52 protein-coding genes (1 of these 52 running past the window's edge) are annotated in these 55,697 nt (G+C 75.0%); 30 read left to right on the top strand and 22 right to left on the bottom strand.

The features are described 5' to 3' along the window. A protein-coding gene (locus ACFQ11_RS08150; RefSeq protein WP_378297343.1) for a DUF1702 family protein crosses the window boundary here: on the bottom strand, window positions 1-946 show its 5' portion. The gene continues 50 nt to the left of window position 1, outside the view; only the first 946 of its 996 coding nucleotides appear in the window; it begins with the start codon at window positions 944-946; the stop codon falls past the left edge of the window. 384 nt (window positions 947-1,330) lie between these two features. Beyond that, window positions 1,331-1,747, bottom strand: a complete 417-nt coding sequence (locus ACFQ11_RS08145; RefSeq protein ID WP_378297341.1) for an enediyne antibiotic chromoprotein — start codon at window positions 1,745-1,747, stop codon at window positions 1,331-1,333. A gap of 599 nt (window positions 1,748-2,346) precedes the next feature. On the opposite strand from ACFQ11_RS08145, the gene ACFQ11_RS08140 reads away from it, so the two are divergent. The 4 genes from ACFQ11_RS08140 to ACFQ11_RS08125 are packed head-to-tail and all read left to right on the top strand — an operon-like array spanning window position 2,347 to window position 10,521. Then, window positions 2,347-8,169: a type I polyketide synthase gene (locus tag ACFQ11_RS08140; RefSeq protein ID WP_378297340.1), complete on the top strand. Its 5,823-nt coding sequence runs from the start codon at window positions 2,347-2,349 to the stop codon at window positions 8,167-8,169. A gap of 5 nt (window positions 8,170-8,174) precedes the next feature. Continuing rightward, window positions 8,175-8,621 (top strand): acyl-CoA thioesterase, encoded by a 447-nt coding sequence (locus ACFQ11_RS08135; RefSeq protein ID WP_378297339.1) that lies wholly within the window; start codon window positions 8,175-8,177, stop codon window positions 8,619-8,621. After that, window positions 8,618-9,154 carry a flavin reductase family protein gene (locus tag ACFQ11_RS08130; RefSeq protein ID WP_378297338.1) on the top strand — a complete coding sequence of 179 codons (537 nt, stop codon included), beginning with the start codon at window positions 8,618-8,620 and terminating at the stop codon, window positions 9,152-9,154. Before ACFQ11_RS08135 ends, ACFQ11_RS08130 begins: the two co-directional genes overlap by 4 nt. After that, window positions 9,151-10,521, top strand: coding sequence for a cytochrome P450 (locus tag ACFQ11_RS08125; protein WP_378297337.1), 1,371 nt, complete (start codon window positions 9,151-9,153; stop codon window positions 10,519-10,521). Before ACFQ11_RS08130 ends, ACFQ11_RS08125 begins: the two co-directional genes overlap by 4 nt. 74 nt (window positions 10,522-10,595) lie before the next feature. Here ACFQ11_RS08125 and ACFQ11_RS08120 read toward each other — a convergent pair whose 3' ends face one another. Further along, entirely contained in the window at window positions 10,596-11,324 is a 729-nt protein-coding gene (locus ACFQ11_RS08120) for a helix-turn-helix transcriptional regulator (protein ID WP_378297336.1), read from the bottom strand. A 214-nt stretch (window positions 11,325-11,538) separates the two neighbouring features. On the opposite strand from ACFQ11_RS08120, the gene ACFQ11_RS08115 reads away from it, so the two are divergent. Then, entirely contained in the window at window positions 11,539-11,664 is a 126-nt protein-coding gene (locus tag ACFQ11_RS08115; protein WP_378297334.1) for a hypothetical protein, read from the top strand. Between the two features lie 9 nt (window positions 11,665-11,673). On the opposite strand, the gene ACFQ11_RS08110 is transcribed toward ACFQ11_RS08115, so the two are convergent. From ACFQ11_RS08110 to ACFQ11_RS08095, 4 genes are all read right to left on the bottom strand, one after another. Beyond that, the gene (locus tag ACFQ11_RS08110; protein WP_378297333.1) at window positions 11,674-12,618 is read right to left on the bottom strand and encodes a ParB/RepB/Spo0J family partition protein; all 945 of its coding nucleotides are present in this window, start codon (window positions 12,616-12,618) and stop codon (window positions 11,674-11,676) included. Between the two features lie 334 nt (window positions 12,619-12,952). Next, a complete protein-coding gene (locus tag ACFQ11_RS08105) occupies window positions 12,953-13,978 on the bottom strand; it encodes a carboxymuconolactone decarboxylase family protein (protein ID WP_378297331.1) in 1,026 nt (341 codons plus the stop codon). Between the two features lie 19 nt (window positions 13,979-13,997). Further along, window positions 13,998-15,674 carry an FAD-dependent oxidoreductase gene (locus ACFQ11_RS08100; RefSeq protein WP_378297329.1) on the bottom strand — a complete coding sequence of 559 codons (1,677 nt, stop codon included), beginning with the start codon at window positions 15,672-15,674 and terminating at the stop codon, window positions 13,998-14,000. Continuing rightward, window positions 15,671-16,240, bottom strand: coding sequence for a DUF5987 family protein (locus tag ACFQ11_RS08095; protein ID WP_378297327.1), 570 nt, complete (start codon window positions 16,238-16,240; stop codon window positions 15,671-15,673). The genes ACFQ11_RS08100 and ACFQ11_RS08095 overlap by 4 nt, the downstream gene beginning before the upstream one ends. Before the next feature lie 204 nt (window positions 16,241-16,444). Between ACFQ11_RS08095 and ACFQ11_RS08090 the strand changes: the two genes are divergently transcribed. Further along, complete coding sequence (locus tag ACFQ11_RS08090; protein WP_378297326.1) at window positions 16,445-17,104, top strand: ScbR family autoregulator-binding transcription factor; 660 nt, start codon at window positions 16,445-16,447, stop codon at window positions 17,102-17,104. Between the two features lie 87 nt (window positions 17,105-17,191). On the opposite strand, the gene ACFQ11_RS08085 is transcribed toward ACFQ11_RS08090, so the two are convergent. Next, window positions 17,192-18,310: an LLM class flavin-dependent oxidoreductase gene (locus ACFQ11_RS08085; protein WP_378297324.1), complete on the bottom strand. Its 1,119-nt coding sequence runs from the start codon at window positions 18,308-18,310 to the stop codon at window positions 17,192-17,194. A 140-nt stretch (window positions 18,311-18,450) separates the two neighbouring features. Here ACFQ11_RS08085 and ACFQ11_RS08080 point away from each other — a divergent pair, with 140 nt between their 5' ends. From ACFQ11_RS08080 to ACFQ11_RS08000, 17 genes are all read left to right on the top strand, one after another. Then, window positions 18,451-18,708, top strand: coding sequence for a ferredoxin (locus ACFQ11_RS08080; protein ID WP_378297322.1), 258 nt, complete (start codon window positions 18,451-18,453; stop codon window positions 18,706-18,708). Then, entirely contained in the window at window positions 18,708-19,931 is a 1,224-nt protein-coding gene (locus ACFQ11_RS08075; RefSeq protein WP_378297320.1) for a steroid 3-ketoacyl-CoA thiolase, read from the top strand. Before ACFQ11_RS08080 ends, ACFQ11_RS08075 begins: the two co-directional genes overlap by 1 nt. Beyond that, window positions 19,924-21,129 (top strand): CaiB/BaiF CoA transferase family protein, encoded by a 1,206-nt coding sequence (locus ACFQ11_RS08070; protein ID WP_378297319.1) that lies wholly within the window; start codon window positions 19,924-19,926, stop codon window positions 21,127-21,129. The genes ACFQ11_RS08075 and ACFQ11_RS08070 overlap by 8 nt, the downstream gene beginning before the upstream one ends. A gap of 156 nt (window positions 21,130-21,285) precedes the next feature. Beyond that, window positions 21,286-22,026, top strand: coding sequence for a 3-oxoacyl-[acyl-carrier-protein] reductase (gene fabG / locus ACFQ11_RS08065; RefSeq protein ID WP_378297317.1), 741 nt, complete (start codon window positions 21,286-21,288; stop codon window positions 22,024-22,026). Then, on the top strand, window positions 22,023-23,042 hold the full coding sequence (locus ACFQ11_RS08060; protein ID WP_378297315.1) for a 3-hydroxyacyl-ACP dehydratase FabZ family protein: 1,020 nt from the start codon (window positions 22,023-22,025) through the stop codon (window positions 23,040-23,042). The genes fabG and ACFQ11_RS08060 overlap by 4 nt, the downstream gene beginning before the upstream one ends. Beyond that, complete coding sequence (locus ACFQ11_RS08055) at window positions 23,039-23,293, top strand: acyl carrier protein (RefSeq protein WP_378297314.1); 255 nt, start codon at window positions 23,039-23,041, stop codon at window positions 23,291-23,293. The genes ACFQ11_RS08060 and ACFQ11_RS08055 overlap by 4 nt, the downstream gene beginning before the upstream one ends. A gap of 3 nt (window positions 23,294-23,296) precedes the next feature. Beyond that, window positions 23,297-24,502, top strand: coding sequence for a beta-ketoacyl-[acyl-carrier-protein] synthase family protein (locus ACFQ11_RS08050; RefSeq protein ID WP_378297312.1), 1,206 nt, complete (start codon window positions 23,297-23,299; stop codon window positions 24,500-24,502). Continuing rightward, window positions 24,499-25,605, top strand: a complete 1,107-nt coding sequence (locus ACFQ11_RS08045) for a beta-ketoacyl synthase N-terminal-like domain-containing protein (RefSeq protein WP_378297311.1) — start codon at window positions 24,499-24,501, stop codon at window positions 25,603-25,605. Before ACFQ11_RS08050 ends, ACFQ11_RS08045 begins: the two co-directional genes overlap by 4 nt. After that, complete coding sequence (locus tag ACFQ11_RS08040) at window positions 25,583-26,704, top strand: beta-ketoacyl synthase N-terminal-like domain-containing protein (RefSeq protein ID WP_378297310.1); 1,122 nt, start codon at window positions 25,583-25,585, stop codon at window positions 26,702-26,704. Before ACFQ11_RS08045 ends, ACFQ11_RS08040 begins: the two co-directional genes overlap by 23 nt. Further along, entirely contained in the window at window positions 26,704-27,675 is a 972-nt protein-coding gene (locus tag ACFQ11_RS08035) for a beta-ketoacyl synthase N-terminal-like domain-containing protein (protein WP_378297309.1), read from the top strand. Before ACFQ11_RS08040 ends, ACFQ11_RS08035 begins: the two co-directional genes overlap by 1 nt. Further along, on the top strand, window positions 27,672-28,481 hold the full coding sequence (locus ACFQ11_RS08030; RefSeq protein ID WP_378297308.1) for an alpha/beta fold hydrolase: 810 nt from the start codon (window positions 27,672-27,674) through the stop codon (window positions 28,479-28,481). Before ACFQ11_RS08035 ends, ACFQ11_RS08030 begins: the two co-directional genes overlap by 4 nt. Next, window positions 28,478-29,410 carry a thioesterase family protein gene (locus ACFQ11_RS08025; RefSeq protein ID WP_378297307.1) on the top strand — a complete coding sequence of 311 codons (933 nt, stop codon included), beginning with the start codon at window positions 28,478-28,480 and terminating at the stop codon, window positions 29,408-29,410. Before ACFQ11_RS08030 ends, ACFQ11_RS08025 begins: the two co-directional genes overlap by 4 nt. Further along, window positions 29,407-30,036 (top strand): 2-hydroxychromene-2-carboxylate isomerase, encoded by a 630-nt coding sequence (locus ACFQ11_RS08020; protein ID WP_378297306.1) that lies wholly within the window; start codon window positions 29,407-29,409, stop codon window positions 30,034-30,036. Before ACFQ11_RS08025 ends, ACFQ11_RS08020 begins: the two co-directional genes overlap by 4 nt. Next, on the top strand, window positions 30,033-30,239 hold the full coding sequence (locus ACFQ11_RS08015) for a hypothetical protein (RefSeq protein ID WP_378297305.1): 207 nt from the start codon (window positions 30,033-30,035) through the stop codon (window positions 30,237-30,239). Before ACFQ11_RS08020 ends, ACFQ11_RS08015 begins: the two co-directional genes overlap by 4 nt. Beyond that, a complete protein-coding gene (locus tag ACFQ11_RS08010) occupies window positions 30,236-31,000 on the top strand; it encodes a class II aldolase/adducin family protein (RefSeq protein WP_378297304.1) in 765 nt (254 codons plus the stop codon). The genes ACFQ11_RS08015 and ACFQ11_RS08010 overlap by 4 nt, the downstream gene beginning before the upstream one ends. Window positions 31,001-31,104: 104 nt before the next feature. Then, window positions 31,105-32,679: an AMP-binding protein gene (locus ACFQ11_RS08005; protein ID WP_378297303.1), complete on the top strand. Its 1,575-nt coding sequence runs from the start codon at window positions 31,105-31,107 to the stop codon at window positions 32,677-32,679. Continuing rightward, window positions 32,676-33,941 carry a cytochrome P450 gene (locus ACFQ11_RS08000; RefSeq protein WP_378297302.1) on the top strand — a complete coding sequence of 422 codons (1,266 nt, stop codon included), beginning with the start codon at window positions 32,676-32,678 and terminating at the stop codon, window positions 33,939-33,941. Before ACFQ11_RS08005 ends, ACFQ11_RS08000 begins: the two co-directional genes overlap by 4 nt. Before the next feature lie 18 nt (window positions 33,942-33,959). Here ACFQ11_RS08000 and ACFQ11_RS07995 read toward each other — a convergent pair whose 3' ends face one another. The 3 genes from ACFQ11_RS07995 to ACFQ11_RS07985 all read right to left on the bottom strand — a co-directional run bounded on the left by ACFQ11_RS07995 (window position 33,960) and on the right by ACFQ11_RS07985 (window position 36,233). Further along, on the bottom strand, window positions 33,960-34,247 hold the full coding sequence (locus ACFQ11_RS07995) for an STAS domain-containing protein (RefSeq protein ID WP_378297301.1): 288 nt from the start codon (window positions 34,245-34,247) through the stop codon (window positions 33,960-33,962). 77 nt (window positions 34,248-34,324) lie between these two features. Beyond that, window positions 34,325-35,755 carry an FAD-dependent oxidoreductase gene (locus ACFQ11_RS07990; protein WP_378297300.1) on the bottom strand — a complete coding sequence of 477 codons (1,431 nt, stop codon included), beginning with the start codon at window positions 35,753-35,755 and terminating at the stop codon, window positions 34,325-34,327. A gap of 49 nt (window positions 35,756-35,804) precedes the next feature. Next, window positions 35,805-36,233: an SgcJ/EcaC family oxidoreductase gene (locus ACFQ11_RS07985; protein WP_378297299.1), complete on the bottom strand. Its 429-nt coding sequence runs from the start codon at window positions 36,231-36,233 to the stop codon at window positions 35,805-35,807. 232 nt (window positions 36,234-36,465) lie between these two features. On the opposite strand from ACFQ11_RS07985, the gene ACFQ11_RS07980 reads away from it, so the two are divergent. Next, window positions 36,466-37,647 carry an acyl-CoA dehydrogenase family protein gene (locus ACFQ11_RS07980; protein ID WP_378297298.1) on the top strand — a complete coding sequence of 394 codons (1,182 nt, stop codon included), beginning with the start codon at window positions 36,466-36,468 and terminating at the stop codon, window positions 37,645-37,647. 119 nt (window positions 37,648-37,766) lie between these two features. Here ACFQ11_RS07980 and ACFQ11_RS07975 read toward each other — a convergent pair whose 3' ends face one another. The 4 genes from ACFQ11_RS07975 to ACFQ11_RS07960 form a co-directional block, all read right to left on the bottom strand. After that, window positions 37,767-38,825 (bottom strand): alpha/beta fold hydrolase, encoded by a 1,059-nt coding sequence (locus ACFQ11_RS07975; RefSeq protein ID WP_378297297.1) that lies wholly within the window; start codon window positions 38,823-38,825, stop codon window positions 37,767-37,769. Window positions 38,826-38,968: 143 nt separating this feature from the next. Beyond that, window positions 38,969-40,213 (bottom strand): cytochrome P450 family protein, encoded by a 1,245-nt coding sequence (locus ACFQ11_RS07970; protein ID WP_378297296.1) that lies wholly within the window; start codon window positions 40,211-40,213, stop codon window positions 38,969-38,971. 13 nt (window positions 40,214-40,226) lie between these two features. After that, window positions 40,227-41,381 (bottom strand): epoxide hydrolase family protein, encoded by a 1,155-nt coding sequence (locus ACFQ11_RS07965; protein WP_378297295.1) that lies wholly within the window; start codon window positions 41,379-41,381, stop codon window positions 40,227-40,229. Window positions 41,382-41,422: 41 nt separating this feature from the next. Further along, on the bottom strand, window positions 41,423-41,635 hold the full coding sequence (locus tag ACFQ11_RS07960; RefSeq protein ID WP_378297294.1) for an MbtH family protein: 213 nt from the start codon (window positions 41,633-41,635) through the stop codon (window positions 41,423-41,425). Between the two features lie 308 nt (window positions 41,636-41,943). On the opposite strand from ACFQ11_RS07960, the gene ACFQ11_RS07955 reads away from it, so the two are divergent. The 6 genes from ACFQ11_RS07955 to rfbD are packed head-to-tail and all read left to right on the top strand — an operon-like array spanning window position 41,944 to window position 47,965. Continuing rightward, a complete protein-coding gene (locus ACFQ11_RS07955; protein ID WP_378297292.1) occupies window positions 41,944-42,996 on the top strand; it encodes a methyltransferase in 1,053 nt (350 codons plus the stop codon). Window positions 42,997-43,040: 44 nt separating this feature from the next. Then, window positions 43,041-44,318 (top strand): activator-dependent family glycosyltransferase, encoded by a 1,278-nt coding sequence (locus tag ACFQ11_RS07950; protein ID WP_378297291.1) that lies wholly within the window; start codon window positions 43,041-43,043, stop codon window positions 44,316-44,318. A 12-nt stretch (window positions 44,319-44,330) separates the two neighbouring features. Next, window positions 44,331-44,678 carry an MmcQ/YjbR family DNA-binding protein gene (locus ACFQ11_RS07945; protein WP_378297290.1) on the top strand — a complete coding sequence of 116 codons (348 nt, stop codon included), beginning with the start codon at window positions 44,331-44,333 and terminating at the stop codon, window positions 44,676-44,678. A gap of 55 nt (window positions 44,679-44,733) precedes the next feature. Beyond that, window positions 44,734-45,516: an SDR family oxidoreductase gene (locus ACFQ11_RS07940; protein WP_378297289.1), complete on the top strand. Its 783-nt coding sequence runs from the start codon at window positions 44,734-44,736 to the stop codon at window positions 45,514-45,516. A gap of 11 nt (window positions 45,517-45,527) precedes the next feature. Continuing rightward, window positions 45,528-47,072 carry an FAD-binding oxidoreductase gene (locus ACFQ11_RS07935; protein ID WP_378297288.1) on the top strand — a complete coding sequence of 515 codons (1,545 nt, stop codon included), beginning with the start codon at window positions 45,528-45,530 and terminating at the stop codon, window positions 47,070-47,072. Further along, complete coding sequence (gene rfbD / locus ACFQ11_RS07930; RefSeq protein WP_378297287.1) at window positions 47,069-47,965, top strand: dTDP-4-dehydrorhamnose reductase; 897 nt, start codon at window positions 47,069-47,071, stop codon at window positions 47,963-47,965. Before ACFQ11_RS07935 ends, rfbD begins: the two co-directional genes overlap by 4 nt. Here the strand turns inward: rfbD and ACFQ11_RS07925 are convergent. The 7 genes from ACFQ11_RS07925 to ACFQ11_RS07895 all read right to left on the bottom strand — a co-directional run. After that, window positions 47,941-48,471, bottom strand: coding sequence for an SRPBCC domain-containing protein (locus ACFQ11_RS07925; RefSeq protein ID WP_378297286.1), 531 nt, complete (start codon window positions 48,469-48,471; stop codon window positions 47,941-47,943). The two genes, rfbD and ACFQ11_RS07925, sit on opposite strands and share 25 nt — an antisense overlap. A 109-nt stretch (window positions 48,472-48,580) precedes the next feature. Continuing rightward, entirely contained in the window at window positions 48,581-49,840 is a 1,260-nt protein-coding gene (locus ACFQ11_RS07920; protein WP_378297284.1) for a class I SAM-dependent methyltransferase, read from the bottom strand. A gap of 22 nt (window positions 49,841-49,862) precedes the next feature. Further along, on the bottom strand, window positions 49,863-50,849 hold the full coding sequence (gene rfbB, locus ACFQ11_RS07915; protein WP_378297282.1) for a dTDP-glucose 4,6-dehydratase: 987 nt from the start codon (window positions 50,847-50,849) through the stop codon (window positions 49,863-49,865). A 28-nt stretch (window positions 50,850-50,877) separates the two neighbouring features. After that, window positions 50,878-52,995, bottom strand: a complete 2,118-nt coding sequence (locus ACFQ11_RS07910; RefSeq protein ID WP_378297280.1) for a glycosyltransferase family 39 protein — start codon at window positions 52,993-52,995, stop codon at window positions 50,878-50,880. Further along, entirely contained in the window at window positions 52,992-53,768 is a 777-nt protein-coding gene (locus ACFQ11_RS07905) for an alpha/beta fold hydrolase (protein WP_378297278.1), read from the bottom strand. Before ACFQ11_RS07905 ends, ACFQ11_RS07910 begins: the two co-directional genes overlap by 4 nt. Then, the gene (locus tag ACFQ11_RS07900; RefSeq protein ID WP_378297277.1) at window positions 53,765-55,384 is read right to left on the bottom strand and encodes an MFS transporter; all 1,620 of its coding nucleotides are present in this window, start codon (window positions 55,382-55,384) and stop codon (window positions 53,765-53,767) included. Before ACFQ11_RS07900 ends, ACFQ11_RS07905 begins: the two co-directional genes overlap by 4 nt. A gap of 18 nt (window positions 55,385-55,402) precedes the next feature. Further along, on the bottom strand, window positions 55,403-55,697 hold a 295-nt coding region (locus ACFQ11_RS07895; protein ID WP_378297276.1), incomplete at its 5' end, for a phosphopantetheine-binding protein.

Below are 55,697 nucleotides of genomic sequence, written 5' to 3'. Positions count from 1 at the left end.
TGCGCCGCCACCGCTCGTACGCCGGGACGCCGCCGCCGTCGGCGGTCTCCACGGCGCACTCGTCGGCCAGCCGCACCGCGTCCGGGGCCGCCAGGCCCGCGAGCGCGCCCGACGCCAGCTCGGTGTGCGCGGGCGTGAAGCCGGCGTGGTGGCGCGCCTTGACCGCGAAGACCGCGCCCTGCGCCATGTGGTCGCGGTGCTCGCCGGCGTCCCGGCGCAGCGCCTCCAGGCCGGCGGCGTCGCTCCCGCCGGCGTAGGCGGCGGCCAGCCCCACGCCGCTCCAGAGGTCGGCCCGCCGGGAGCCCGCGAAACGCCGGACGGCGGCCGTGACGTCCGCCGGCCGGCCCCCGCAGACGAACCAGAGGGCGCGCCCGATCCCCTGGTCGAGCGCACGGGGGAAATAGTCGGGCGCGCCCTCCCACGGGTAAGGCGCCGGACGCTCCTGCCGATCCACCCAGGCCCGCGTGTCGAAGTAGGCGCGGTCGAACCCGTAGCCGTCCACGGCGAGCCAGGACATCTGCGGGTAGTACCCCGCGCCGGACAGCCCGGGCATGACCTTCCGCCAGAGCACGCGCGGCAGCCGCGCCATCGCGAAACCGATGCCGATGTAGGACAGGAAGATGTGGGGCCGGCCCGGGCCGCGCAGCAATTCCCGCGTGCGCCCGCCCTTGCCGGGCATGACGTCGAGAATGGTGCAGGCCATGGTGGCGCCCTCGTAGGCGAAACCGCGCAGTTCCGGGGTGACGAAGTCCAGGCGGCGGGCCAGCTCCGCCCGGCCGCGCACTTCCAGGCCCCACTCGAACCCGCAGATCACCGATTGGGGGATCGCCTCCAGGGCCCGGGCCGCGGGCGCCCCCGCCCCGGGGAACCCGCGGCGGGCGAACGTCACGTCGTCCAGCGACGGAGCGAGGACCAGCCTGCGCATCGTTCCGAGGACGGTGGGCACGGGCGCCTCCCAGGTGAGCGGCCGGAGATGTCGTGGACGGACGGGGCCGGGGCGCGCGGCCCCGGCACGGCGGGAGGTCTCGCGGACGCCCGCGCCCAGGGCGCCGCCGGTCGGCGGCGGGGCGCGGCCCGCGTCCGGCGCCCGCCGCCCGCCCCGGGCATGGACGCCTTTCCCGATGGAAGCCCGGCGGCGGAGGCGGCTCAACTCCGAGTGTGCGCACCGGTCTCCCGGCGCGACCGTCCCGCCGCCGGCGGGCCCGAGCCGGTGGGGGAGCGGCGCCGGGTCCCCGCGCGAAGGCGGCCGGACGGCGCGAAGCCGTCCGGCCGCCCGGCGGCGGGCGATCAGGTCACCCCGCCGCGACGCGAGTCGCGTGGACGGTCGGGATCAGCGGAAACCGATCGGGACCTGGTCGCCCTGCCCCGAGAAGTTCCCGACCCCGATGTAGCAGGCGGCGGTGCCGCAGTCGACGGTCCCGGCGAAGGTCCCGTCGTCGGCGAAGACGGCTTCGAAGCTGCGGTTCACGACCATCGCCGCCGACGCGCCGCCGCTGCCGTCGGTGGTGAGTTCCGTCCGGTTGTTCACGTTGCACGCGGCCTTGCCGTCGACCGTCGCGCACTGGCCCGCGGTCAGCGTCTCGTTCGCGCCGAACCCGGACGCCGCGATCTGCACCGTGGCGCCGTCGGTCAGGCCCGTCGACGGCGTGACGGTGGCCGTCGGCGCGGTGGGAGCGACGTCGGCGAGCGCGCCGGTCTGGGCGCCCATGAGCAGGCCCATGCCCATCGTGGCCGTCACGCCTGCCATGGCCAGGAAACTCTTCCGGCCTTTGGTGATCACCACATTCCTCCATTCTTCCTGTGGCGGGTGGAGGTGGCACCGAATGGTGATATCCGGTCCTCGCCTCCTTGGTATTCGACTCTATTGAGGGATTTCAGCGGCGTCCTCTCTTGGATTGCTCGACGGGCGACGGGCGCGGCCGCGGGGGAGACCGCCGGGTCCAGCACTCGCGAAGATGCCGCGGGCCCCTCCGCGGAGTCATCATGCGGCAGGGCCCGCTCCGGCCCCGGGCGCCGGGCGGACGCACGGCCGCGACCAGGACACGCTGGAAGTGGAATGCGGCGAGAACGCCGCATATGTTGACAGGGAATTCGAACGCCTTTCAGCCCTTCGGTATTGCGCATCGTCCGCTCAGCACGAGCGAAGTGGTCGGTTCTGTCATGGTGCGGCAGATTCGGGCTCGACATACCCCTTCGGGGACCGAATCGGGAGAAGATGTTGGTCAGTCAGCGGCGCGAGAAGCGCAGAATCACTGTGACGTCGGATGAATCGGCTGCCCGCGGTCTCCGCGGGAGGAGCCCCGAGGAGCGGGGCGGGCGGACGCCGGTGCCGGGTGGGGAGCGCGGATGACCGGGATCGCCGTCGTCGGCATGGCGTGCCGGTACCCCGACGCCGCCTCGCCGCGCGAGCTGTGGGAGAACGTCCTGGCGGGACGCCGCGCCTTCCGGCGGCTGCCCGACGAGCGGATGCGGCTGGAGGACTACTGGGATCCGGACCCGGCCGCGCCCGACCGCTTCTACGCCTCGAACGCGGCGGTGATCGAGGGCTACGAGTTCGACCGCGTCGGCCACCGGATCGCCGGCAGCACGTACCGCTCCACCGACCTCACCCACTGGCTCGCCCTCGACGTGGCCGGGCGGGCGCTCGCCGACGCCGGGTTCCCGGCGGCCGAGGGGCTCCCGGCGGAACGCACCGGTGTGATCGTCGGCAACACGCTCACGGGGGAGTTCACCCGGGCCAACCTGCTGCGGCTGCGCTGGCCCTACGTCCGCCGGACGCTCGCCGCCGCGCTGCGCGACGCGGGCTGGGAGGACGGCCGGCTCGCGCCGTTCCTGGACGAGCTGGAGCAGCGGTACAAGAGCCCGTTCCCGCCCGTCGACGAGGACACGCTCGCGGGCGGGCTGTCCAACACCATCGCGGGCCGGATCTGCAACTACTACGACCTCAAGGGCGGCGGATACACCGTCGACGCCGCGTGCTCGTCCTCGCTGCTGTCGATCGCCACCGCGTGCCGGGCGCTCCGGGAGGGCGAGATCGACGTGGCCGTCGCGGGCGGCGTCGACCTGTCCATCGACCCGTTCGAGATCATCGGCTTCGCCAAGACGGGCGCGCTGGCGCGCGGCGAGATGCGCGTGTACGACCGCGGCTCCAACGGCTTCTGGCCGGGGGAGGGCTGCGGGATGGTCGTCCTGATGCGCGACGAGGACGCCCGCGAGCAGAACCGCCGCCGCTACGCCACGGTCGCCGGGTGGGGGATCTCCTCCGACGGCAAGGGCGGCATCACCCGCCCGGAGGTCGGCGGGTACCGGCTCGCCCTCCGCCGCGCCTACGAGCGCGCCGGGTTCGGCGTCGACACCGTGCCCCTGTTCGAGGGGCACGGCACGGGCACCGAAGTGGGCGACCGGACCGAGCTGAGCGCGCTGTCGCAGGCGCGGAAGGCGAGCGCGCCCGGGGCCGCGCCGGCCGTGATCGGCTCCATCAAGGGGATGATCGGCCACACCAAGGCGGCCGCCGGGATCGCCGGGTTCATCAAGGCCGTGCTGGCGGTCGACGCCCAGGTGCTGCCGCCGAGCACCGGCTGCGTGGACCCGCATCCGCTCCTGGCGGAGGACGGCGCCGCCCTGCGGGTGCTGCGCAAGGGGGCCCCGTGGCCCGCGGACGCCCCGCTGCGGGCGGGCGTGACCGCGATGGGGTTCGGCGGCATCAACACGCACGTCGTGGTGGAGGGCACCGGCCCCCGCCGGGACTCGCTCGACGCCGCCACCCGGGCGCTGACCGGCTCGCCGCAGGACGCCGAGCTGCTGCTGGTCGACGCGGCCTCGAAGGGCGAGCTCCGTGACCGGCTCGCCGAGCTGGCCGGCTGGCTGCCCCGGGTGTCGTACGCGCAGCTCGCCGACGCGGCCGCCGCCGCCCAGCGCAGGCTGACCGGCCTGCCGTACCGGGCGGCCGTGGTCGTCACGTCGCCCGCGGACGCCGGGCGCCGGCTGCGGGAGCTCGTGGAGGCGCTGGACGCGGGGGAGGACGCGCCCGTCGGCGCCGCCGGCGCCGGGTTCCTCGGGCACGTGACCCGGCCCGCCAGGGTCGGCTACCTGTTCCCGGGGCAGGGCTCGGGACGCGGCACCACCGGCGGCGCGCTCCGCCGCCGGTTCGCCGAGGCCCACGACGTCTACTCCCGGGCCGCGCTGCCGGCCGCGGGCGACATGGCGGCCACCGCCGTCGCCCAGCCGCGCATCGTGACCGGTTCCCTCGCGGGCCTGCGGGTCCTCGAAGCGCTGGGGGTCAGGGCGGACGTCGCGGTGGGGCACAGCCTCGGCGAGCTCACGGCGCTGCACTGGGCGGGCGCGATCGACGCGGGGACGCTGCCGGAGATGGCCGCGGCCCGCGGGCGGGCCATGACCGAGCACAGCGCCGCGGGCACCATGGCGGGCGCCGGCGCGGGCCCCGAGGCGGTCGCGCCGCTGATCGCCGGCCTGCCCGTGGTCATCGCCGGGCACAACGGGCCGAGCCAGACGGTCGTCGCCGGACCCGTCGACGCGGTGGAGGAGGCGGGGCGCCGCGCCGAGCGGGAGGGGATCCCCTGGACCCGGCTCGCGGTCTCGCACGCCTTCCACTCGCCGCTGGTCGCGCCGGCCGCGGACGCCTTCGCCGCCTGGACGGGCGCGCGGTCCTTCGGCCGGGTCGAGCGGCGGGTCGTCTCCACCGTCACCGGGGAGACGCTGCCCGCCCGCACCGACGTCCCGGCGCTGCTGCGCCGCCAGATCACCGAACCGGTGCTGTTCAGCCAGGCGCTCCGGCTCGCCGCCAAGGACGTGGACCTCTTCGTCGAGGTCGGTCCCGGGCGGGTGCTCACCGCGCTGGCGTCCGGCATCGCCGACGTCCCCGCGGTGGCGCTGGACACCGACGACGAGTCCATCGCCGGGCTGCTGCGCGTCGCGGCGGCGGCGTACGTGACCGGCGCGCCCCTCGACCCCGGCGCGCTGTTCCGCGACCGGCTCGTCCGGCCGCTGGAGATCGGCGCCGCGTTCTCCTTCTTCTCCAGCCCGTGCGAGGAGGCGCCCGAGGTCCGGATCGAGCCCGCGGCCGGCGGGACCGGCGCCCCGGCTCCCGGCGGCGAGCCCGCGGCCGCCCCGGCCGGCGGGGAGGCGTCCGGGACGAGCGCGCTGGAGATCCTCCGGCGGCTGGCGGCCGAGCGCGCCGAGCTGCCCGCCGAGACGGTCGCCGACGACAGCAGGCTCATGGACCACCTGCACCTGAGCTCCATCACCGTGGGCCAGATCATGAACCAGGCGGCCCTGGCGCTGGGCGTCCAGCCCGGTGCCGCCCTGACCACCTTCGCCACCGCCACCCTCGCCGAGCTCGCCGAGCTCCTCGAGTCGCTCGCCGAGACGGACTCCGGCGGGACGGCCGCGCACGTCGTGGAGGGCGCGGCGCCGTGGGTGCGGCCGTTCTCGGTGGAGCTCGCCGAAGAGCCCCGGCCCGAGCCCGCCGCCGGAGAGGACGGCGGCTCCTGGGAGGTCATGGCCCCCGCGGGCCATCCGCTCGCCGGCCCGCTGCGCCGGGCGCTGGAGGACGCCCGCATCGGCGGGGGCGTGCTGGTCTGCCTTCCGCCGGACTGCACCGAACCGGACCTCCGGCTGGCCGTCGAGGGGGCCAGGGCCGCCCTGGCCGGCTCCCGGTTCGTCCTCGTCCAGGACGGGCGGGGCGCGGCCGGGATCGCCAAGACGCTCCGCCTCGAGGCGCCGCGGGTCCGCGTCACCGTCGTCAGCGCTCCGCACGTGCCCGAGGCGGTGCCGTGGATCGTGGACGAGGTCGCGGCGACCACCGGGTTCTCCGAGGCCGTCTACGACGCCGCGGGGGTGCGGCGGGTCCCGACCCTGCGGCCGCTGCCCGCCCGGCCCGCCCGGGTCGTCCCGCCCCTGGGCGGGGACGACGTCGTGCTGGTCACCGGCGGCGGCAAGGGGATCACCGCGGAGTGCGCCCTGGCGCTCGCCGTCGACAGCGGGGCACGGCTGGCGATCATGGGCCGGTCCGATCCCGCCGAGGACGCCGAGCTGGCGGCCAACCTGGACCGGATGGCCGGGCACGGCGTGGAGGTCCGCTACGTCCGCGCCGACGTGACGGACCCGGGCCGGGTGCGGGAGGCCGTCGGCGAGGTGACGGGCGAGCTCGGGGCGGTGACCGCGATCCTGCACGGAGCGGGACGCAACGAGCCGGCCGCGCTGGCCGGCCTCGGCCCGGACGCCGTCCGGGACGCGCTCGCCCCGAAGGTCGGCGGGCTGCGCGCGGTGCTGGACGCCGTCGAGACCGACCGGCTGCGCCTGCTCGTCACGTTCGGCAGCATCATCGGCCGGGCGGGGCTGGCGGGCGAGGCGCACTACTCGGTCGCCAACGAATGGCTGGCCGGGCTCACCGAGGAGACGGCCGAGCGCCTGCCCGGCTGCCGGTGCGTGTGCATGGAATGGTCCGTGTGGTCCGGCGTCGGCATGGGCGAGCGGCTGTCGGTCGTGGACTCCCTCGGGCGCGAGGGCATCACCGCGATCCCCCCGGACGCCGGGGTGGAGATCATGCGCCGGCTCGTCGGCGACCCCGACGCCCCGCGCGTCGTCGTGATCAGCGGCCGCACGGGGCAGATCGACACCGTCCGCCGGGAGCGGCCGGACCTGCCGCTGCTGCGCTTCCTGGGACGGCCGCTGGTCCACTACCCGGGCATCGAGCTGGTCACCGAGGTGGACCTCGACCCCGGCACCGACCTCTACCTCGCCGACCATCTCCTGGACGGCAGCCTGCTCTTCCCGGCCGTGTTCGGCATGGAGGCCATGGCCCAGGTCGGCGCGGCCGTGACCGGGCGCCCGGACGCGCCGGTGATCGAGCGGGCCGAGTTCCCGAGGCCGATCGTCGTGCCCGCCGACGGCAGCACCACCATCCGGATCGCCGCCGTCGTCGCCGAGGACGGCGGCGTCGACGTCGTCGTCCGCAGCGCCGAGACCGGGTTCGCGGCCGACCACTTCAAGGCGCGGCTGCGGTTCGACGCCGGGGAGGTCCCCGCCGGGCCGCCCGGGCCCGCGGACGGCGGTCTGCCGCCGGTGCCGCTGGACCCCGCCGCCGACCTGTACGGAACGGTCCTGTTCCAGGGGGGCCGGTTCCAGCGGCTGGGCGCGTACCACCGGGCGGCGGCCCGGCACGTCGACGCCGACGTGGCCACCGGCCCAGGCGACTGGTTCGCGGGGTTCCTGCCGGGACGGCTGCTGCTCGGCGACCCGGGCATGCGCGACGCGCTCATGCACGGCAACCAGGTCTGCGTGCCCGACGCCACCCTGCTGCCGACGGGCATCGAGCGTCTCCACCCGGCCGGCGAGCGGGCGTCGGGGACGGGCGCGCTGCGGTACTGCGCGACCGAACGGCACCGCGACGGCGACACCTACGTGTACGACATCGCCGTGCGGGACGCCGCCGGGCGGGTGGTCGAGCGCTGGGACGGCCTGCGCCTCCGGGCCGTCCACAGGTCCGACGGCGGGGGGCCGTGGGCGCCCGCGCTGCTCGGCCCCTATCTGGAGCGCGCGGTCGAGGACGTGCTCGGCCTCCGCGCGGCGGTCGCCGTGGAGCCGCACCCGCCCGGCGGGCCCGGCGGGCGGGACGCCCGCCGGGCGGTGACCGCGCTGGCGGCCGGGCGCGCCCTGGGCCGCCGGGTCGAGCTCCGGTACCGCCCCGACGGGCGGCCGGAGATCGACGGCGAGACCGGCGGCGAGACAGGCGGCGAGACCGGCGGCGGACCGGTGGTCTCCGCCTCCCACGGCCCGGGCCTCACCCTCGCCGTCGCGGCGCACGGCACCGTGAGCTGCGACGTCGAGTCGGTGACGGGCAGGCCGCCCGGTGAATGGGCGGGGCTGCTCGGCCCGCACGCCCCGCTCGCGGAACTGCTCGCGCGGGACCTGGGCGAGGACGCCGACACCGCGGCCACGCGGGTCTGGGCGGCCGCCGAGTGCCTGCAGAAGGCGGGGGCTCCGCAGGACGCGCCGCTGACGCTGGCGACCCGGGCGGACGGCCACCACCGGGGCCGCTGGGCCGTGCTCGCCTCCGGGGACCTGCTCGTCGCCACGATCACCACGACCGTGCGGGACGTCCCCGACCCGGTCGTGTTCGCAGTCCTCACCCGAGAAGGGCGGTCGTAACCTCCATGAGCGACTACTTCGAATACCGGCACACGGTCGGCTTCGAGGAGACGAACCTCGTCGGCAACGTCTACTACGTCAACTACCTGCGCTGGCAGGGGCGGTGCCGCGAGATGTTCCTCAAGCGGCTGGCGCCCGACGTCCTGGCCGAGCTGTACGACGACCTGAAGCTGTTCACGCTGAAGGTGGACTGCGAGTTCTTCGCCGAGATCACCGCCTTCGACGAGCTGTCGATCCGCATGCGGCTGGTGGAACTGGCCCAGACGCAGCTGGAGTTCAGCTTCGACTACGTGCGCCTCGACCCCGCCGGGGAGACCCTCGTCGCCCGCGGGCGGCAGCGGGTGGCGTGCATGCGCGGCCCGAACGGCCGGACCGCCCCCGCCCACGTTCCCGAGGCGCTCACGAGGGCGCTGCGGCCCTTCGCCCCGGTGCTCGCGGGGGGCCCGGCATGAACGCCGGCCCGGACCCGGGCGAGCCGCTCGACCCCCGCCGGCTCCGCCGGGCGTACGGCACCTTCCCGACCGGCGTCACCGTGGTCACGTGCGGCGGGCCCGATCCGCACGGGATGACCGCGAACTCGTTCACCTCCGTGTCGCTCGACCCGCCCCTGGTCCTGGTCTGCGTGGGGCGCGACGCCAACATGCACCGCTTCCTGCAGGGCTGCGAGCATTTCGGGGTGTCGGTCCTGTCCGCCGCCCAGGAGCCGGTGGCGCGGCACTTCGCCGACCGCCGGCGGCCCCTCGGCGCGGCCCAGTTCGACGCGGTCGACTGGCGGCCCGGGCGCCTCACGGGGGTGCCGCTGATCAGCGACGCGATGGTCGGCTTCGAGTGCCGGCTGTGGCGCCGCTACGACGGCGGCGACCACACGATCTTCACCGGGCGGCTGCTGTCGATGCGCGAACGGCTCGCCGACGAGGACGCCCTGCTCTTCTTCGGCGGGCGGTTCCGCCGGTTCGGCCCGGCGAGCGCGGAGGTGCCGATATGAGCGGCGCGCGGACGGCGTCCGGCACCGCCCCGCGCGTCCCGCCCGGGCCGCCCCGGCGCGCCATGCCGGGCGTCTTCGGCAAGCTCGTCCGGGACCGGCTCGGGTTGATGACCTCGGCGGTGACCGAGTACGGGGACGCGGTGCGGGTCGCCGCGGGCCCCCGGACCCTGTACATCTTCAACCACCCCGACCACGCCAAGCACGTCCTGGCCGACAACAGCGCCAACTACCGGAAGGGCATCGGCCTGCAGCAGGCGCGCCGCGCCCTCGGCGACGGGCTGCTGACGAGCGAGGGCGAGCTGTGGCGCGAGCAGCGCAGGACGATCCAGCCGGCGTTCCAGCACGGCAGGATCGCCGCGCAGGCCACGGCCGTCGCCGAGGAGGCCGCCGGTCTGGTCGAACGGCTCGCGGCGCGCCGGGGGCGGGGTGCGGTCGACGTGCTGGAGGAGATGACCGCGCTCACCCTCGGCGTGCTCGGCCGCACGCTGCTCGACACCGACCTCGGCGCGTCCTCCTCGATCGGCGAGGCGTTCGAGGCGGTGCAGGACCAGGCGATGTTCGAGATGGTGTCGCTGAGCACGGTCCCGATGTGGGTGCCGCTGCCCCGGCAGCTGCGTTTCCGGCGGGCCAGGGCCGAGCTGCGGCGCGTCGTCGACCGCCTGGTGGCCGAGCGCGGCGCGGAACCGTCCGCGGAGGCCGACGACGTGGTGTCCAGGCTGCTGGCCTCCGTCCGCGCCGAGGCGGACCCGGCCGTCGCCGGCAGGCGCGTCCACGACGAGCTCGTCACCCTGCTGCTCGCGGGGCACGAGACGACGGCCAGCACCCTCGGCTGGTCCCTCTACCTCATCGACCGGCACCCGGAGGTGCGCCGGAGGCTGCACGAGGAGGCCGTCGGCGTGCTCGGCGACCGCCTTCCCGAGTACGACGACCTGCACCGCCTGACCTACACGGCGACGGTCGTGCAGGAGGCGATGCGGCTCTACCCGCCGGTGTGGATCCTCACCCGGGAGGCGATGCGCGACGACGAGGTGGGCGGGTACCGGGTGCCGGCCGGGTCGGACGTCCTGATCTGCCCGTACACGCTGCACCGTCACCCCGACTACTGGGACGAACCGGACCGCTTCGCGCCGGAGCGCTTCGCGGCGGGCAGGTCCGGGGAGAGGCCCCGGTACGCCTACATCCCGTTCGGGGCCGGGCCCCGGTTCTGCGTCGGGAACAACCTGGGGCTGATGGAGGCGACGTTCGTCCTGGCCCTCATCGCCCGCGACCTCCGCCTGGTCAAGGTCCCCGGCCACCGGGTCGTGCCGGAGCCCATGCTCTCCCTGCGGATCCGCGGCGGGCTCCCCATGACGGTCCATCCGGCCTGACGCCCGGACCCGCCCCGGGTCCCGGACGCCGGCGGCGTCCGGGACCCGGGAGCGGCCCCGCTCCCCGCCGGATGTCAGCTCCCGGTGGCCGTCACGGGCGTCATCCGGGGATCGAGGAGCGCCAGGAGGAGCGGCGGGTCGGTGACGCGCATGGGCCGCAGCGGCACGGTGACCGGCGGGACGTCGGTGTCGGCGCCGACGGCGAGCGGCCCCCGCGAGCCCACCCACGGCACGGGGTCGGCGACGGTCGGGTCGGGGATCACCGCGTCGCCGTCCGGCGGCACCGAGTGCACCAGGACGTACCAGGTCCCCTGGGGGACGTCCGGCAGCTCGTAGGGGCCGGGGCCCTCCAGCACCGAGCACCGGACGGGGGCTCCCTGCGGGATGGCCTCGGGGAAGAGGCCGACGAAGACGCGGCCGGCCTCGTGGTCGGGCGGCGCCAGCACCTCGCCCTTGAGCGTCACCGAGCGGGACCCCCAGCCGTCCCGGCGGGTGTCGGTCGGGATGAGGGAGCGGTATCCGCCGTTCTGCCGGTACAGCGTGGGCGCGACGCCGACGCTGTTCTTGAACCGCGTGCTGAAGGTTCCGACGCTGGTGTAGCCGACCCGGTTGCTGATCTCGGCGACGGTCAGCGAGGTCGAGATCAGCAGCCGCTTGGCCGCCTGCAGCCGTACCGCGGACAGGAAACGCCCGGGTGAGATGCCGGTGACCTGCCGGAATACTCGGGAGAAATGGAATTTACTGAACAAGGCGGTGCGCGCCATATCGTCCATGGTGAGCTGCTCTCCGAAGTTCTCGTACATGGTTCGGATGACACGTTCCACGGCCTGATCAGAAACGCATGTCATGGCGCAACCTTTCACTCCGAGGGAGAAGCGAATTCCCGGGACACACGGGTCGTTACGGGACCATCGAAGCTCTTGATCTGGTCGTTATAACGCTAAAACGGCAATCTCACACGGTCAACGCGAACGCCCCGAACAATAACATCGTGATAAGGCGGGAAAGCGGCTCTCGGTGACCGATCGAACTCAATGGGTGATGGGAATTGAATTCATTTTCCCAATGCGCGGGCGCGGCACGGCGACATGGCCGGAGAATGATGTTGATAAAGAAGGGCGCGCCGATGGCGGCGGAAACTGAAATGCCGGGTCAGCGGCGGTCGAGCGCCTCGGCGAACTGCTCCCAGGCGGCCGCGGTCTCGCGCGCCAGGCGGGCGATCGCGTCGGCGCAGTGGGCCGGCACGGTGTCGGCCAGCCCGGCCCAGTCGCCCGCCGTCACGACCTGGGCGTTCAGCATCCGGAGCAGCTCGCGGCCGGGCGCGCTGTGGCGCAGCGACGGGTCCTTCATCAGCCGGCGCAGGACCTCGGCGCGCCCGGCCCCGCCGCCGCGCCCGGACGTGCGGCCGCCGCCGTCCTCGGCGTCGGCCAGGCGCGGGGACGCGAGCGCCGCGGGATGCGGCCGCGACCTGGCGGCGGCCAGCCCCGCGGGCAGCGGATCCCGTCCCTCCAGCAGGCGTTTGCGCACGTCGTGCGCGGTCGACAGCGAGATGCCGGCGGCCTTGGCGACCTCCCGCAGCGACGCGTCGGGGCGGGCGGCGATGTACTCGGCGGCGAGCCGCCGTCCCCGCGCCCCGTCGACGGGCCAGGACCGCCCGTTCACGCCGACCCGCCTGTTCGAGCGCGGAAGGTGCGCCGTCGAACGCCGCAGCGCCGCCACGGTCCGGGCCGCCAGTCCCGTCCGGTCGGCGACCGCGCGATCCGACAGCTGCGGTTCGGCGGCCATGATGCGGACGGCGGCGGCCCGGCGGTCGGCGTGCGTCAGCGGCAGGCCGTGCGCGATGTTCATCTCCACACCGCGCAGGAAGGCCTCGTTCCCGCTGCCGTCGAAGAAGGTGACCCGGATTTCCTTCTCGCCGCGCAGCATGGCGGCCCGCAGCCGGTGCATTCCGTCGATCACGCGCATGGTCTGGCGGTGCACCAGAATCGGCGGCAGCGGCGACTCGACCTCGGTGAGCCGCAGGATGTGCGCCCTGTTCTCGCCCTCCAGCCGCGGAGAGTCCGCCGGCAACAGCGTCCGGATCGCGATCGAGTGCACGGTTTCCCGGTCGCCGGGATCCCCGGTTTCGGTCGCGTCGGCCGCACCCTGTCCGGAACGGGGGCGATGAGGGTCGGCGCCGCCGTCCATCGGTTCCTCCACTTCCGCTCGAAATGGCTATAAACGCTGCGCCGGCCGACAGAACAAGCGCGGAGATCCCCGCCTGCCGTTGATCCGTCGGCGAGTCGCCCCGGTCAATACAAACCGACGAACCGGTTTTCTTCAAGCCTTGACTTCATGCCCCGGCCGCACGCCGCGCAACCGGGCGGTTCGCACCCGGCGAACACGCGACACGGAAGACCACTGGAATGGTCCATTCGCCTTGCGTCTTCTGTCACCGGCGGGCGAGCCGCCGGGCGGCCGTCAGGCTCGCCCACGCGGTGAGCTCGACCAGGGCCCGGTCCGCGGGCTCGGTGCGCCGGTAGGCCGTCACGTCCGCCACACCGACCCGGTACGAGGCCAGCGCGGTGAGAAGGGCCAGGCGGCCCGCCGGCCGCTGCCCGTCCGGCAGCCCGCGCACCGCGTCCTCCACCCAGCCGCGCCCCATGCCGGGCGACGCGCCGTCCCAGCGGGCCAGCCGGGACGCGACGAGCTCGCGGACGGGCTCGGGCACGGAACGCCGGCCCGCCGCCTCGACGGCGGCCGCCGCCCTCGCGAGGGCCCCCGCGACGGCGCGGTCGCCGGCGGCCCACCCGAGGTCGTCGGGCAGGGACGCCTCCGGCAGCAGGCCCAGGGCGGCACCGGGTTCGGCGTCGGCCGCCGGCCCGCGCACGGCGCGGCCGACCATCCGCAGCACGGGCCGCCGGGCCGGGGCGGGGACCTCCGCCGGGACGGGCGACTCGGCCAGGAAGACGTTGGCCATGCGGTTGAGGTAGTGGAACGTGAACGCCACCCCCATGTACCGCGGATACCGGTCCTCGCCGAACGGCGCGGGCGGCCGCTCGCCGTCCCGCCGGCCGGTCCCGGCCGCCCAGGCGGCCAGGCGCTCCCGGCCGGGGCCGCCCGGCGGGCCGCCCGCCCCGCCGCGCGAGGCCTGCGCGTGCAGCGCCGCCTCGTGCACCGTCGTGCAGTACGGGCAGGAGTTCGCCCGCGACACCGCGATCGCGATCGCCTCCCGGTCGGGCCGCCCGGCCGGGTCCCCGGCGACCAGCGTCTCGCGCAGCAGCAGCCACGCGGCGGCCAGCGTCCCGGGCGCGGGGGAGTGCAGCGCGATCGGCGGCGCGAGCATCCCGAAGTCCCGTTCCAGCTGGGCGTAGACGGCGGCGACCGGGCCGCCGGCGTCCGGCGTCCGGACCGGCGCGACGTACCTGACCTGACCGAGCGACCGGTCGAGCGCGCGCCGCATGAGTCTGCTCGTCACCAGGCTGCCCATCCCCGCCCTATCCGCGCACCGCGCCGGGCACCAGCGGCATCGCCGCCCGGCGGGCGCTCGTGGCGCCGTCCGGAGCGGGGGCGCCGTAGCGGACGTCGACGCCCCGCTCCCGCGCGGCCGCCACGATCGCCGGGACCGCGCGCTCGGCGAGCGCGGCGATGGTGAACGCGGGATTGACGGTCAGCGCGCCCGGGACGGCCGAGCCGTCGGTGACGAAGATCCCCGGGTGGCCGCGCAGCTCGTGCCGGTCGTCGAGCGCGGACGTGGCCGGGTCGTCGCCGATCCTGCACGACGCCAGGGGATGCACCGTGTAGGCGCCCACCAGGTCGTTCGTCCACGGCAGCACGCGGGCGAGCCCGTCCCGTTCCAGGATGTCCTTCACCTCGGCGTCGGACTCCGCCCAGCCGCGCACCGTGTTCGCGGTCGGCGCGTACCGCAGCGGGCCCCGCCCGAGCATCTGCTGCGAGATCCTGGTGGCGTTCCCCGTCGGCGGCGGGGGGCCGAACACGCCCTCGTTGTCGTCCTCGCTCATGGTGAAGACCGTCAGCCAGGACTGCCAGCGGCTCAGCATCTCCTTCTTCTCGGGGCCGAACCAGACGGGCCGGCCGTCCGCACCCGGGACCTGCGCGAGGATCGTGCCGAATCCCGGCGGGAAGTAGAGCTGCTCCAGGGTGAAGCGGGAGTACTCGGGCAGCGCGGGATCGAGCCGGTCCCAGTTCGTCACGCACGGGCCCTTGCCGATCTGGGAGGCTGCGTACGCCTCGCCTCCGCGGTCCAGGCCGAGGACCGTCCGGATCTTCTCCTCGTCGAAGACGGCGGTGTTGAGCCGCTCGCCGTTACCGGAGAAGTACCGGCCGACGGCGGGCGGCATCGGGCCGAGCGCGCCCTCCGAGCGCTGCAGGATCACCGGCGTCGCGCCGGCGCCGGCGGCGACCACCACCAGCCGCGCGTCGAGCGCGCCGCCGCCCACGGTGACCCGGTAGTCCTCGTCGTCGATCACGTTGTAGTGGACGCGGTAGCCGCCGTCGTCCGTCCTGGACAGATGCTGCACCTCGTGCAGGGGCCGGATCCGCGCGCCGTGCGCCACCGCCGCCGGCAGGTAGTTGAGCAGGAGCGACCGCTTGGCGTCGAAGCGGCAGCCGGACATCATCCAGTTGCAGTTGGTGCACCGTTCGCGGTCGATCGCGGCCGGCGCCGGATTGGCGGTGCGGCCGGCATGGGCGCAGGCCGCCGCGAACAGCCCGCCCGAGTAGGTGACGTCGTTCCAGTCCTGCTTGATGATCGGCAGGGCCTCGGCCACCCGGTCGTACCAGGGGTCCAGCGAGTCCCGGGTGATCGCGGCCGGCCACATGCGGCGCCCGATGCTCCCGGTGCGCTCGAACGTGAACCGCGGCGCCCGCGGCATCGCGGCGAAGTAGACGACGCTGCCGCCCCCGACGCAGTTGCCGCCGAGCACGCTCATCCCGTCGCCCACCACGAAGTCGAAGATCCTCGTATAGGAGGAGCCGAGCAGGAAGTCGTGGTCGAACTCGTCGCTCGCCACCCAGGGGCCCCGTTCGAGCACGACCACCTTCGCCCCGCCCGCGGCGAGGTGGTACGCGGCGATCGCGCCGCCGAACCCGCTGCCGATGACGACGACGTCCGTCTTCTCCCCGCCGGTGCCGGCGTCCGCCGCGCCGCTCACGCCGGGCTCCCGGTGGCGGTCGTCCCCGGATGGAGGGGGGCCAGCTCGCGCCCGTAGGAGAACCGGGGGAAGCGCCAGAGCCCGTCGTCGTCCGGCGGCGCGAACCGCATCGTCGCCAGGCCCGGGTGGCCGGCGGCGATCGCCGCGGCGGTCGGCAGGTGCGCGGCGGTGTCGAACGCCATGGTGCTGAACAGCGCCAGCAGGACCCACAGTTCCTTCTCCGGGTGGCCCGGCGACGTGAGGGTGCGGACGAGCGCCGTGCGGTCGGCGAACTCCAGCGCGACGAACGGCGGGAGGGACGCGTCGAGGGACAGCCCGTGCTCGGCCGCGTACCGCGCGGCGTGCGCGTCGAGGGCCTCGGCGTAGCCGTCGAGCCCGTCGGTGATCCCCGTGGCGGGGGTCTCCAGCAGGTCCAGCGCGCCCGCGGCGACGGCGCCGGGGCCCGGGGCGGCGCCGGCCACCGACGGATCGCGGTCCGTGCGCTTCGCCCCCGGGACGATGGTGTCCGCGAACGCCTCCAGCGTCATCGTCCTGGCGTCCCGCCCGGCGGGGTCCGCTTTTTCCATGAGAGCCTCCCGTGTTCGCCCGGACGTCCAATTCAGGAAAATAATCCGGTTCCGCGGGCGGCGGACGCATCTTCAAAATTGCCCATAGGGCAATTGACGAGTCAAGTTGGAAGTCGTAAGATGTTCACCTCTGAATTTTCGGGTATCCGCCCCACTCCCCATACATTCCACCTTGCCTGCGGAACCGGAACGGGTCAGCTATCGATGCAGGAACGAGCACAGCGCACTCGCGAGGCCATTGTGCGGGCCGCCGCGGCCGCGTTCGAGGTCAACGGGTACGGAGCGACGAGACTCCAGGACATCGTCGGTGCGGAGTCCGTGAGCAAAGGCGCCCTCTACTTTCACTTTCCGGCTAAGGAGGCGCTGGCGGTCGCCATCGTCGGCGAGTACGCCGCCCTCTGGGGGCAGCTCATCGAACGGCTCCGCCCGCAGCACCCGCGGGCGGTCGAGCTGCTGATCGAATTCTCCTGGGAGATTGGCGCCGCCTTCCAGAGCAACGTGGTCACCAGGGCGGGCATCCGCCTCCTTCTGGAGACGCGGCTGTACGAATCACAGATGGCCCCGCCGTACGAGCAGTGGACCGCCGCCATCGAGGAATTGCTCCGCGAGGCGGCCCGGCAGGGCGATCTGGCGCCCGGCGTCGACATCGCGAACGTCGGGCGTTTCATCGTGGCCTCGTTCACCGGCCTCCAGCAGGTCGCGATGGCGGGCGGCGGGCCGATCACCCCGGACGCGTGCATCACGGCGATGTGGCGGTGCATGCTGCCCGGCCTGGTCCGCGGCGAACGCCTGCCCGAGTTCATCGGCATCCTGGAGAGACGGGGGGAGGGGGCCTCCGCGCCGCGCCCGGCCGACGCCCGGTGAGCCGTGCCGCGCGCCGCCCCGCCCGGCGGACGCGGCGGCCCCTCCGCGCCTTCGCGCACCCGGCGCCCTCCGCACCGCCGGCCCGGGTCAGGCCGCGGTCGGCGGCCCGTCGGCGGGCTCCGCCCGGTCACCGATCACCCCCCGTGCCCGCAGGAGGGGCAGCACGCCCTCGCCGAAGGCGTACGCCTCCTCCAGATGCGGCTGCGCCGAGAGGATCAGGTGCTCCAGGCCGAGCGCGTGGTACTCCTCGATGCGCTCGGCGACCTCCTCGTGGCTGCCCACGAGGGCGGCCCCGACGCCCGGCCGGGTCAGCCCGTAGCCGGCCCACACGTTGGGGTGGACCTCCAGGTCCCGCATGCGGCCGCCGTGCATCGCGGCCGCCCGCCGCTGCCCCTCCGACTCGCTGCGGCCGAACCGCCGCTGCGCCTGCCGGACGCGTTCGGGGTCCATGCCCTCCAGCAGCCGCCGGGCCACCGCCCACGCCTCCGCCGAGGTGTCCCGGCTGATCACGTGGAACCGGGTCCCGAACGACAGCTCCCGGCCGGCCGCCGCGGCCGCGCGGCGCCCCTCGGCGATCAGCCCGGCGAGGTCACCGGGCGGTTCGCCCCACATCAGGAGCACGTCACCGGACCGGGCCGCGATCCGCCGCGCCGCCGCCGACGACCCCCCGACGAAGACGTCCGGCGCGACCGGATGGGGCCTGGTGAGGAGCCCCGCCTCGATCCGGTAGTGCTCCCCGTCGTAGTCGAACCGCTCGCCCGGCCACGCGCGGCGGAAGACCTCGAGGAACTCGCCCGTCCGCGCGTAGCGCCGCTCGTAGGGCGCCCAGTCGCCGTAGCGGCGCTGCTCGTCGGGATCGCCTCCCGTGACGATGTTGAGCTGGAGCCGCCCGCCGGACACCCGCTGGAAGGTGGCGGCCATCTGCGCCGCCAGCAGCGGCGACACCAGGCCCGGACGCAGCGCGACCATGAACTTGACGCGGTGCGTGCGGGTGGCGAGCGCGGCGGCGGCCACCCACGGGTCCTCGCAGAACAGCCCGAAGGGCGTCAGCATGCCGGTGAAGCCGAACCGCTCCGCCGCCAGCGCGACCTGGGTCGAGTAGTCGAGATCGGGCTCGCGGCGCGCGCCGGGCGCGTCCGGTCCGGACGCCCGCTTGGCGACCTCCCTGCCGTCGCCGTGCAGCGGCAGGAACCAGTGCAGCTCCATGCCCCGCACCATAGCCCCGCGAACCCGGCCCGGCGGAGGGCCGCGGCGCAGGTCGGCACGCCAGAAGAAGCGCGGGGCCGGCCCGGCGCACAGCACGCCGGGAGATGCGGCGGCGCCGGCCCCGATCCGACGATGACGCGGTGAACGCGGAACCGGCGCACCGGCGCCCGGCCGCCGACCCCACGGTCCAGGGAGGGACACGCGTGCGCGTGATCGTCGACTACGACATCTGCGACAGCAACGGCCTGTGCGCCGAGGTCGCGCCGGAGATCTTCGAGCTGGACGAGGAGGACCGGCTGCGGATCCTGGACGAACGCCCCGGTCCGGAGCGGTGGGGGACGGCCGAGGCGGCCGCGCGGGCCTGCCCCAAGCTCGCCATCGCCCTGGAGGCCGGCTGATGCGCACTCCGCATGACCGCGCCCCGCATGACCGCACCCCGCATGACCGCACCCCGGTGGTCGTCGCGGCGGCCCGCACCCCCATCGGGCGGCGCGGCGGGCGGCTGGCCGGGCTCAAGGCCGTCGAGCTGCTGAGGCACGTGCAACTGGAGGTGATCTCCCGCGCCGGGCTGGAACCCGGCGACGTGGAGCAGATCATCGGCGGCTGCGTGACCCAGACCGGCGAGCAGAGCCTCAACGTCACCCGCAACGCCTGGCTCGCCACGGGGCACGACCCGGCGGTCGGCTGCACCACCGTGGACGCGTCCTGCGGTTCGGCGCAGCAGGCCAACCACCTGCTCTGCGGGCTGATCGCGGCGGGCGCCGTGGACGTCGGCATCGCGTGCGGCGTCGAGTCGATGAGCCGGGTGCCGATCGGCGCCAACCTCTACCAGGGGCCGGGCCACTACAAGACCGCCGACTACCCGTGGGACGACCCCCCGAAGGCGCAGTTCGGCGGTGCCGAGCGGATCGCCGCGCGCCAGGGGATCACCCGCGCCGACGCGGACGCCTACGGCCTGGCGTCCCAGCGGCGGGCGGCCGAAGCCTGGCGGGACGGGCGCTTCGACCGGGAGGTGGCGCCGATCGACGCGCCGGCCCCCGACGCCGGCGGCGACCCGGCCGGCGCGCGCGTCCGGGTCGAGCGCGACGAGGGGCTGCGCCCGACCACCGCCGAGGCGCTCGCGCGGCTGCGGCCCAACGTCGAGGGCGGGGTGCACACCGCCGGGACCACCTCCCAGGTGTCCGACGGCGCGGCGGCGATCCTGTGGACGTCGTGGGCGCGGGCGCGGGAGCTGGGGCTGCCGGCCCGCGCCGTGCTGGACCACCAGGTCGTCACCGGCGCCGACCCCTACTACCTGCTCGACGGGCCGGTCGCCGCGACCGAGCGGATCCTGCGCCGCGCCCGGATGAAGGCCGGGGACGTGGACCTGTTCGAGGTCAACGAGGCGTTCGCGGCGGTCGTGCTGAACTGGGCCTCGGCCTTCGGCGTCGGCCTCGACCGGGTGAACGTGAACGGCGGCGCGATCGCGCTCGGCCACCCCCTCGGCGCCACGGGCACCCGGCTGCTGGTGAGCGCGCTCCACGAGCTGGAGCGCACCGGCCGGGAGACCGCGCTGGTCACCATGTGCTGCGGCGGGTCGCTCGGCACCGCCTCGATCCTGCGGCGGCTCGATCATGACTGACCGGGAACCGCGCCGCGGCCCCGGCCCGCTCGCGGGCGTGCGCGTGCTCGGCGTCACGAAGGTCTGGTCCGGCCCCCTGGCCACCTGCGTCCTGGCGGATCTGGGCGCGGACGTCGTCAGCGTCGAGCTTCCCGAGGCCCGGGACGGGCAGGTCCCCCCGGTCATCCCCGGGACGGAGCTGTCGTGGTTCCGCGAGTCGGTGCACCGCAACAAGCGCAGCGTCGCCCTCGACCTGCGGACGCCGGAGGGACGGGACCGTTTCCTGCGCCTGGTCGCGACGGCCGACGCCGTCGTGGAGAACTACCGGCCCGGCACGCTCGCGGACTGGGGGGTCGGGTACGACGACTGCCGCCGCGCGCGGCCCGGCATCGTCTTCGTGTCCGTCTCCGGGTGGGGGTCGACCGGCCCGAACGCCGGCCTCCCCGCGTACGACCCGGTGATCCAGGCGGCCGGCGGCTGGATGGCGCTGAACGGACCGCCGGACGGCGCCCCGGTGCGCGCCCCCACCTTCCTCGCCGACGAACTGGCCGGGCTGCACGCCGCGATCGGGACGCTGGCCGCGCTGGCGCACCGGGAGCGCACCGGCGAGGGCCAGCACGTGGACGTGGCGATGATGGACAGCCTGCTGTTCAGCAGCAGCGGGCTGCCCACGCTCGCGGCGACGGGGGCGCAGCCGCCGCGGCTCGGGAACGAGACCGACTTCGTGGTGCCGAGCAACGTCTACGCGTGCCGTGACGGGCACGTCTACCTGGCCGTCGCGCTCAACAAGCACTGGCGCGCCCTCGCCGAGGTGATCGGCCGCCCCGAGCTGGCGCGCGGGCCCGGTTACCGGACGAACGAGGAGCGGCTGGCCAACCGGGACGCCGTCAACGCGCTCGTCGGGGACTGGTGCGCGCGGCGGGACGCGGCCGAGGCGGAGGCGGAGCTCTCGGCGGCGGGCCTGGTCGCGGCGCGGGTGCGCACGTTCGAAGAGGCCGTGACCGACCCGCACCTGGCGGCGCGGGGAACGCTCGTGCCCACCAGGCTCAGCGACGGCTCGGTCGCGCCGCTCGTGGCGCCGCCCGCGCGGTTCTCCCGGACCCCCACCGGGATCCGGCGCGCCGCGCCGGCGCCCGGCGCGGACACCGCCGAGGTGCTGGCCGAGCTCGACGGCGAAGCAGCATCTTTCGATAACGACCTTTCCGCGCCCGGCGCCTAGTCTGCGAAGAGAAATGGAAATGAATCGGCGAAGCGGCGGAGTCATGCATCTGCACCATTTGGCGGCCACTTTTCACATGGGCGACCGCCCGCTGGACGAGATGAATTCCGGCGCGCTTTCCCGCCGGTCCGCCGGTGCGGCGGGCGAGGGGGCCGGGTGAGCGCGCGCGGGGCCGTGCTGGTCACCGGGGCCTCGCGGGGCATCGGACGCGCGGTGGCGCTGCGGATGGCGCGCGAGGGGCACGCGGTCGCCGGCTGCCACGCCACCGGGGGAGCGGCGGCGGAGAAGACCGAGGCCGAGATCAGGGCGCTCGGCGTGCCCTGCCATTTCGGCCGGTGCGACGTGTCCGACCCGGCCGCGGCCGAGGCGTTCATCGCCGCCGCCGAGGACCGGCTCGGCCGCATCGGGCTGCTGGTGAACAACGCCGGCGTCACCCGGGACGCGCCGCTGGTGCTGTCCTCCCGGGAGGATTGGGACGCGGTCCTGTCGACCAATCTTTCCGGCACCTGGAATATGTGCCGGGCCATGGTCTTCCGGTTCATGAAGAACGGCGGCGGCGCGGTCGTGAACATGTCCTCGGTCGCGGGGGTGTACGGCAATTCCGCGCAGACCGCCTATGCGGCGAGCAAAGCCGGGATCATCGGGTTCAGCAAGTCGCTCGCCAAGGAGGCGGGACGGTACGGGGTGCGGGTGAACGTGGTCGCGCCGGGGTTCATCGAGACCGACATGACCGACGCCCTCCCGGACAGGCTGCGGCGGCAGGCCCTGAGCCAGGTCACGCTGCGCCGGTTCGGGCGCCCCGAGGAGGTCGCCGGACTCGTCGCGTTCCTGCTGTCGGACGAGGCCGCCTACATCACCGGCCAGGTCTTCCAGGTGGACGGGGGGATCGTCCTGTGACGGCCCCGCGGACGCAATGGCGGGTACCGCCGGGGCCCGGCTTCGCGGCGCCGGTCGCCGCCGTGGACGCCTGGCGCGCGGAGCGGCGCGACGACGGCCTCGCGATCACCACGCGGACCCGGGTGCGCGGCGACGACCCGAACCTGCGGGGGCACTTCCCGGGACTGCCCATCTTCCCCGGCGTCTTCGTCATCGAGGCGGTGTGCCAGGCGATGGCCCTGGCCCTCCCGGGCGAGACGCCCGATCTCGGGGAGCTGCGGTCGGTGCGGTTCCTCGCCCCGCTGCTGGACGGGGACGAGCTGACGCTCGCCGTCACCGCGGCGCCCCGCACGGGCGGCGGCTGGGACGTCGCGGCCCGGGGGCGTCGCCGCGACGGGACCCCGGCGGTGCGCCTCCGCGCGGTGTTCGGCGCGGCCGACCCGCTCCCTCCCGCCGGCCCGCCGCCGGCGGTCGAACCCGCGGGGCCCGGCCTCGACGAGCATCACGACGTGCGGGCGGCGCTGCCCCAGCGGCATCCGTTGCTGCTGGTGGACCGGGTGCTCGAACTGGACCCCGGGAGATCCGTCACCGCGGTCAAGGCCGTCACCGGGACCGAGCCGTGCTACGCCGCCCTGCCGGACGGCTCGGGACCCCGCGCGTACCGGTACCCCCGGTCGCTGATGACCGAGTCGCTCGGGCAGTGCGCCGCGCTGCTCTGGCTCGGCGGGCGGGGCGGGACCGATCCCGGCGACGGAGCGGTGCTGATGTTCGCCGGCGTCCGCGACCTGCGGTTCGCCGGCCACGCCCGGCCCGGCGACGTCCTGCGGCACCGGGTCCGCCTGGACTCCGCGATCGCCGGCACCGCCTTCGCCTCCGGCGAGACCTGGGTGGGCGACCGGCGGATCGCCGCCGCCACCGCCCTGATCGCCGCCCGGCGCCCCGTGCGCCCCACCGAACTCGTGCCGCGCCGCGGCACGGGCACCGACCGCGCGGACGGTGCACAGCACAGTCGAACAGCCAGGAAGGGAACGCGATGACGCAGGAAGAGCGGCAGCTCGAGGAGCTCCGGGAGATGGTCGCCGAGGTGCTGGAGCTGGAGCCCGGAGAGCTCACCGACACGGGCCACTTCGTCGACGACTACGAGGCCGACTCGCTCCGCGCCATCGAGATCCTGGCGCGGATCGACAAGACGTACAAGGTGGAGATCCCCCAGTCCGAACTGCCCCGGCTGGACAACCTGAAGGCCGTGCACGCGGCGCTGCTGCGGTACTCGGGCGACCGGGGCTGAGCCGTGGTCCGCGCCGCGGTGACCGGTCTCGGCCCGGTGTCGAGCATAGGCGTGGGCGCGGCGGCGTTCGCCGACGCGCTGCGCGCGGGCCGGTCCGGGATCTCCCGGATCACCGGGTTCGATCCGTCCGGTTTCCCCTACCAGAACGCCGGAGAGGTCCGCGGATTCGACCCCGCCGCGCACCTGCGCCGGCTGGACCCGGCCCGGTGGGGCCGGTCCAGCCGGTTCGCCGCGAGCGCGGCCCGGCTCGCCCTCGAGGACGGCGGCCTGGACGCGGGCGCGTTCGATCCGCGGCGGGCGCACGCGGTCATCGGGACCACCAGCGGCGAGTCGCAGGTCGCCGAGGCGCTGACCGCCCAGATCGTCGACGGCGGGTTCGCCGCGCAGGACCCGGCACTGCTGTCGCAGCTCCCCGCGGGGAGGCTGGCGAACGCGGTGAGCGCGGAACTCGGCCTGCGCGGCGAGTCGCTGACCATCGCCACCGCGTGCTCCGCGAGCAACTACGCCCTCGGGTACGCCTACGACCTGCTCGTCACCGGGGAGGCGGACGTCGTCCTGGCCGGCGGCGCCGACTCGGTGTGCCGGTGGGCCCATGCCGGCTTCCACCGCATGGGCGCGCTCGCCGAGAAGGCCTGCGCGCCGTTCGACCGGAACCGGTCGGGCATCCTCACCGGCGAGGGCGGCGCGGTGCTGCTGCTGGAGACGTTCGAGCACGCCCGGGCGCGCGGCGCCCGCGTCTACGCCGAACTGCTCGGCTACGGGCTGAACTGCGACGCCAGGCATCCGGTGGCCCCGGACGCCGCCAGCGTCGCCGCGTGCATGCGCCTGGCGCACCGCAACTCCGGCGTCAAGCCCGAGGACGTCGACTACATCTGCGCGCACGGCACCGGCACCCCCACCAACGACCTCGTGGAAGGGAAGGCGGTGCTGGAGGTCTTCGGGGACCGCCCGCCGCCGATCAGCTCGATCAAGTCCATGATCGGCCACACCATGGGCGCCGCCTGCGGGTTCGGCGCGATCGCCGGTGTGCTGGCCATCGACCAGGGCTTTCTCCCCCCGACCGTCAACTGGGCCGAGCCCGACCCCGGCCTCCCGGGGATCGACGCGGTGCCCAACACCGCCAGAACCGCCCAGGTGCGCGTCGTCCAGAACGACGGGTTCGCCTTCGGCGGCAACAACGCCATCGTGATGCTGGGAGCACCGGAGTGACCCCCCTCACCGTCACCGGATGGAGCGCGCTGACCTCCGCGGGCGTCGGCGCCCGCGCGCTGGCCGGGCGGCTCGCCGGGGCGCCGGCCGCCGCGGGCGGCTTCGACGTCACCGGCATGTACGACGAGCCGCTGCCCGCGCCGTACGCCCACGCGCTGCCCGACTTCGACGTCCGCGCGCACCTCGGACGCAAAGGCACCGGCTCCTACGACCGCGTCACCGGCCTGGCCGTGGTCTGCTGCCAGGAGGCTCTGCGCGACGCCGGCACCGTCGTCGACGACGGCACCCGCGCCCGGGTCGGGGTCGCCCTCGGCACCAGCCTGGGCAGCTTCCGCTCCACCAGCGACTACACCCGCGAGACGCTCGTCCAGGAGCGGCCGTACCTGGTCAACCCCCTGCTGTTCCCGAACACGGTGATGAACGGCGCGGCGGGGCAGGTCGCGATCCGGTTCGGGCTGCGCGCCGTCAACGCCACCATCGCGGGCGGCCCGCTGGCCTTCCTCAACGCCGTCCGCTACGCGGGCAACGCGATCGAGCGCGGCTACGCCGACGTCATGCTCACCGGGGCGGTCGAGGAGTTCACCCCGCACCGCGCGTGGGCGTCGGCGCTGTCGGGTTCCGCCGCCGGTGTCGCCGCCGGCGAGGGCGCGGGCGTGTTCGTGCTCGCGCGCGACGAACCCCCCGAGTGGGCCGGGCCACGGCGGTCCGCGCGGATCCTCGCGACCGCCACCGGGTTCGGCCCGGACGGCGACGGCGCGGCCGAGGCGCTGGAGGGGTGCGTCCTGCGGGCGCTGGAGCGGTCGTACGTCCATCCCGGCGAGGTGTCGACCGTGCTGACCGGGGAGTCCGGCCCCGACGGCACGGCCGAGTACGAGCCCGCCGCGCGCGTGCTCGGCCACCGGCCCGAACGGATCACGACCAAGGGGCTGTTCGGCGAGTGCGACGCCGCCTCCGCGGCGGTCGGGCTCGCGGTGCTGCTGGCCTCCGAGCGGCCGCGCACCCCGGCGGACGGCCTGTGCCTGATCACCGCCAGGGGCGCCGACGGGGCGGTCGGCGCCGCGATCGTGGAGGGAGTCGCCGATGACGGCCCTGCTGGCGGGTAGCGCCGTGCGGACCTGCCTCGGGGACGGCGCCGGGACGTTCGCCGCGCTGCTGCGCGGCGAATGCGGCGCGCGCCCGCTGCCGCTCGCGGACGCCGCCGCGCTCAACGTGTCCGCCGCCTATCACATGCCGGACGGGGAGCCCGCCACGCCGTTCCGGGCCGCCCGGCTCCTCGCCGGATGCGTCGCCGAGGCCGCCCGGCGGGCGGGCCTGGACCCCGCCCGGCAGCGGGTGGCGGTGGTCGCCGGCACCGGCCTGGGCGAGCTGCCCGCCGTCGAGGATCGGGCGCTGAACGGTACCGCCGTCGCCGCGGACGACCTGCACTTCGGCGGGGCGGTGCGGGCCGCCCTGCCGGGGGTGGCGGAGGTGACCACCCTCTCGGGCGCGTGCAGCGCGGGAGGGCACGCCCTCGCACTGGCACAGGACCTGGTGGAACTGGGCGAGGCCGACGCGGCGGTGGCCGCGGCGGCCGACACGATGACCCGGTCGATGCTCGCGATGATCGGCAAGGTCGCGCCCGTGCCCGCCCGCCGCGTCCGGCCGTTCGACCGGGACCGCGGCGGAGTGCTGCTCGGCGAGGGCGCCGCCGCCTTCGTCGTCGTCCCCGAGGGCTGGCGGGGCCCGGTGTCGGCCCGGCTGGCCGGGACGGGGCTGTCCTGCGACGCCCGCCACGAGACCGCGCCCGATCCGCACGGGATCCGCCGTTCCATGCGGGACGCCTTCGAGCGGTCCGGACGCGAGCCCGCCGACGTCGGCGTGGTCGTGGCGCACGGGACGGGGACCGCGCTGAACGACCCGGCGGAATGCCTGGCGCTGCACGAGGAGGTCGCCGGCCCCGGGGGCGGGCCGCTGGTGACCGCCGTGAAGGGCGCGGTCGGCCACACGTCCGGCGCGGCGGCGCTGATCAACCTGGACGTCGGGGTCCGCGTGCTGGCGCACGGCGCGGCGCCCCCGGTCGTCGGCCTCCGCCGCGTGCTGGAGGAGGGCGAGGGGCTGCGCTTCGTGCGGGGGGAGCCGGCCCGGTGCGCGCCCGGCCTCGTGCAACTGAACGCCTTCGGCTTCGGCGGCGTCAACGCGGTGACCCTGCTGGAGGCGGTGTGATGCCCGGGAAGGACGGCGCGGCGGCGCCCGTGGCCGCCGCCGCGTGGAGCGTGTACCTGCCGGGCACCCGCCCCGCGGCGGAGGTCGCGCGATGGCTGGGACCGCTGAAGGGCGGCTGGGGCGAGGCCGAGTCCCCGCCGCCGGAGAACGCCGCCGCCGTCCTCGGGCGCAAGGGCCTGCTGTCCAGGGAACCGGCGACCCGGCTGGCGCTCTGCGCGGTCCATCGCGCCCTGGGCCTGCCGCCGGGACGGCGCCCCGCACCCGTCCCCGCTCCCCGGACCGCCGTGGTGGCCTGCGGGAACCTGGGCAACGCCGCCACCGTCTCGGACGTCGCCCGCACCGTCGCGGCCGAAGGCGGGCGCGGGGTCAGCGTCCTGGACGCGCCCAACGTGTCCGGCAACGTCCTCGCCGGGACGGTCGCGCTGTGGTTCGGGTTCGGCGGGCCGAACCTGATGGTCTGCTCCGGTGCCGCGGCCGGCCTGGACGGGCTCGTGCTCGCCGCGCGGCTGCTGCGCGCGGGACGCGCCGACAAGGTCGTCCTCGTCGGCGCCGAACCCGCCGACGAGGACGCGGCGGCGCTGCACGCCGCCGGCCGGGAACGGCCGCTGCGCGCGGGGGCCGCCTGCCTGGTCCTCGTCCCCGCGGGCACCGCGCCGCCCGGCGGCGTCCTCATCGAACCCCGCACCGGCCCCGAACCCACCGGCCCCGAACCCACCGGCCCCGAACCCACCGGCCCCGCGTCTGCCGGTCCCGCCCGCGGGCCGCGCCCGGACGCGGTCACTGTCGGTCCCGGCGGCTTCGACCCGGCCGTCCACTGGGGCGACGCCTACGGGGCGGGCGGCGTCGTCTCGCTGGCGCTCGCCGCGCACCTCGCCGCCGACGAGTCCGTCCCGGCCGTCGAGGTCCGGCACGAGGCCCCGGGCTCCCGCTCCGCCCGCGTCGTCCCGGCCGCCGGGGAGGCGCCGTCATGAGGGAGACGGTCACGCACGAGGTCGGGGTGCGCACGCTGTCGCCGGGCGGGCCCGGGGCGCCGCTGGTCGTCTTCGCCCACGGCCTGGAGGACTCCTGGACGAGCTGGCTCCCCGTCGCGGGAGAACTCGACCCCGCGTGGCGGGCGCTCGCGCTCGAGCTGCCGTGGCGGCCGGGCAACGACTACGCCTGGCGCGGCCGCTCGCCCGGACACTGGCTCGCCCGCGCCCTGGACCTGGTCGGGGAGGCGCCCGACGCCCTCGTCGCGCACTCCTTCGGCGCGGGGGCCGCGCTCGAACTGCTCTGCGCCGGCGGGCCCGCGCCCGCCGCCTCCGCGGCACTGGTGTGCCCGCTCTACCGCATGCCGTCCCAGCCGGTGGGCTGGCACGCGTTCGACCGGTCCCGGACCACGTTCATGCAGCACGTGCGGGACAGCGTCCGGGCGGGGATGGGGTCCCGCGCCGACACCGTCGACCCGGCGGTCCTGGCCGCGATGATGGAGCTCGCCCTCGACCGGGTCGGCCCCATCGCGTTCCTCACCGTCTTCGAGCAGTTCGTCGCGAGCGCGGCGCTGCGGCTGGAGAACGCCGCGCCGCCCGCGATCGTCCTGGCGGGCGGCGCCGACCCGACGCTGTCGCGGCGGGCCGCCGTGGCGCTCGCCGGCGCCATGCCGGACGCCCGCCTCGTCTACGACCCGGGTTACGACCACTTCTGCCACATCCGGCACGCGCACCGCATCGCGGGCCTGGTCGCCGACCTCGTCGGCACCGTCCGCGCCGAGACGAGAACGGCGGGAAACCACCGATGACCGAGACCATTTCACCGGCACGGGAGACGGACGCCCCGACGGTGCTCCGCGGACGCCCGTCCCCCGAGGGCGCCAACATCCGTACCTGGATCGGCTTCAAGCACTTCGTCTACCTCGTCGAGCAGGCCGTGCTGCAATGGCTGATCGACCGGGGCGCGGGCGCCGGGACGCTCTTCCACGAGCACGGGCTCGGTGTGCGGATCACCGACTGCTCGGTGCAGCTCCCCGCCGTCCTCCTGCTCGACGACGAGGTCGACGCCCGGGTGGCCGCCCGCGACGACGGCCGCCTGGACGTCCGGCTCACCGCGGTCCGCGACGGCGCGGAGGTCACCGTGCTGCGCGGCAAGGTGGCGTTCGCGCTGGTGCGCGAGCGGACGGCGGACCGGTACCGGCCCGCGCCGCCCGCCCTGGCCCGCTGGGAGGTCGCCGAGCCGGTGGAGCCCGAGCCGCTCGCCGTCGCCGCGGGCGAGCCCGTGGAGGCGGTCCTCGCCACCGAGCCCGGCTCCTACCTGTGGTCCTGGCGCGCCCCGTACTTCTACTGCCACTACTCGGACACCGTCCAGCACTCCGGGTTCGTCCGGGCGCTGGAAGAGGTGGTGGACCGCTTCCTGGCCGACCGCGGGATATCCGTCGGCAGGCTGCTCCGGGAACGCTCCTGGATCCCGGTCGTGTCCCGTGTCGCCCTGCGGCTCCACGCCCCCGCCCGCATGGAGGAGACGATCCACACCGTCTTCACCGTGCGGGAGATCATGCGCGGGGTCATGTTCGACGCGCGCATGGACTGCCATGTCCTGCGCGACGGCGCGCTGGTGCCGGTGGCCACCGCCCGCATCCTGCACGGCTACGCGATCGCGGCGGGCGAGGGCGCCGGGACGCTCGCCGAACTCGACGACGGGGTCGTCCGTGCGCTGCTCGGGGACCGGCCGTGAAGCGGCGGGCGCGGCTGTACTTCTCGTTCCGCAGCCCCTACAGCTGGCTGACGGTCGACCGGCTCCGCCGGGAGGTCCCCGGCGCGTTCCGGGCGCTGGACCTCTACCCCTACTGGGACCCGGACGAGCGGTCCAGCGCCGCGCTGGCCGAACGCGGCGGCGAGTTCCACTACGTCCAGATGAGCCGCGCCAAGCACCTGTACATGCTGATGGACACCAAGCGGCTCGCCGAGCGGCAGGGCCTGCGGATGGCCTGGCCCGTCGACGTCGACCCGTGGTGGGAGCCTCCGCACCTGGCCTGGCTGCTGGCCCGCCGGCTCGGCCGGGCCGAGGAGTTCTACGACGCCGTCGTGGAGGCCCGCTGGGGCCGCGGCGAGGACATCTGCGAGCCGGCCGTGGTGCGGGCGGCCGCGGAGCGGGCGGGGATCGACCCGGACTCGGCGGCCCGCGCGGCGGAGGACCCCGGCATCCGCGAGGAGGCCGCCGACTGCCTTCACCAGGCGTACCTCGACGACGTGTTCGGCATCCCGTACCTCAAGTGGGGCCGGCACCGGTTCTGGGGGTTCGACCGCCTGGACGCCTTCCTGGACGTCTGGCGGCCTGAGACGGAAGGAGTCACGACATGAGCGCCACCGTGCCCGTTCGGAGCGGGACCGAGGCGAACGACGAGGCGCCCGCCGCGGAGAAGGCCGCGGAGGACGCGGCGGAGTACACGGCGGAGGACGCGGCGGAGTACGCGGCCGACCGCGATCCGTGGGAGGGCGTCCCGGCCGCGCTCCTGGCGGCCGGGCGCGCCTACGACACCGACACCGCGGGCGGCTGCGGATGACCGGCACGGCGCGGACGGCCGGCACGGCGCCGCAGCGCACCGTCGAGGACGAGCGGCTGCACCGCAAGCGGCGGCTCGCCGCGGCGCTGCGGCTGTTCGCCGCGCGGGGCTTCGACGAGGGCGCGGGCGGCCACATCACCGCCCGCGACCCGCAGTGGCCGGACCGGTTCTGGATCAACCCGTTCGGCGTTCACTTCGGGCGGGTCCGCGTCAGCGACCTCCTGCTCGTCGACCACGCCGGGACCGTCCTGTCGGGGGACGGCGCCGTCAACCCGGCGGGCTTCGTGATCCACTCCGAGATCCACGCGGCCCGCCCGGACGTCGTGGCGGCCGCCCACACGCACTCCGTGCACGGGCGGGCGTGGTCGACGCTGGGCCGCCCGCTGGCCCCCCTCACCCAGGACGCCTGCGCCTTCTACCGGGACCACGGGGTGTACGACGACTTCGGCGGCGTGGTGCTCGGCCGCGAGGAGGGCGAGCGCATCGCCGAGCGGCTCGGCACGGGCAAGGCGGTCGTCCTCCGCAACCACGGCCTGCTGACCGTCGGCCGGTCCGTGGCCGAGGCCGCGTGGTGGTTCCTGGCGATGGAGCGGTGCTGCGAGGTGCAGCTGCTCGCCGAGGCCGCCGGCGCCCCCGTCCCGATCCCGCCCGACGTGGCGCGGGCGACCGCCTCCGTCATGGGCACGCCCGGCATGGGACGGCTCAACTTCAAGCCGCTGTACGACGACATCGTCCGCGCCGAACCCGACCTGCTCGACTGACCCGCCCGCCCGCCCGGCCGCCCCGCCCGGCCGACCCGTCCGGCCGTTCGACCCGCCCGCCCGGCCGATCCGGCCCGCTCGACCATCCGACCAGGGAGACGTCCATGCCGACGCTGCTCGACGAGCACATCAAGCACGACCCGGAGGGGACCGCGATCGCCGCGGGCGGCGGCACCCTGAGCTGGGCCGCCCTCGGCGACCGGGTGAACCGGTGGGGCGACCTGCTGCGCCGCCGCGGGCTGCGGCCGGGCGACCGGCTGGCCTGCGTCCTCGGCAACCGGCGGGAGACCTTCGAGGTGCTGCTCGCCTGCCTGCACAGCGGCATCACCGTGGTCCCCGTCAACTGGCACCTGACCGCGTCCGAGATCGCCTACATCCTCGCGGACTCCGGCAGCCGGGCGGTGGTGACCGAGCACGCCCACATCGCCGCGACGGCGGGCGCCGTGGACTCCGCCGCCGCGGGGCACCGCTGCACGACCCGGCTCGTCCTCGGCGACTGGGACGCCAAGGGGTTCGAGGCGGCGGAACCGCTGCTGGCCGCCGCGGACGGGGCCGAGCCCGGCGTGCAGATCTGCGGCTCCACCATGCTGTACACCTCCGGCACCACCGGGTCCCCGAAGGGGGTCGTCAACAACCTGTTCGTGACGGGCGCGCCCTTCTCGGACGTCCGGCGCCTCGGCGGGTACGCCCGGTCGGTGCTCGACGTCCCGGCGCGCGAGCGGGTCCTGCTCGCCGGCCCCTGGTACCACTCGGCCCAGCTCTTCTTCTCGCTGCTGTCGCTGCTGCAGGGATCCCGGCTGGTCGTCGCGGCCCGCTTCGAGCCCGCCGCCATGCTGCGCACCATCGACGAGGAGCGGATCACGGCGGTCCACCTGGTGCCCACGCAGTTCGTCCGGCTGCTGAGGCTGGACGACGTGCTGCGGCGCGAGTTCTCGGGCGCCAGCCTGCGGCGGGTCTGGCACGGCGGCGGCCCCTGCGCGGCCGACGTCAAGCGGCGGATGATCGACTGGTGGGGGCCGGTGTTCCTGGAGTACTACGGTGCCACCGAGGGCGGAGCGGTCACGCTCATCGACTCCGAGGAGTGGCTGCGCCGCCCGGGCAGCGTCGGCCGCGCCGTGCCCGCCTACGAGATCCTCGTCGTCGGCGAGGACGGCACCGTCCTGCCGCCCGGCCGCGACGGCCGCGTCTTCGTCCGCCGCCGCGGCGGCGGACGGGGCTTCCGCTACCACAACGCCCCGGACAAGACCCGTGCCGCCCACCTGGAGCCGGGCGTCTTCACCTTCGGCGAGATCGGCCGCCTGGACGAGGACGGATACCTGTACCTCACCGGCCGCGAGCAGGACATGATCGTCAGCGGCGGCGTGAACGTCTACCCGGCCGAGGTGGAGGCGGTGCTGCTGCGGCATCCCGGCGTCGCGGACGCCGCGGTCATCGGCCTTCCCGACGAGGAGTACGGCGAGCGGGTCGTCGCCGTCGTCCAGCGCGAGCTCGGGGCGCCGTCCGAGCTGGCCGTCGGGCTCGACGCCCACTGCCGCAGGTCGCTGGCCGGGTTCAAGGCGCCGCGCGCCTACCACTTCGTGGACGAACTGCCCCGCGAGCCGACGGGGAAGCTGCCCAAGCAGGCGCTGCGGCGGCTCCTCGCCGAGCGCGCGAAGAACCTGGAGGCGAGCCCCCGATGACGAACGCGACCGGTCCGGCCCGCCCGGACATCGCCCATCCCGCGACGTTCGCCGCCGGCGTGCCGCACGCGGAGTTCGCCCGGCGGCGCCGCGAGGAGCCGGTGGGGTGGGTGGAGGAGCCGCCGCTGTGGCGGCGTGCCGCCGGCGGGCGGACGGCGCAGCGCGGCACCGGCTACTGGGCCGTGACGGCGCACGAGGACGTCCTGGAGGTGTCGCGCCGGCCGGAGGTCTTCTCGTCCGCCGCGAAGGGGGCCTTCCTGGTCGATCCGCGCACCGACGCCGACCTGCGGCAGGCGCGGGAACTGCTCGTCAACATGGACGCGCCGCAGCACCTGCGCATCCGCAGGCTGGTCACCTCCGTGTTCACGCCGCGGGCGGTCCGGTCGCTGGCGGAGTCGGTCGCCGCGCACGCGGCCGCCCTGGCCGAGCGGGCGGTGCGCGCGCCGCGGTTCGAGGTGGTCGCCGACCTGGCGAGCGAGCTGCCGCTGCTGGTGCTCGCCGACCTGCTCGGGGTGGACCGGCGGGACCGTCACCTGCTGTACCGGTGGAGCAACCACCTGGTCGGCTTCGACGATCCCGAGTACGGCGGCGGCGACGTCGAGGTCTACCGCGCCACCTTCGGCGAGGCGTTCGCGTACGCGCTGCGGCTGGCGGCGCGCCGGCGCGACGACCCCGCCGGCGACCTGGTCAGCCTGCTCGCCAACGCCGAGGTGGACGGCCGTCGGCTCACCGACCGGGAGTTCTGCAACTTCTGGCTGCTGCTGGTGGTCGCGGGCAACGAGACCACCCGGCACCTGATCAGCGGAGCCCTCCAGGCGCTCCACGACCACCCCGCCGAACGCGAACGGCTGGTCTCCGGCGCGGTCCCGATGGCCTCGGCGGTCGAGGAGCTGATCCGCTGGGTCACGCCCATCATGCAGTTCCGCCGTACCGCGGTCCGGGACACGACGCTCGGGGGACGGCCGATCCGGGCCGGTGACAAGGTCGTGATGTACTACGCCTCGGCGAACCGCGACCCGGCGGTGTTCGACGCCCCGGACGCGCTCGACCTCGCCCGGGACCCCAACCCGCATCTCGCTTTCGGGACCGGCCCGCACTTCTGCCTGGGCGCGCACCTGGCGCGGCTGGAACTGACCGCGCTGCTGACCGCGCTGGGGCCGAACCTGGCGCGCTTCGAACCGCTCGGCCCGGCGGTCCGGCTGGAATCCAACTTCGTCAACGGGGTCAAGTCGATGCCCGCGCGTTTCGCCCCGCCCTCCTGAACGCGCCGGGACGCGCGTTCACTCGGCCACGGGCAGGATCTCGCCGAACCCGGTCAGCCGCAGCAGGCCGCTCAGCCGCTCGCCCGGCCGCGCGAGCACGACGCGCCCGCCGAGCCGCTTCGCGGTGAGCTGCAGCCGGGCGAGCGCCTGGAGCGTCGTGACGTCCGGCTCCGTCACCGCGGCCACGTCGCAGACCACCTCGCGGACGCCCCCGTCGCGCATGATCGCCCGCAGCCGCTCGCACAGCGCGCCGACATCGGCCGGGGCGAGGGACGGGCCGATGGTCAGCACGCCGGGGGCGGACATGGCGGACTCCTGCGACCGGGGGCGGGACGGGGACGGCCGGGGCGGCGTCGCCCCGGCCGTGGCGGGCGGACGGCGCGTCAGCCCGCCGCCGTCTTCCCGGACGCCGCCGGGGCCGGGGGCCTCCCGGCGGGACCCGGCGGGGCGGCCGGCGGGGTCCCGTTCTTCAGGACCCGGTAGATCATCTCCGGGCTCATCAGCCCGTCGGGGGGATCGACCAGCCCGGCCACCCGCATGAACGCGCGGGTCACCTGCGGGTCCCGCGTCATCGCCGACTGGAGCAGCGCCATGTAGGCGTTCGTCATCTCCACCATGGGCGTGCGCGGCCCCTCCACCTCGGGGAAGGCGAGGTCCCCGCCCGCCGAGATCTGCCAGGGGGCCTCGATGACCGCGGCGATGTCCTTCTGGAACGGCAGCGGCTCGGGCCTTCCCCGGCGCAGGTGCGCGCGCAGCGTCAGCGCCTCCATCGCGGCGACGGTCATGCCCTGCCCGTAGACGGGGTTGAAGCTGCAGGCCGCGTCCCCGACCACCAGCAGCCGGGCGGGGAGGCGCTCCAGGTCCTCGTAGCGGCGCCGGACGCTCGCCGGATACGTGAAGGCGACCGGGTCGTCGAGCGGCTCCGCGTCCTTGATGACGTCATGGACGTCGGGCACCGGCAGCGTCCTGGTCCACTCCAGGAACCCTTCGGGGTCGGTGGGCGCGCCGTCGCCCAGCACGCCGGTGAGCGAGACGATGCTGCGGCCGCCGTCGATCCGCGAGAAGAACGCGCCGCGCGGATGCGACGGCGAGGACACCGGGTTGATCGACATGTCCCCGTTCAGGACGGTCTCGTCCGGCAGCCGGTAGTGGCGGGTGGTGTAGGTCAGGTCGATCTTGATGCGTTCCTCGGCGGGCCGGGAATAGCCCAGTTCCTCCAGCCACACGGGCGTGCGGGACCCCCGCCCGGTGGCGTCCACGACCAGGTCCGCGTCGACGACCTCGGGCTCGGCCCCCTCCGCGCGGCGCCGGACGCGCACGCCGGTCACCGCGGCCCCGTCGCCGGTGGCGACGAGGTCGAGGATGTCGGTCTCCTCCGCGAACCGCACGTTCTCCCAGGCCGCCACCCCCTCCCGGACGTGGCTCTCCAGCACCGGGCGGTCCGCGGAGACGCAGACCAGGCCGGTGGGCGCCGGCCTGGTCCGCCGGCCGTTGAAGAACCAGCGCAGCTCGCCGAGGTCGGCGGTGGGGATCCCGGCCGCCACCGCGCGCTCGGTGAACCCGGGGAACAGCTCGTCGAGGATCTGCTGCCCGCGCGCGAGCAGCCCGTGGACGTGCCGTCCCTGCGGGACGCCGCGCCGGGGCGTCGTCACCCCGGTCAGCCTGTCCCGGTCCACGATCACGACCTCGGCGTAGGACTCGGCGAGCACCCGGGCGGCCAGCAGCCCCGCCATGCTCCCGCCGAGCACCACCGCCCGCTCCCCGACCCGCCCGTCGCCGGCCCGTCCGTCCGCTTGCCTGTCCGATGTGGTCACGTCGCCTCCTGATGGTCGTGACTGTGCAGAAAGAGAGCGCGCCGCCGGGTCAGGCCGGGTCCCGCGGGCTGTTCTGGTACGCCGCCAGCAGCCATTCGCCGTCCTGCTTGACCGCCAGCCAGCCGGCCCGGATGGCGGCCTCGTCGGCCAGTTCCGTCCGGCCCGCCTCGATGACGCCCCCCTCCGTGATGAGCAGGGCGACACCGGGCGCGAGGAACCGCGCGTTGACGGGCTTCCCGGTCACCCGGGTGCCCTTGTAGACGCCGGCGAACGCCTCGCGCATGAACGAGCGGATCGCGTCCCGGCCCGCCTGGTACACGCCGGGCAGGACGAGGGTGCCGTCCTCGGTGAACAGGTCGCCGAAACCGTCGGCGTCGTGGGCGGCCCACACCTCGACGAGGCGCTGCGGGAGGCCCGCCAGAGCGGCCTGGTCGTCGGCGGAGGGGCCGGGGGCGGAGGACGACGCGTTCGCTGCCATTTACATTTCTCCGTGCTCTCTCGCAATTCTCGGCGAACGGACCCGTTCGGGGGACGCCCGCCCGGCGGCGAGTAATTCGTCCGCACCTACCGACCCTCCCACTCCGCGCTCGTGGCGACAATCTTCCGAATTGCTCTGCAAAATCGAAAAAAGCACGCCAACGGATGTCCGCGCGTCCATTCGGCTGCCAGGATTCCCATCGATCGTGGACGTTTCTTCGAAGGAGGACAGGGTGGCACTCGCCCAGGCACCAACGCGGGACGAACTGGTCCGCAGCGCGTCCGAGCTGACGCCCCTGCTCAAGTCGCACGCATCCTGGAACGAACGGAACCGCCGCCTGCACGAGGACGCCGTCCGGGCCCTGTCCGAGGCCGGGTTCTTCAGGCTGCGGCTCCCGGCCCGTTACGGCGGGCTGGAAGCCGACAACCGCACCGCGGTCGACGTCATCGCCGAACTCGCCAAGGGCGACGGGTCGGCGGCGTGGGTCACCGGCGTCAACGCCATCACCACCTGGATGGCCGGGCTGCTGCCCGACGAGGTGCAGGACGTGGTCTTCGCCGACCCCGACGTCCGGCTCTGCGGGACGCTGAGCCCGACCGGCATGTGCGTGCCGGCGGACGGCGGGCTCGTGCTCAACGGCAAGTGGGGGTTCATCAGCGGCGCCCACCACGCCCGCTGGCAGGTCGTCGTGGCGATGGCGCCCGCGCCGGACGGCGGCTTCTGGCCGATCATGACGGTGGTGCCGATGGACGAACTGGAGATCGTCGACGACTGGGACACCTCCGGGCTGCGCGGCACCGGCAGCGTCAGCACCGTCGCGAGCGAGGTGTTCGTCCCGAACGAGCGGGTGCTCCCGCTCCCGCTGGTGCTCGCCGAGCAGTACGCCTCCCGGGCCAACGCCGGCTCGCCGGTGTTCCGGGCGCCGCTGCTGCCGACCGCCTCGGCGCTGTCGGTCGGCACCGCCGTCGGCCTCGCCGCCGCCGCGCGGGCCGAGTTCGTCGAGCGGCTCCCCACCAGGAAGATCACCTACACCGGTTACGAGAACCAGAACGAGGCGCCGCTGACGCATCTGCAGCTCGCCGAGGCCACCATGCAGGTCGACGAGGCGGTGTTCCACGCGCACCGCCTCGCCGACCTGGTCGACTCCAAGGGCGCCGGGAACGGCCCGTGGACGCTGGAGGAGCGGGTCCGCGCCCGCGCCGACATGGGCCGGGCCGTGCGGCTGTCGAAGCAGGCCGCCGACGTCCTCAACGAGGCCAGCGGCGGGTCGTCCATCTACAGCGACGTGCCGATCCAGCGCATCGCGCGGGACCTGCACGCGATCGGGATGCACGCCCTGATGCACCCCGACACCAACGACGAGCTGTACGGGCGCGTGCTGTGCGGCCTGGAGCCCGACACCCTCTACATCTGACGGCCGCGGGCCGCCTCCCCGGCCCGCGCGCCCCACGCGGAGACCGCCGCCCGCGACGATGCGGGCGGCGGTTCCCCTGCGGGTGCGCCGGCGACGGCCGGCGGCGGGGGCGGCGCTGGTCAGGGAGCGCAGGAGGCGAGGTCGCCCGCCGGCGGCTCCTGCGGTTCGGGCCCGAAGAACAGCGTCGCGCACGCCCGCAGGAACCCGGCGTTCTCCTCCGGGATCCAGTGCCCCGAGTCGGGCGCCACGACCTGGCGGACGTCGGTGGCCACGGCGCGGAACGACTCGGCCACGGCCGGCCCGAACGCGTACTGGGCGCCCATCGCCAGCACCGGCATCGTCAGCTTCCTGTGCGCGTTCGCCCGGTTGTCGGCGGCGTTCTCCGGGAACGCGCGGTAGTACTCGAAGCCGGCGCTGCGGCGGTCCGGGGCGGAGTACGCGCGGAAGTACCGCTCCTGGTCGATCCTGCCGGGGTGGCGCGCGGAGCCGAACAGCCAGCCCAGGTAGGTCCGGACGTGCTCGGCGTCGTCGATGATGTTCTCCGGCACCGGCTTGGCGGTCTGGTTGAACTGGAAGTGCCAGCTGAGGCCGTACGCCTGCTCGAGCCCGAACGCGTTCAGCGGCGAGTCCAGGACGGCGATCCGGGAGACGCCGTCCGGGAAGTCGCGGGCGTACGCGTACCCGACGAGGACGCCCAGGTCGTGCGCGAGGATCCCGACCCGGTCGAGGCCGATCCCGGCCACGCCCTGGTGAACGCGCGCGGCGACGGTCGCGGCGTCGTAGCCGTCCGGCGGCACGCTGGACCTTCCCAGCCCGGGCAGGTCGAAGGCGACGACCGTGTGGTTCTTCGCCAGTTCCGGCATCACCTTGTGCCACTCCCACCAGGTCTCGGGCCAGCCGTGCAGGAGCACGAGCGCCGGTCCGGACCCGCCGCGCACGTAGTGCAGGTAGCCGCCGTCCACCGCCACCCGGCCATGGTGGAAGCCCGGCAGGGGCGCGGTCTCGGAGGCGGCCGGGGAGGCGGCGGCGGGGACCGCCGCGGTCCCCGCCGCGCCGAGCAGCATCACGGCCGCCGCGCCTATGGCGCACATGCCGCCGCGCAGCCAGTTCCTGCGGCGGACGCGGACGGGACGGGCGGCCTCCCTCTCCCGGGAGGCCGTGGGCTCGTCTTGCGACATGGGGGGTTCCCTTCATGTGGGGCCGATGAACGGGCGAGCCCGTCCGCGTGCGGCGGCGCCGGCCGCCGCCCCCCGATGTCGCCGACGGGTCAGGAGTGCAGACCGGCGCGGCGACGGTTTCTCATCGCTGCCTCACCGCCCGGTCACACCGGCGCGGCGGACGAGCGCGCCGTGAGGCGGACGGGCAGCGACCGGTGCCCGTTCATGATGAACGTCGGCAGCGGGCGCAGCTCCCCGCGCGGCACCGCCAGCTCCATGCCGGGGAACCGCTCGAACAGGCTCGACAGGCCGACGGTGGCCACCATCCTCGCCACGCCGGCGCCGAGGCAGTAGTGCGGCCCGTGCCCGAAGGACAGGTGCGCCTTGTCGGGACGGGTGAGGTCGAACCGGTCCGCGTCGTCGCCGTGCAGTGCCGGGTCGCGGCCGACCGCGCTGTAGTTGACCAGGATCGGGTCGCCCTTCGGGATGGTCACGCCGTCGAGCTCGATGTCCTCGACGGCGTACCGCAGCGGCAGGTGCGCCAGCGGCGATTCCGCGCGCAGCGTCTCCTCGATGACGTCGTCCCAGCTCGCCCGGCCGCTCAGCACCAGGTCGCGCTGCTCGGGGTGGGTGAGCAGGGCGGTGATGGCGTTGTCGAAGAAGTTGATGGTGGTCTCCGACCCGGCCCCCAGGATCGCGAAGATGGTGTCGGTGAGCTCCTGCTCGCTGAGCCTGGACCCGTCCTCGTCCCGCGCCGCGATCAGGTCGCTGGTGATGTCCTCGCCCGGCTCGCGCCGCTTCGCCGCGATCAGCTCGGCCATCGCTCCCCGCCATCCCGCCAGCACGGCCTGCGCCTGCTCGGGGGAGACGGTGGTGTCGACCATCATGTCGATGACCTTCGCCGTCTCGGCGCGCGCCTCCTCGGACATGCCGATGAGGTCGGCCACCAGCCGGGCCGGCAGCGGGTAGGCGAAGCGCTCGCGCAGGTCCACGACCTCGCCCGGCTCCGTCTCGGCGAGCGCGTCCAGCAACTCGTTCGTCAGCTGCACGACCCGCGGCCTGATCGCCGTGGTCCGGCGCGGGGTGAACGCCTTGCCGACCAGCCTGCGCAGCCGGACGTGGTCCTTGCCGTAGGCGGTGACCATGTTGTCCATCGCGATCCAGCTGATCATCTCCCAGTCGGGCGGGATCTCCCCGTTGATGAACGCCGGCCAGTGGTTGCGCGCGCTCTTGGTGACCCGGGGGTCGGTGAGCAGCCTCCTGATGCCGCTCTCGCTGTTGACCGACCAGGCGCACACTCCCCCCGGGAGACCGACCAGCACCGCGGGCCCCTCGGCGCGCAGGGCGGCGGCCTCGCCGTGGATGTCGCGTCCCGTGGTGTCCAGATGCACCGGGCAGCGGTTGTCCATCAGATGTCTCCAATCACTTCAGCGAGCGGAAGAACGCCCGGACGTCGCCGACGAGGAGCTCGGGCTGTTCCATGGCGGCGAAGTGGCCGCCGCGGTCGAACTCGGTCCAGTGCGAAATGGACGGCAGGTCGCGGTCCGCGAAGCGGCGGACCGGAAGGAAGATGTCGTGCGGGAAGACGGCGACGCCGACGGGCACGGGGACGGGCGGCGGCACCACGCCCGACGCGGCCTGCCGGACGGCCTCCGCGCCCTCGTAGTAGAAGTGCGCCGAGGAGCCGATCGTCCGCGTGAACCAGTAGATCGAGGCGTTGGTGAGCATCTGGTCGCGGTCGACGGCGTCCTCGGGGACGCCCGCCGAGTCCGTCCACTCCCCGAACTTCTCCACGATCCAGGCGAGCTGGCCGACCGGCGAGTCGTGCAGCGCGTACGCCAGGGTCTGCGGCCGGGTCGCCATGATCTTCATGTAGGCGGACAGCTCGGCGTCGAAGCGCGCGAGCGCGCCCAGCCGCGCCTGCTCCTGCTCGCTCAGCCCCTCCAGCTCGGCGGGGTCGCCGGTGGGGAACGCCATGAGCATGTTGACGTGCACGCCCCGCACCCGGTCCGGGGCGTGCCTGCCGAGTTGCAGGGAGATCACGGAACCCGCGTCGCCTCCCTGCGCCCCGTAGGCGTCGTAGCCGAGGCGGCGCATCAGCTCCGCCCAGGCGGCGGCGATCCGCGGCACGTCCCACCCGGTCTCGCGGAGCGGGCTGGAGAAGCCGTATCCGGGCAGCGACGGGATCACCAGGTGGAACGCGTCCGCCGGGTCGCCGCCGTGCCGCCGCGGGTCGGTGAGCGGGCCGATGACCGGCTCGAACTCGGCCACGGAACCGGGCCAGCCGTGCGTGAGCAGCAGCGGCAGGGCGTCGGGCTCGGGGGAGCGGACGTGCATGAAGTGGACCGGCTGGCCGTCGATCTCGGTGATGAACTGCGGGATCTCGTTCAGCCGGGCCTCGGCGGCCCGCCAGTCGTAGCCGGTGCGCCAGTACCCGGCGAGGTCCTTCAGATAGTCCGGCGGCACCCCGCGTTCCCACCCGACGCCGGGCAGCGCTCCCGCCCACCTGGTCTCGGCGATACGCCGGTGCAGATCGTCGATGTCGGCTTGCGGGATCTCGATCCTGAAAGGACGCATGGCCCACCCATCTGTCCGGTCGTGCTCTGCGGTCTGGCTGGTCACGGCGCCGTCGCCCGCCGGCGCACCGCGGGCGGCCGCATGTCGGTCCAGTTCGCCCGGACGAACCCCAGGCATTCGGCGCGCTGCGCCGGGCCGTGGACCACCCGCCATCCGGCGGGGACGCCGATGGACTCCGGCCACAGCGAATACCGCCCCTCGCCGTCGGCCAGGACCACGAACGTCAGGTTCTCGTCATCGAACGGATTCGGCATGTCAGCCCTTTTGATCGGCGAAGACGCCTTTCGGCGAAGACACCAAGACCGTCGCACCGGAAGGCGGAACCCCGCATCTTCGCCGTTGCCGAATCGGCGGACGTGCGCGACGCCGATGGGCGGGAAAGCCCGGATGCGCCGCACGGTCAAAGATGCGGTGCCGCTCACCGCCCGAGAACCTGATCACTGCGTGCATTGGGCAGTGCATTTTGCGCAGTGCATTCTGCGCAGTGCCGCTTGGGCAGTGCCGCTTGGGCAGTGCCTCTTGAGCAGTGCGTCACCACGGCGTGTTCCGAGGAGTCTCCGCAATGACCGTTCCCAGACAGGCGACCGGCCCGGCCGCGGCACCGGCCGCCGACGCGTCCGTGGCCGCCCACTCCGTCGCGCGGCTGACGGAGATGGCCGACTACATCGTCCCGTTCACGCTCCGCGCGATCTGCGACCTCGGGATCGCCGACCTCCTCGCGGAGGGGCCCCGCCCGGTGGGCGAGCTGGCCGCGGCGACCGGGACGCACGCGCCCGCGCTGCTGAAGGCCATGCGCGCGCTGGCCGGCCGCGGGGTGTTCACCGAGACCGCGCCCGAGGTCTTCGGGCTCACCCCGCTGGGCCAGCCGCTGCGCAGCGATCACCCGCGATCGCTGCGGGACGCCTATCCGCTGATCCCCGCGGACGTCCAGGCGTGGGCGCTGCTCGACCACAGCCTGCGGACGGGGCGGGCCGCGTTCGACCTCGCGCACGGCCAGAGCTACTGGGAGTACATGGAACGGCACCCGGAGGAGAGCGCCCGGTTCGACGCATCGCAGCGCGCGGTGACCCGGCGGGAGATCCGGGCCCTGGTCCCCGCCTACGAGTGGGGCGCGTTCGGGACCGTCGCCGACATCGGCGGCGGCAGCGGGGCCTTCGTCGCGGCGCTGCTCGCGGCCCATCCGGGGATGCGCGGCGTCCTGTTCGACCAGCCGCACGTCGTCGCGGGCGCCGGAGCCGTCCTGGCCGAGCAGGGCGTCGCCGACCGCTGCTCGGTGGTGGGCGGCAGTTTCTACGAGTCGGTCCCCTCCGGCGCCGACGCCTACGTCCTCAAACGCGTCCTGTACGACGTGGGCGACGACGGGGCGGCGCGGGTGCTGCGGGCGGTGCGCGCGGCCATGCGGCCCGGCAGCCGGCTGCTGATCGTCGAGCCGCTGCTGGAACCGGGCGACGAGTTCAGCTGGGGCAAGCTCTACGACCTGCTGCTGCTGACGATGCGCGGCGGCGGAAGCCGGTCCCTTCCCCGGCTGGAGGAGCTGATGCGGGAGGCGGACCTGGAGCCGGTGCGGGTCGTGCGGACGAAGGGCCTGCCCATCACCGAGGCCCGGCCGGTCTAGACCCGCCGGGCGCCGGGCCGACGGCGAAGAAGAGGAGTGACCGAATGCGCGTTCTGTTCGCCGCCTACGCCGAGAAGACGCACTTCTTTCCCATGGTGCCGATCGCGTGGGCGTTGCGCGTCGCCGGGCACGACGTCCGGGTCGCCACGCAGCGGCCGCTCGTCGACACGGTCCTGCAGACCGGCCTGCCCGTCGCCGAGGTCGCCCCCGGGCACGACTGGCAGTCGGTGGTCGCGGACCGGGTCCGCCGCGGGGACTGGGACGAGTGGGTCCAGCGGGTCACCGACGTCGCCCGCGGCGGCCACCGGATGGGGTGGGACGACCTGCACGCCTACTTCGACGAGCAGGTCGAGCACGCCTGGAAATGGTTCAACCGCGGCATGGTCGACGGGCTGGTCGGGCATGTCCGCGACTGGCGGCCCGACCTGGTGCTGTGGGAGCCGTTCACCTTCTCCGCCGCCCTGGCGGCCCGGGTCGCCGGCGTCCCGCACGCGCGCGTGACCTGGGGCGTGGACGTGTGGGTCAGGGCGCGGCGGCGCTTCGTCGAACTGCTGGCCGCCCGGCCGCCGGGGCGGCGCACGGACCCCTTCCGCGACTGGCTGGGCGCCGAGGCCGAGCGGTTCGGTTCCTCCTTCGACGAGGAGCTGTTCACCGGCCAGTGGACGATCGACCAGTCGCCGGGGAGCATGCGGCTGCCGCTGGACGTGCCGACCGTTCCCGTCCGCTACATCCCCTACAACGGCCCCGGCGAGATCCCGGACTGGCTCCGCGAGCCGCCCCGGCGGCCCCGGGTGTGCGTCACGGCCGGGCTCACCCAGCGCGGGCTGCTCGGGACCGAGCTGCTGGGGCCGTCCACCCTCGAGGCGCTCGCCGGACTGGACGTCGAGGTGATCGCCACGCTCCAGGGCGGGGACGAGGCCGCCGACCCGCCGGAGAACGTGCGGCTGGTGGACTTCGTGCCGATGGACGCGCTCCTGCCGACCTGCTCGGCCGTCGTGCACATGGGCGGCTTCGGGGTCTCCTCCACCGCGATGCGGCACGGCGTCCCGCAGCTCACCATCCCCAAGCTGGGGGACTCCACGGTCCGCGCCGACCTGCTGCGGGACACGGGGGCCGGGCTGGCCGTCCCCCTCGACGACGCCACCCCCGAGGCCGTCCGCGACGCGGTGGCGCGGCTGCTGGACGAACCGCGGTTCGGCGCGGCCGCCGAGCGGCTGCGCCGGGAGACGCTGGCCGATCCCGCACCGGGCGACGCGGTCGGCACACTGGAGAGGCTGGCGGCCGGCGCGCCGACGGCGCCGGCCGGGCCGACCCGAGCATGAGGAGCCGCATCCATGATCACTCTGGACGACATCCGCAGCTACGCGACCGCGTTCCCCGAGGTGGAGGAGACCACGCACTTCCGCCTGCCCACCTTCAAGGTCCGGGGGAAGCCCTTCGCCGGGGTGGAGAAGGGCGGCGAGACCGCGGTGGTGTCGGTCGCGCAGGAGGAGGCCGCGGCCGCCGTCGCCGCCGACCCGGACGTCTTCGAGGAGGTGTGGCGCAAGGCCGCCACCCAGATCTTCGTCGGCCTCCGGGTGGACCTGGCGAAGGTCGCCCCGGAACGGCTGCGGGAACTCGTCGAGCACGCCTGGCGGAACAAGGCGCCCAAGCGCGTCGTCGCCGCCTACGACGCCGGCTGACCGGGGCGTCCTCGCCGATCCGGCGACGTCCCGCGGCCGGCCGTGAAGGAGGAACATGAACGGACTGCTGCGGGACAAGGTCGTCGTCGTCTCCGGGGCCGGCCCCGGCCTCGGCCGCGCCACGGCGGTGCGCTGCGCCGCCGCCGGCGCGGACGTCGTGCTGGCGGCCCGCGACGCGGGCCGCCTCGCCGCCATCGCCGCGGAGGTCGAGGCGCTGGGGCGCCGCGCGCTGGCCGTGCCCACCGACATCACCGACGCCGCGGCGGCCGAGGCGCTGGCCGGCCGGGCCGTCGACGCCTTCGGGCACGTGGACGCCCTGGTCAACAACGCCGCCGCACCGACCCCGCCCGCCGACCTGATGAGCCTGGAGGCCGACTCCGTCACCGCCGGTCTCGCCGTGGACGTGGTGGCGCCGCTGCGCCTCACCCAGCTGTTCGCGGACCGCCTCGCCGAGCGCGGCGGCTCGGTCGTCATGGTGGCCTCCAGCGTGATCCGGGAATCGCCGCGCTCGCTGGGCGTGTACAAGATGGCCAAGACCGCGCTGACGACGCTCACGCAGGCGCTGTCGTCCGAACTGGGCCCGCGGGGCGTCCGGGTCAACACGATCGCGCCCGGCTTGATCTGGGCGGACGCGGTCAAGACGCACTTCGCGCACGCGGCCCGGGAGCGCGGCGTGCCCGTGCAGCGCGTCTACGACGAGACGGCCGCCGGGATCGACCGCCGCAGGCTCCAGGAACCCGAGGAGGTGGCGGACGCGATCGTCTTCCTGCTCTCGGACCTGGCGCGGGCGGTCACCGGCCACTGCCTCGACGTCAACGGTGGCCAGTACCACAACTGAGGGAGAGTCCCGTGTCCCCGACCGAGAACCCCCCGGCCCCCGCGCCGCCCGGAACGGCGACGGTGCGGCCCGGCGACCCCCGCTACCCGAGCCTGCTGGACGTCTACAACCACCGCTTCGGCGCCCGCCCCGAGTACGTGCGGGTGGCCGCGTCGGCCGCCGAGGTCGCCGCGGCGCTGCGGGAGGCGGTGGCCGCCGGAAAGCGCGTCGCGGTGCGCGGCGGCGGCCACTGTTTCGAGGACTTCGCCTCCTCGCCCGACATCGAGGTCCTGCTGGACGTCTCGCCGCTGTCGGAGGTGTCCTTCGACGAGCGCCGCCGCGCGTTCGCGGTCGGGGCCGGGGCGACGCTCGGCCACGTCTACCGCACGCTGTTCACCCGCTGGGGCGTGACGATCCCCGGCGGCACCTGCTTCGACGTCGGGATGGGCGGGCACGTCGCCGCCGGCGGGTACGGGCACCTGTCGCGCCGGGACGGACTCGTCGTCGACCACCTGTACGCCGTCGAGGTCGTGGTCGTCGACGCCGCCGGGGAGGCGCGGGCGATCGTCGCCACGCGGGAACCCGGCGACCCGCACCGCGACCTCTGGTGGGCGCACACCGGCGGGGGAGGCGGCAGCTTCGGCGTGGTGACGCGGTACTGGTTCCGCGTCCCGGACGCCCGTTCCGGCGGCGTCCCCGCGGCCCGGCTCGGGCCGGGCGAGCTGCTGCCCGCGGCGCCCGCCCGGGTCCACCGGCGCTCGATCGCCTGGTCGTGGGACGGCATGACCGAGGACGCCTTCGCCGCCGTCGTCCGCAACTTCGCCGCCTGGCACGAGGCGAACAGCGCACCGGACACGCCGGCCGCGCACCTGTGGAGCAACCTCGTCGTCAACCACCGATCGGCGGGCTCGTTCGGGCTGATCTCGGTGATCGACGAGGCCGTGCCCCGCGCCGCCGCCGTCCTGGACGGGCAGTACCGGGCGCTCACCGCCGGGACCGGCGTCGAGCCCGCCGCCGACGAGCACGACGTGGTGCCGTGGTGGAGCACGTGGATGCCGTCGTTCAACTGGCCGCCCGACCCCGCCGGCCGCTACAAGAACAAGTCGTCCTACCTGCGCCGCGGCTTCACCGGCGACCAGCTCGCGACGGCCTGGTCCTACCTGACCGACCCCGCCCTGGACGACCCGGCCGCGTGCCTGGTGCTGTCGGGGTACGGGGGCCGGATCGGCGCGGTCGCGCCGGACGCCACGGCCAGCCGCCACCGGGACGCGGTCCTGAAGGCGATGTTCTGCGGCGGGCGGTGGGATTCCCCGGAACTGGACGACGCCCGCGTCGACTGGATCCGCCGGTTCTACCGGGACGTCCACGCCGGCACCGGGGGAGTCCCCGCGCCCGGCGACGGCGCGTACATCGGCTACCCCGACGTCGACCTCGCCGACCCGGAGTGGAACACGTCCGGCGTTCCCTGGCACGCCCTCTACTACGGGGACGGCTACGCGCGGCTCCAGGACGTCAAGCGGCGCTACGACCCGCTGAACGTCTTCCGGCACGCGTTGTCGGTGAGGCCGCCGAAGTGACGGGGGCCGGGGAGCCGGGCGGCCGCTGGCTCATCACGGGGGCGGGCGGGGTGCTCGGCCGGGAGCTCGCCGACGTGCTGCGCGGCGCGGGCCGCGAGTTCGCCGCGCCGCCGCGTGCGGAACTCGACGTGACCGACACCGCGGCCGTCCGCGCCGCGGTCCTCCGGCACCGGCCCCGCGTCCTGGTCAACTGCGCGGCGTGGACCCGGTTCCACGAGGCGGAGGCGCACGAGGACGACGCGCGCCGCGTCAACGGCGACGCCGTGCGGGGGATCGCCGAGGTGTGCGCGGAGACCGGCGTCCGCCTCGTCCACGTGTCCACCGACTACGTCTTCGACGGCGGCGCCCGGTGCCCGTACGCGGAGGACGCGCCGCCCGCGCCCCTCAACGCCTACGGCCGCACCAAGCTCGCCGGGGAGCGGGCCGTCGCCGACGTGCTCAGCGACGCGGGAACGATCGTCCGCACCGCGTGGCTCCACAGCCGGTACGGAACGGACTTCGTCAGCATGATGGTCGAGGCGGAGCGGACCCGCGAGACCGTCGACGCCGTCGACGACGAGCGGGGGCAGCCCACCTGGGCGGCCGACGCCGCGCACCGGATCGCCGCCCTGGCCGCCCGCGGCGCCACCGGCGTCTTCCACGCCACCAACGCGGGGTCCGCCACCCGCCACGAGCTGGCCCGGGAGGTGTTCCGCCTGCTCGGCGCGGACCCGGACCGGGTCCGCCCGGTGGACGGCGGCCGCTTCCCCGGGCCGGGGCGGCGCCCCCGGTACACGGTGCTCGGCCACGGGGCGTGGGAGCGGGCGGGCCTGCCTCCGATGCGGCACTGGCGGGACGCGCTCGCGGCGGCGCTCCCGCGTTCGGCGGGTCAGGCCGGCAGGACCGCCGTGTAGTGCTCGACGAGCGACCGGAACCGGGGGTCGGAGGGCGGATCGGCCGCCCTCCGGACCGGGCCGCCCGACAGCAGCGCGCCGAGGTGCTCCAGCGAGAGGTGGTAGCCGGCCGCGCTCTGCGGCGCGTGCCCGATGTCCTGGAGGGTGACGTGCAGGGCGAGCACCGAGCCGTCCGCCGCCGGCCGCAGCGTCCACCGCAGGATCTCGTCGTCCGCGCTGCCGGGTATGCCCGGCCAGCGGAAGGCGAGCTCCCGGTGCTCCTCGGCGGCCGTGACCACGCCCCGCGACGGCTCGCCACCGCCGAACGCCAGCGTGATCCGGCCGCCGGGCACCGGGTCGATCTCCACCCGCCACGGCGTCCACTCGGACAGCTCGGCGCCGTCGGTCAGGGCCCGCCACACCCGTTCGGCGGGATGGGCGTAGGCCTGCTCGAACCGCAGCACCGGCCTGCCCGACACCGCGTCGAGGGTGAGGCCCACATCGGGGCGGAGCGCGGACTCGGTCATTCTCCGTCCTCCTCGCATGAGTCGGTGATGTCACCCTCCCGACGAACGGGACCGCCGGCCATGGACACCCGGTCTCCCGGCGGGCGCCACGGGGCGCCGCGGCGGGGGCTCAGGCCGTCACGGTCTGCGCGGAGACGATCCGCGGCTCGGGGATCGGCACGATGAACCGCCCGCCGTCCTCCAGGAAACGCCGCTCCTTCCGGATGATCTCCTCGGCGTAGTTCCAGGCGAGGAGCAGGAAGTAGTCGGGCCGCCGCGCCGTCCCCTCCTCCGGCGAGCACACCGGTATCCGGGAGCCGGGCAGGAGCCGTCCCTGCTTCAGCGAGGTCGTGTCGGTGCAGAACGCCACCTCGGCCCGGCCGAGGCCGCAGGCCTGGAGCAGCGCGCTGCCCTTCGCGGGCGCCCCGTACCCGGCCACCGTCGCGCCCCCGGCGACCAGGCCGCGCACCAGGTCGCCGATCTCGGCCCGCACCCGCTCGACCCTGGCGGCGAACCGCCGGTAGACGTCCTCCCCGGTGAGGCCCCGCGCCCGCTCGTCGGCGAGCATCTCCCCGACCACGGGACGCGTCGGGCGCGGCGACGCCTCGGGGGTCGCGAACACCACGATCGACCCGCCGTGCACCGGAGCCGTCCAGACGTCGAACACGCGCAGCCCGTGCCCGCCGAACAGCCGGTGCAGGGTGCCGAGGGAGAAGTACGACAGGTGCTCGTGGAAAATGGTGTCGAACTGGTTGTTCGCCAGCAGCTCCACCAGATACGGGACCTCGATCGCGAGGACCCCGTCCGCGGTGAGCAGCCTCGTGGCGCCGTCCAGGACCTCGTGGACGTCGTCGATGTGGGCGAAGCACTGCCGCCCGAGCACCATCCGCGCGGGGCCGTGCCGTTCGGCGACCCGGACCGCCGCGGCGGTGGTGAAGTACTCCGGGAGCGTCTCGACGCCGCGCTCGTTGGCGGCCGCCGCGAGGTTGCGCGCGGGGTCCACGCCCACCGTCCGCAGGCCCGCCTCCTGGAACATCGCGAGCTGCGCGCCGACGTTGCTGCCCAGCTCGACGACCAGGTCGCCCTCCGCCAGCCCGAGGCCGGCGACGGAGTGCTCGACGAGCCGCCGGGAATGGCCCGTGATCAGGCCGGAGTCGGAGGAGACGTAGAGGTAGTGCTCGAACAGCTTCTCCGGGGAGACGACGTGCCGCAGGCTCATCAGCCGGCACTCGCGGCACACCGCGACGTCGAGCGGGTAGCGGTCGCCCGGGGGGTCCGCCGGGTCCTGGAAATCGCCCGCCAGCAGGGTCTCGCCGAACGAGAGGACGTCGAGCCAGTCGTCCCGCCCGCACACGCGGCAGCGGTCGACGGGCCGCACCATGGGTTGCATTCTTCCTGTCCTCCAGATGTTCTCAGCTCGGCACGAGCGCCGACTTCAGCGGTTCCCACCAGGGCCGGTTCGCCCGGTACCACGCGACGGTCGCCGCCAGCCCGTCCTCGAACGCGACGCGCGGCTCGTAGCCCAGCTCTTCGCGGATCTTGGTGATGTCCAGCGAGTAGCGCAGGTCGTGACCCTGCCGATCCGGGACGCGGGTCACCATGTCCCAGCCGGCGCCGCACGCGGCCAGCAGCCGGCCGGTGAGCTCGCGGTTCGTCAGCTCGGTGCCGCCGCCGATGTGGTAGACCTCCCCGGCGCGCCCGCCCCGCAGGACGAGCTGGATGGCGCGGCAGTGGTCGGACACGTGCAGCCAGTCCCGCGAGTTGCGGCCGTCGCCGTACAGCGGGACCGGCCGGCCGTCGAACAGGTTCGTCACGAACAGCGGGATGATCTTTTCCGGGTACTGGTAGTGCCCGTAGTTGTTGGTGCACCGGGTCACCACGATGTCCAGGCCGCGGGTGCGGTGCCAGGCGAGCGCCAGCAGGTCGGCCCCCGCCTTCGCGGCCGCGTACGGCATGTTGGGCGCGACGGGCGACCGCTCGGTCCACGACCCGTGTTCGATCGAGCCGTACACCTCGTCGGTGGAGACGTGCACGAAGCGTCCGACGCCGTTCCGGTCGGCGGCCTCCAGCAGGGTCTGCGTCCCGAGCACGTTGGTGCGGACGAACTCGGCGGCGCTGACGATCGACCGGTCGACGTGGGTCTCGGCGGCGAAGTGCACGATCGCGTCCTGGCCCGCGGTCACCTCGTCGACGATCACCGGGTCGGCGATGTCGCCGTGCACGAAACGGTAGTCCGGGTGGTCGGCGACCGCCGCGAGGTTGGCCGGGTTCCCGGAATAGGTGAGGCGGTCGAGGACCGTGACCCGGGTGCCGGCCGATCCGGGCAGTTCCCCGCCCAGGGTGGACCTGACGAACTCCGAGCCGATGAACCCGGCTCCGCCGGTGACGAGAATTCTCATGCTGGCCTCTGGATGCCGGTGGACGCGGTCACGCGGCCGCGCCGACGCAGTCGAGAAGGATCAACCCGGGCGGCCCGCCCTGCGGCCCACCCTGCGGCGGCCCACCCTGCGGAGGTGCGCCTTGCGGGGGCGTGCCCTGCGGGGGCGTGCCCTGCGGCGGTGCGCCTTGCGGCGGGGCGCCTTGCGGGGGTGCGCCTTGCGGCGGGCCGCCCTGGGGGGCGCGGCCGGTTCGCGGGTCGACCGGGCGGCACGCCTCGAGCGCCCAGGCCGACACCTGCGCCGAGGGGCCCGAGCCGAACCCGGTGAAGCCCGGCCCGGGCGGGCTCGCCAGGACGAACCGGATGTCGCCGTCGGCCACCAGCCGCCGGAACCGCTCCGGGGTGGGGGTCGGGTTCGAGCCGTCGAAGCCGCCCATCGCCAGCACCGGCCGCCCGTCGGACGCGATGATCATCGGGGCGCCCTGGAGCCCGCTCGGGACGGCCACGATCCACCGGGCGTCCCCCTGGTTGCGGATCAGGTAGCCGAGCAGCGCCGGGTCGACGTGCCGCGACCCCTCGATCACGCCGAGGATGCCCTCGCCGACCGGGGGCGGCAGTCCCGCGAGCCGGAAGCGCCCGTCCTGGTTGGCCAGCGGGTTGATGCCGAGCAGGCGCGTCTGCGTGGTCTTCACCGACCAGACCAGCGGCGCCGCCAGCGCGGCGACCGCCGTGGCCGCCGCCGCGGCGGCCGCCACGGCCGTGACGCCCCGGGGGGACGCGAGCGCCGCCGCCGCCAGGACGCCCGCCGTGATGACGACCGGGGGCAGCCACCCGGGGTACTGCGCGGAGGTGTCGTGCAGAACCCAGGCGGCCCAGGCCGCCGCGGCCAGGACGTGCGCGGCCAGCGCGGCGATGCCGAAGGCCTCGCCGCGCCGCCATGCCGACCACGCCGTGACCAGGCCGGCCGCCGCCAGCGCCGCCAGCGCGGGCACGAGCAGGCTCGTGTAGTAGGGGTGCAGGACCCCCTGCATGAAGCTGAACACGCCCCACGCGCACACCGCCCACCCGGTCCACAGCGCCCATCCGGCCCAGGGCGACGGCCCGTCCGGTCCGCCGCTGCGGCGCCGCAGGTCGTAGGCGACCGTCACCGCGCCCACGACCGCCAGCGGCAGCCACCAGGACACCTGGTCGGCCAGCACCCCGTCGAACAGCCGCGCCGCCCCGGCCTGGCCCGCGTGGAACGCCTGGCCCGTCTCGAAGGCGTGCACGATCTGGGCGCCCATGTCGTCCGGCCGGGCCCCGGTCTTGGTCTGCAGGTGCTGCTGGAAGATCTGCCCGATCCGGCTGGCCACGGTGCCGTCGGTGCTGTTCCCGACCCACGGCCGCTCACCGGACGGGACCAGCCTGAACAGCACGGGCCATGCCGCGCTCACGGCGACGAGGGGCACGGCCGCGGCCGCCAGCCACCCGATGCGGCGCCGGATCGGGACGGCGCCGGCGACGAGCCACGCCAGCGCCAGCGCCGGCAGCACGACGTACGCCTCCAGGTACTTGATGTCGAAGCCGAGCCCGACCAGTGCCCCGGCCCCGAGCAGCGGCCGCAGCCGCCCCCGCCGGATCGCGCGCAGCGTCAGCCAGGCGGCGAGCAGCGTCACCAGCAGCAGCATCGCGTCGGGGTTGTTGTCCCGTTCGATCGCGACGTTGATGGGGCTGACCGCCAGTCCGAGCGCGGCGAGCAGCGCGGTGGCCCGGGCGGCCGGGGAGTCGCCGCCGCCCTCGCGCACCGCCAGGGCGAGGACGAGCACGGAGGCGGTGCCCGCCACCGCGTTCGGCAGGAACACCGTCGCCCAGTTCACCCCGAACACGCCGATGAGGACGGCCGACGGCCAGAGGCCGACGGGCGGCTTGTCCATGGTGATGAAGTGGCCCGTGTCCAGGCTCCCGGTGAGGAACGAGACCCAGTCCTTGGACATGCTCAGCGCGGTGGCCGTGTAGTAGGAGTTCCCCAGCCCCACGTCGTCCGCGGTGTGCCAGGTGCGCAACGCGAGCGCGACCGCGAGGCACCCGGCCATTCCGGCCCACCAGAGGGACGTGAGCCTCCGGTGCGCCGGGGCCGCGCCCTCGTCCGCCCGGGCGCGCGCCCCGGGGCGCGCCGATTCGGTTCTCATGCGAAGAACTCCTCGAGGAGAGGGGCGACCAGGGCGGGGTCGAGCTTGTGGTTCTGGCCCTCCAGGGAGCGGTAGTCGGCGTCGGGGAGGATCCCGGCCAGTTCCGCCATCGCGGTGCGCTGGAACGGCGGGCTCTCCGTGCCGTCGATGACGAGGGTGGGGACCGTGACGGCGGAGACCCGCTCGCGTGGCAGCGAGTTGTCGCCGGCGATGGCGGCCTCGTGCGGCAGCGACGGCGCGAGCGCCTCCAGCCCCGCCCAGGCGGGGGACTGCCGGATGTGCCCCATCACCTCCGCCGGGAACCCGACGGCGCGGACGAGGAAGTGCTCGACCGCGTCGCCGCGCCGTCCCTCGGCCAGCAGCGCGTCGAGCCGCTCGACGTAGGCGTCGTCGAGGCGCGGGTGGCTGTCGTCGACGATGTACGGCGGCTCGTACAGCGCCAGCCTCGTGACGGGCAGCCCCCGCGACACCGCCTCCAGGGCGAGCATGCCGCCGGTGCAGTTGGCGAACAGGCACGCCGACCCGCCGGCCTCCTCCAGGACGCACTGGAGGTCCTCGATCTCCCGCTCGACGGAGTAGGGCTCGGTGTCGCCGCTCGCCCCGCGGCCCCGGCGGTCGTAGTTGAACGTGGTGAAGCGGTGCCGGAGCAGCTCGGCGATCGGGGCGCAGGTCGCCCGGTCGTTGAGGGCGCCGCCCATCAGGACGACCGGGGGCCCCTCGCCGAGGCGATCGTAGGCGATCTCGGTTCCGTCCTTCGAAACCACGGTGTTCATTCCGGTTCCCTTTCGTCGGTGACGGCGGCGGCGCGGGACGGGCGTCCGGCGGCTTCGGGCGGGCCCTCCGCGGGGGGCGCTCCCCCCACCGGGGGCACGTGCCTGAGGGCCACGAGCACGTATCCGGCGAGGACGACGAACATGGCCGCGCCCACCACCGCCACGGAGTGCAGCCCGGCCGTGAACGCGTCGCGCGCGGAGTCGAGCAGCTCGCCGCCCAGCCGTCCGGGGAGGGTCGGCGCGACCGCGACGGCGCCGGTCACGCCCTCCCGGACGGCGTCGGCGACGCCGGCGGGGACCCCGCCGGGGACGTCGAGGCGGTCCCGGTAGACGGCGGCCCCGATGCTGCCGAGGACGGCGATGCCGGTCGCGACGCCGAACTGGCCGCCGGCCTCCACCGTGGCCGAGGCCGCGCCGGCCTTCGCGGGCGGGACGGCCTCGAGCACCATGCCGTAGCCGAGCGAGATGCCGGGGCCGATCCCCGCCATGGCGACCGTGAACCCGACCACCATCAGCAGCGGGACGCCCGGGCCCGCGCCGACCTGGGTGACCAGCAGGTACCCGGCCGTCGACAGCCCGAGCCCCCCGGCGGTGATGTGCGCGGGCCGCAGCCTCCGGCTGAGGCCGGAGCCCAGCATGATGCCGAGGACCATCGCGAGCGTCGCCGGGATCATCCACGCCCCGGCCGCCAGCGGCGACAGGTCCGCCACCGACTGGAGATGGAGGTAGGCCATCAGCAGCCCGCCGCCCTGGATGGCGCCGCCCGCCACGCTGAGCACCAGCGCGGGCCGGTAGGTGCGGTTGCGGAACAGGCTCAGGTCGAGCACGGGACGGGCGAGCCGGGTCTGCCGCCGCACGAAGACCGCGCCGCCGGCGAGGCCGAGGACCGCGACGACGACCGGTGCCGGCCCCCAGCCGTTCCGCGCCCCTTCCGTGATGCCGTACATCACCGGCAGCAGCGCCGCGGGCGCCAGCGCCACGCTGACCGGGTCCGGGCGTCCGGCCGCCGGGTCGCGCGACTCGGGCAGCAGCACCGGGCCGGTGGCCAGCAGCAGCACGGTGACGGGCACGGCGAGCAGGAACACCGACCCCCACCACCAGTTCGCCAGCATCACGCCGCCGACGATGGGCCCGAAGACCGAGCCGCCCATGAAGCAGCTCATCCAGACGGCGACGGCCGCCCCGCGCTGCCTCGGGTCGGCGAACATGCTGTTGATCAGCGCCAGCGAGCACGGCGCCAGCGTCGCGCCCGCGATGCCCATCGCAGCGCGGGCGGCGATCAGCGACCCCGGGCCGCCGGCGAACGCGGCCCAGACGGACGCCGCGCCGAACGCGGCGGCCCCGGCCAGCAGCAGGGCCCGCCTGCCGAGGCGGTCCCCGAGAGTGCCCATCGGGATGAGGAACGAGGCCAGCATCAGCCCGTAGACGTCCACGATCCACAGCTGCTGCGCCCCGCTCGGGGCCAGGTCGGCGCTCAGATTCGGCAGGGCGAGGAAGAGCACGCTCAGGTCGACCGACATCAGCAGCGTCGGCAGCGAGATCACCACGACGCCGAACCACTCGCGCCGTCCCGCTCGCGCGGGCGCCCCCGCCGCGACGGTCGTGCTGGTGTTCATGTGTACCTCCGGACGGTGTCAGCCGCCGTCCGCCGGCCGCACGGCGATCTTGTCCGCCAGCTCGGCCACGGTGGGGGCGTCGAACAGGTCGGCCATCGACAACTCGGCGCCGGTGCGCTCCTGGACGCGGCGGATGAGCCGCATCGCCAGCAGCGACTGGCCGCCGAGCTCGAAGAAGCTGACGTGGGCGTCGACCGTGGCGACGCCGAGGACCTCGGCGAAGGCGGCGCGCAGCACCTCCCGGACGCCGTCGCGGGCGCCGTCGCGGGCGCCGTCGCGGGCGGCGGCCGCGCCGCGCCCGTCGTCACGCGCG

This window comes from Actinomadura sediminis (genome assembly GCF_042675525.1).
GTDB lineage: Bacteria > Actinomycetota > Actinomycetes > Streptosporangiales > Streptosporangiaceae > Spirillospora > Spirillospora sediminis.
This window is presented reverse-complemented; position numbering and strand designations above follow the sequence as displayed.

Coding starts and splice junctions, on each gene's coding strand:
- ACFQ11_RS08145 (WP_378297341.1), bottom strand. CDS start 1,747: ATGGCAGGCGTGACGGCCACGATGGGCATGGGCCTGCTCATGGGCGCC.
- ACFQ11_RS08140 (WP_378297340.1), top strand. CDS start 2,347: ATGACCGGGATCGCCGTCGTCGGCATGGCGTGCCGGTACCCCGACGCC.
- ACFQ11_RS08135 (WP_378297339.1), top strand. CDS start 8,175: ATGAGCGACTACTTCGAATACCGGCACACGGTCGGCTTCGAGGAGACG.
- ACFQ11_RS08130 (WP_378297338.1), top strand. CDS start 8,618: ATGAACGCCGGCCCGGACCCGGGCGAGCCGCTCGACCCCCGCCGGCTC.
- ACFQ11_RS08125 (WP_378297337.1), top strand. CDS start 9,151: ATGAGCGGCGCGCGGACGGCGTCCGGCACCGCCCCGCGCGTCCCGCCC.
- ACFQ11_RS08120 (WP_378297336.1), bottom strand. CDS start 11,324: ATGTACGAGAACTTCGGAGAGCAGCTCACCATGGACGATATGGCGCGC.
- ACFQ11_RS08095 (WP_378297327.1), bottom strand. CDS start 16,240: ATGGAAAAAGCGGACCCCGCCGGGCGGGACGCCAGGACGATGACGCTG.
- ACFQ11_RS08090 (WP_378297326.1), top strand. CDS start 16,445: ATGCAGGAACGAGCACAGCGCACTCGCGAGGCCATTGTGCGGGCCGCC.
- ACFQ11_RS08085 (WP_378297324.1), bottom strand. CDS start 18,310: ATGGAGCTGCACTGGTTCCTGCCGCTGCACGGCGACGGCAGGGAGGTC.
- ACFQ11_RS08075 (WP_378297320.1), top strand. CDS start 18,708: ATGCGCACTCCGCATGACCGCGCCCCGCATGACCGCACCCCGCATGAC.
- ACFQ11_RS08070 (WP_378297319.1), top strand. CDS start 19,924: ATGACTGACCGGGAACCGCGCCGCGGCCCCGGCCCGCTCGCGGGCGTG.
- ACFQ11_RS08055 (WP_378297314.1), top strand. CDS start 23,039: ATGACGCAGGAAGAGCGGCAGCTCGAGGAGCTCCGGGAGATGGTCGCC.
- ACFQ11_RS08040 (WP_378297310.1), top strand. CDS start 25,583: ATGACGGCCCTGCTGGCGGGTAGCGCCGTGCGGACCTGCCTCGGGGAC.
- ACFQ11_RS08035 (WP_378297309.1), top strand. CDS start 26,704: ATGCCCGGGAAGGACGGCGCGGCGGCGCCCGTGGCCGCCGCCGCGTGG.
- ACFQ11_RS08030 (WP_378297308.1), top strand. CDS start 27,672: ATGAGGGAGACGGTCACGCACGAGGTCGGGGTGCGCACGCTGTCGCCG.
- ACFQ11_RS08025 (WP_378297307.1), top strand. CDS start 28,478: ATGACCGAGACCATTTCACCGGCACGGGAGACGGACGCCCCGACGGTG.
- ACFQ11_RS08015 (WP_378297305.1), top strand. CDS start 30,033: ATGAGCGCCACCGTGCCCGTTCGGAGCGGGACCGAGGCGAACGACGAG.
- ACFQ11_RS08010 (WP_378297304.1), top strand. CDS start 30,236: ATGACCGGCACGGCGCGGACGGCCGGCACGGCGCCGCAGCGCACCGTC.
- ACFQ11_RS08005 (WP_378297303.1), top strand. CDS start 31,105: ATGCCGACGCTGCTCGACGAGCACATCAAGCACGACCCGGAGGGGACC.
- ACFQ11_RS08000 (WP_378297302.1), top strand. CDS start 32,676: ATGACGAACGCGACCGGTCCGGCCCGCCCGGACATCGCCCATCCCGCG.
- ACFQ11_RS07995 (WP_378297301.1), bottom strand. CDS start 34,247: ATGTCCGCCCCCGGCGTGCTGACCATCGGCCCGTCCCTCGCCCCGGCC.
- ACFQ11_RS07985 (WP_378297299.1), bottom strand. CDS start 36,233: ATGGCAGCGAACGCGTCGTCCTCCGCCCCCGGCCCCTCCGCCGACGAC.
- ACFQ11_RS07975 (WP_378297297.1), bottom strand. CDS start 38,825: ATGTCGCAAGACGAGCCCACGGCCTCCCGGGAGAGGGAGGCCGCCCGT.
- ACFQ11_RS07970 (WP_378297296.1), bottom strand. CDS start 40,213: ATGGACAACCGCTGCCCGGTGCATCTGGACACCACGGGACGCGACATC.
- ACFQ11_RS07965 (WP_378297295.1), bottom strand. CDS start 41,381: ATGCGTCCTTTCAGGATCGAGATCCCGCAAGCCGACATCGACGATCTG.
- ACFQ11_RS07960 (WP_378297294.1), bottom strand. CDS start 41,635: ATGCCGAATCCGTTCGATGACGAGAACCTGACGTTCGTGGTCCTGGCC.
- ACFQ11_RS07955 (WP_378297292.1), top strand. CDS start 41,944: ATGACCGTTCCCAGACAGGCGACCGGCCCGGCCGCGGCACCGGCCGCC.
- ACFQ11_RS07950 (WP_378297291.1), top strand. CDS start 43,041: ATGCGCGTTCTGTTCGCCGCCTACGCCGAGAAGACGCACTTCTTTCCC.
- ACFQ11_RS07945 (WP_378297290.1), top strand. CDS start 44,331: ATGATCACTCTGGACGACATCCGCAGCTACGCGACCGCGTTCCCCGAG.
- ACFQ11_RS07940 (WP_378297289.1), top strand. CDS start 44,734: ATGAACGGACTGCTGCGGGACAAGGTCGTCGTCGTCTCCGGGGCCGGC.
- ACFQ11_RS07925 (WP_378297286.1), bottom strand. CDS start 48,471: ATGACCGAGTCCGCGCTCCGCCCCGATGTGGGCCTCACCCTCGACGCG.
- ACFQ11_RS07920 (WP_378297284.1), bottom strand. CDS start 49,840: ATGCAACCCATGGTGCGGCCCGTCGACCGCTGCCGCGTGTGCGGGCGG.
- rfbB (WP_378297282.1), bottom strand. CDS start 50,849: ATGAGAATTCTCGTCACCGGCGGAGCCGGGTTCATCGGCTCGGAGTTC.
- ACFQ11_RS07910 (WP_378297280.1), bottom strand. CDS start 52,995: ATGAGAACCGAATCGGCGCGCCCCGGGGCGCGCGCCCGGGCGGACGAG.
- ACFQ11_RS07905 (WP_378297278.1), bottom strand. CDS start 53,768: ATGAACACCGTGGTTTCGAAGGACGGAACCGAGATCGCCTACGATCGC.
- ACFQ11_RS07900 (WP_378297277.1), bottom strand. CDS start 55,384: ATGAACACCAGCACGACCGTCGCGGCGGGGGCGCCCGCGCGAGCGGGA.